Annotated in this window: 46 protein-coding genes, 2 pseudogenes and 1 riboswitch; of the genes and pseudogenes, 25 read left to right on the forward strand and 23 right to left on the reverse strand. The window is 70.4% G+C overall.

Annotated elements, in window-relative coordinates; all coding sequences use genetic code 11:
- Both AC31A1_RS00515 and AC31A1_RS00520 read right to left on the reverse strand, forming a co-directional pair.
- Nucleotides 1–462: cysteine hydrolase family protein (locus AC31A1_RS00515; RefSeq protein ID WP_489651240.1), on the reverse strand; the 462-nt coding region annotated here is incomplete at its 3' end.
- Between the two features lie 245 nt (nt 463–707).
- A complete protein-coding gene (locus AC31A1_RS00520) occupies nt 708–4,082 on the reverse strand; it encodes a pyruvate carboxylase (protein ID WP_489651241.1) in 3,375 nt (1,124 codons plus the stop codon).
- A 235-nt stretch (nt 4,083–4,317) separates the two neighbouring features.
- Here AC31A1_RS00520 and AC31A1_RS00525 point away from each other — a divergent pair, with 235 nt between their 5' ends.
- Complete coding sequence (locus AC31A1_RS00525; RefSeq protein ID WP_489651242.1) at nt 4,318–5,541, forward strand: chitinase; 1,224 nt, start codon at nt 4,318–4,320, stop codon at nt 5,539–5,541.
- Between the two features lie 12 nt (nt 5,542–5,553).
- Here AC31A1_RS00525 and AC31A1_RS00530 read toward each other — a convergent pair whose 3' ends face one another.
- The 4 genes from AC31A1_RS00530 to AC31A1_RS00545 form a co-directional block, all read right to left on the reverse strand.
- The gene (locus tag AC31A1_RS00530; RefSeq protein ID WP_489651243.1) at nt 5,554–7,209 is read right to left on the reverse strand and encodes a carboxylesterase/lipase family protein; all 1,656 of its coding nucleotides are present in this window, start codon (nt 7,207–7,209) and stop codon (nt 5,554–5,556) included.
- Nucleotides 7,210–7,344: 135 nt separating this feature from the next.
- Nucleotides 7,345–8,085: a hypothetical protein gene (locus AC31A1_RS00535; protein ID WP_489651244.1), complete on the reverse strand. Its 741-nt coding sequence runs from the start codon at nt 8,083–8,085 to the stop codon at nt 7,345–7,347.
- Nucleotides 8,086–8,181: 96 nt separating this feature from the next.
- Nucleotides 8,182–9,375: a M20 family metallopeptidase gene (locus tag AC31A1_RS00540; RefSeq protein WP_489651245.1), complete on the reverse strand. Its 1,194-nt coding sequence runs from the start codon at nt 9,373–9,375 to the stop codon at nt 8,182–8,184.
- A 48-nt stretch (nt 9,376–9,423) separates the two neighbouring features.
- Nucleotides 9,424–10,983: an AbgT family transporter gene (locus AC31A1_RS00545; RefSeq protein ID WP_489651246.1), complete on the reverse strand. Its 1,560-nt coding sequence runs from the start codon at nt 10,981–10,983 to the stop codon at nt 9,424–9,426.
- 115 nt (nt 10,984–11,098) lie between these two features.
- Here AC31A1_RS00545 and AC31A1_RS00550 point away from each other — a divergent pair, with 115 nt between their 5' ends.
- The gene (locus tag AC31A1_RS00550) at nt 11,099–12,124 is read left to right on the forward strand and encodes an Lrp/AsnC family transcriptional regulator (RefSeq protein ID WP_489651247.1); all 1,026 of its coding nucleotides are present in this window, start codon (nt 11,099–11,101) and stop codon (nt 12,122–12,124) included.
- A 69-nt stretch (nt 12,125–12,193) separates the two neighbouring features.
- Here AC31A1_RS00550 and AC31A1_RS00555 read toward each other — a convergent pair whose 3' ends face one another.
- Together AC31A1_RS00555 and AC31A1_RS00560 are read right to left on the reverse strand one after the other, a co-directional pair.
- Nucleotides 12,194–13,750 carry a hypothetical protein gene (locus AC31A1_RS00555; protein WP_489651248.1) on the reverse strand — a complete coding sequence of 519 codons (1,557 nt, stop codon included), beginning with the start codon at nt 13,748–13,750 and terminating at the stop codon, nt 12,194–12,196.
- A gap of 59 nt (nt 13,751–13,809) precedes the next feature.
- Nucleotides 13,810–14,559: an IclR family transcriptional regulator gene (locus AC31A1_RS00560; RefSeq protein ID WP_489651317.1), complete on the reverse strand. Its 750-nt coding sequence runs from the start codon at nt 14,557–14,559 to the stop codon at nt 13,810–13,812.
- Between the two features lie 106 nt (nt 14,560–14,665).
- On the opposite strand from AC31A1_RS00560, the gene mhpD reads away from it, so the two are divergent.
- From mhpD to dmpG, 3 genes are read left to right on the forward strand one after another with little or no spacing between them, the layout of a single operon-like run.
- Nucleotides 14,666–15,508, forward strand: coding sequence for a 2-keto-4-pentenoate hydratase (gene mhpD / locus AC31A1_RS00565; protein WP_489651249.1), 843 nt, complete (start codon nt 14,666–14,668; stop codon nt 15,506–15,508).
- Complete coding sequence (locus AC31A1_RS00570; RefSeq protein WP_489651250.1) at nt 15,505–16,440, forward strand: acetaldehyde dehydrogenase (acetylating); 936 nt, start codon at nt 15,505–15,507, stop codon at nt 16,438–16,440. The genes mhpD and AC31A1_RS00570 overlap by 4 nt, the downstream gene beginning before the upstream one ends.
- The gene (gene dmpG / locus AC31A1_RS00575; protein WP_489651251.1) at nt 16,437–17,459 is read left to right on the forward strand and encodes a 4-hydroxy-2-oxovalerate aldolase; all 1,023 of its coding nucleotides are present in this window, start codon (nt 16,437–16,439) and stop codon (nt 17,457–17,459) included. Before AC31A1_RS00570 ends, dmpG begins: the two co-directional genes overlap by 4 nt.
- Before the next feature lie 6 nt (nt 17,460–17,465).
- Here dmpG and AC31A1_RS00580 read toward each other — a convergent pair whose 3' ends face one another.
- Nucleotides 17,466–18,317: a helix-turn-helix transcriptional regulator gene (locus AC31A1_RS00580; RefSeq protein ID WP_489651252.1), complete on the reverse strand. Its 852-nt coding sequence runs from the start codon at nt 18,315–18,317 to the stop codon at nt 17,466–17,468.
- 87 nt (nt 18,318–18,404) lie between these two features.
- On the opposite strand from AC31A1_RS00580, the gene AC31A1_RS00585 reads away from it, so the two are divergent.
- Nucleotides 18,405–19,187, forward strand: coding sequence for an SDR family NAD(P)-dependent oxidoreductase (locus tag AC31A1_RS00585; protein ID WP_489651253.1), 783 nt, complete (start codon nt 18,405–18,407; stop codon nt 19,185–19,187).
- A gap of 13 nt (nt 19,188–19,200) precedes the next feature.
- Here the strand turns inward: AC31A1_RS00585 and AC31A1_RS00590 are convergent, their stop codons facing one another.
- The 3 genes and pseudogenes from AC31A1_RS00590 to AC31A1_RS00600 all read right to left on the reverse strand — a co-directional run bounded on the left by AC31A1_RS00590 (nt 19,201) and on the right by AC31A1_RS00600 (nt 22,144).
- Nucleotides 19,201–20,247, reverse strand: coding sequence for a lysylphosphatidylglycerol synthase transmembrane domain-containing protein (locus AC31A1_RS00590; protein WP_489651254.1), 1,047 nt, complete (start codon nt 20,245–20,247; stop codon nt 19,201–19,203).
- A 31-nt stretch (nt 20,248–20,278) separates the two neighbouring features.
- A pseudogene (locus AC31A1_RS00595) lies at nt 20,279–20,404 on the reverse strand (VOC family protein); the annotation flags it as partial.
- Nucleotides 20,405–20,527: 123 nt separating this feature from the next.
- Entirely contained in the window at nt 20,528–22,144 is a 1,617-nt protein-coding gene (locus tag AC31A1_RS00600; RefSeq protein WP_489651255.1) for an MFS transporter, read from the reverse strand.
- Between the two features lie 107 nt (nt 22,145–22,251).
- Here AC31A1_RS00600 and AC31A1_RS00605 point away from each other — a divergent pair, with 107 nt between their 5' ends.
- Entirely contained in the window at nt 22,252–22,860 is a 609-nt protein-coding gene (locus AC31A1_RS00605) for a TetR/AcrR family transcriptional regulator (RefSeq protein ID WP_489651256.1), read from the forward strand.
- A gap of 29 nt (nt 22,861–22,889) precedes the next feature.
- Nucleotides 22,890–23,696 (forward strand): LmeA family phospholipid-binding protein, encoded by an 807-nt coding sequence (locus AC31A1_RS00610; RefSeq protein WP_489651257.1) that lies wholly within the window; start codon nt 22,890–22,892, stop codon nt 23,694–23,696.
- Between the two features lie 3 nt (nt 23,697–23,699).
- On the opposite strand, the gene AC31A1_RS00615 is transcribed toward AC31A1_RS00610, so the two are convergent.
- From AC31A1_RS00615 to AC31A1_RS00630, 4 genes are all read right to left on the reverse strand, one after another.
- Entirely contained in the window at nt 23,700–24,371 is a 672-nt protein-coding gene (locus tag AC31A1_RS00615) for a TetR family transcriptional regulator (protein ID WP_489651258.1), read from the reverse strand.
- Between the two features lie 136 nt (nt 24,372–24,507).
- On the reverse strand, nt 24,508–25,086 hold the full coding sequence (locus AC31A1_RS00620; RefSeq protein ID WP_489651259.1) for a hypothetical protein: 579 nt from the start codon (nt 25,084–25,086) through the stop codon (nt 24,508–24,510).
- A 142-nt stretch (nt 25,087–25,228) separates the two neighbouring features.
- Entirely contained in the window at nt 25,229–26,107 is an 879-nt protein-coding gene (locus tag AC31A1_RS00625) for a SigB/SigF/SigG family RNA polymerase sigma factor (RefSeq protein WP_489651260.1), read from the reverse strand.
- A gap of 128 nt (nt 26,108–26,235) precedes the next feature.
- On the reverse strand, nt 26,236–27,048 hold the full coding sequence (locus AC31A1_RS00630; protein WP_489651261.1) for an SAM-dependent methyltransferase: 813 nt from the start codon (nt 27,046–27,048) through the stop codon (nt 26,236–26,238).
- A gap of 203 nt (nt 27,049–27,251) precedes the next feature.
- On the opposite strand from AC31A1_RS00630, the gene AC31A1_RS00635 reads away from it, so the two are divergent.
- The gene (locus AC31A1_RS00635) at nt 27,252–28,538 is read left to right on the forward strand and encodes a PP2C family protein-serine/threonine phosphatase (RefSeq protein ID WP_489651262.1); all 1,287 of its coding nucleotides are present in this window, start codon (nt 27,252–27,254) and stop codon (nt 28,536–28,538) included.
- A gap of 40 nt (nt 28,539–28,578) precedes the next feature.
- Here AC31A1_RS00635 and AC31A1_RS00640 read toward each other — a convergent pair whose 3' ends face one another.
- Nucleotides 28,579–29,025: an ATP-binding protein gene (locus tag AC31A1_RS00640; protein WP_489651263.1), complete on the reverse strand. Its 447-nt coding sequence runs from the start codon at nt 29,023–29,025 to the stop codon at nt 28,579–28,581.
- Between the two features lie 240 nt (nt 29,026–29,265).
- Between AC31A1_RS00640 and AC31A1_RS00645 the strand changes: the two genes are divergently transcribed.
- From AC31A1_RS00645 to AC31A1_RS00660, 4 genes are all read left to right on the forward strand, one after another.
- A complete protein-coding gene (locus tag AC31A1_RS00645; RefSeq protein WP_489651264.1) occupies nt 29,266–30,138 on the forward strand; it encodes a helix-turn-helix domain-containing protein in 873 nt (290 codons plus the stop codon).
- The gene (locus AC31A1_RS00650) at nt 30,135–30,386 is read left to right on the forward strand and encodes a DUF397 domain-containing protein (RefSeq protein WP_366495946.1); all 252 of its coding nucleotides are present in this window, start codon (nt 30,135–30,137) and stop codon (nt 30,384–30,386) included. The genes AC31A1_RS00645 and AC31A1_RS00650 overlap by 4 nt, the downstream gene beginning before the upstream one ends.
- A gap of 84 nt (nt 30,387–30,470) precedes the next feature.
- Nucleotides 30,471–31,298, forward strand: a complete 828-nt coding sequence (locus AC31A1_RS00655; protein ID WP_489651265.1) for an SAM-dependent methyltransferase — start codon at nt 30,471–30,473, stop codon at nt 31,296–31,298.
- A gap of 379 nt (nt 31,299–31,677) precedes the next feature.
- Nucleotides 31,678–32,721 (forward strand): glycoside hydrolase family 5 protein, encoded by a 1,044-nt coding sequence (locus AC31A1_RS00660; protein WP_489651266.1) that lies wholly within the window; start codon nt 31,678–31,680, stop codon nt 32,719–32,721.
- Between the two features lie 89 nt (nt 32,722–32,810).
- Here the strand turns inward: AC31A1_RS00660 and AC31A1_RS00665 are convergent, their stop codons facing one another.
- Nucleotides 32,811–32,990, reverse strand: a complete 180-nt coding sequence (locus tag AC31A1_RS00665; protein ID WP_489651267.1) for a hypothetical protein — start codon at nt 32,988–32,990, stop codon at nt 32,811–32,813.
- Between AC31A1_RS00665 and AC31A1_RS00670 the strand changes: the two are divergent.
- Nucleotides 32,989–33,621, forward strand: a pseudogene (locus AC31A1_RS00670) (SDR family NAD(P)-dependent oxidoreductase); the annotation flags it as partial. The gene AC31A1_RS00665 and the pseudogene AC31A1_RS00670 overlap by 2 nt on opposite strands.
- Nucleotides 33,622–33,853: 232 nt before the next feature.
- Nucleotides 33,854–34,477 carry a class II aldolase/adducin family protein gene (locus AC31A1_RS00675; RefSeq protein WP_489651268.1) on the forward strand — a complete coding sequence of 208 codons (624 nt, stop codon included), beginning with the start codon at nt 33,854–33,856 and terminating at the stop codon, nt 34,475–34,477.
- Nucleotides 34,478–34,509: 32 nt separating this feature from the next.
- Here the strand turns inward: AC31A1_RS00675 and AC31A1_RS00680 are convergent, their stop codons facing one another.
- Nucleotides 34,510–35,439, reverse strand: a complete 930-nt coding sequence (locus AC31A1_RS00680) for an oxygenase MpaB family protein (protein ID WP_489651269.1) — start codon at nt 35,437–35,439, stop codon at nt 34,510–34,512.
- Nucleotides 35,440–35,469: 30 nt separating this feature from the next.
- Nucleotides 35,470–35,736 (reverse strand): hypothetical protein, encoded by a 267-nt coding sequence (locus AC31A1_RS00685; protein ID WP_489651270.1) that lies wholly within the window; start codon nt 35,734–35,736, stop codon nt 35,470–35,472.
- A gap of 82 nt (nt 35,737–35,818) precedes the next feature.
- Here AC31A1_RS00685 and AC31A1_RS00690 point away from each other — a divergent pair, with 82 nt between their 5' ends.
- The 5 genes from AC31A1_RS00690 to AC31A1_RS00710 all read left to right on the forward strand — a co-directional run bounded on the left by AC31A1_RS00690 (nt 35,819) and on the right by AC31A1_RS00710 (nt 47,844).
- Nucleotides 35,819–43,654 (forward strand): SDR family NAD(P)-dependent oxidoreductase, encoded by a 7,836-nt coding sequence (locus AC31A1_RS00690; RefSeq protein WP_489651271.1) that lies wholly within the window; start codon nt 35,819–35,821, stop codon nt 43,652–43,654.
- 252 nt (nt 43,655–43,906) lie between these two features.
- The gene (locus AC31A1_RS00695; protein WP_019056860.1) at nt 43,907–44,110 is read left to right on the forward strand and encodes a cold-shock protein; all 204 of its coding nucleotides are present in this window, start codon (nt 43,907–43,909) and stop codon (nt 44,108–44,110) included.
- 180 nt (nt 44,111–44,290) lie between these two features.
- The gene (locus tag AC31A1_RS00700) at nt 44,291–45,859 is read left to right on the forward strand and encodes a DEAD/DEAH box helicase (protein WP_489651272.1); all 1,569 of its coding nucleotides are present in this window, start codon (nt 44,291–44,293) and stop codon (nt 45,857–45,859) included.
- Between the two features lie 64 nt (nt 45,860–45,923).
- Nucleotides 45,924–46,238 (forward strand): SCO5918 family protein, encoded by a 315-nt coding sequence (locus AC31A1_RS00705; protein WP_489651273.1) that lies wholly within the window; start codon nt 45,924–45,926, stop codon nt 46,236–46,238.
- Nucleotides 46,239–46,398: 160 nt separating this feature from the next.
- Complete coding sequence (locus AC31A1_RS00710; RefSeq protein WP_405976052.1) at nt 46,399–47,844, forward strand: glyceraldehyde-3-phosphate dehydrogenase; 1,446 nt, start codon at nt 46,399–46,401, stop codon at nt 47,842–47,844.
- A 100-nt stretch (nt 47,845–47,944) separates the two neighbouring features.
- Here AC31A1_RS00710 and AC31A1_RS00715 read toward each other — a convergent pair whose 3' ends face one another.
- A complete protein-coding gene (locus tag AC31A1_RS00715) occupies nt 47,945–50,008 on the reverse strand; it encodes a DUF1996 domain-containing protein (RefSeq protein ID WP_489651318.1) in 2,064 nt (687 codons plus the stop codon).
- Nucleotides 50,009–50,342: 334 nt separating this feature from the next.
- Nucleotides 50,343–50,516: riboswitch (cyclic di-AMP (ydaO/yuaA leader) on the forward strand.
- An 8-nt stretch (nt 50,517–50,524) separates the two neighbouring features.
- Here AC31A1_RS00715 and AC31A1_RS00720 point away from each other — a divergent pair.
- Both AC31A1_RS00720 and AC31A1_RS00725 read left to right on the forward strand, forming a co-directional pair.
- Nucleotides 50,525–52,168 carry a C40 family peptidase gene (locus tag AC31A1_RS00720; protein ID WP_489651274.1) on the forward strand — a complete coding sequence of 548 codons (1,644 nt, stop codon included), beginning with the start codon at nt 50,525–50,527 and terminating at the stop codon, nt 52,166–52,168.
- Nucleotides 52,169–52,365: 197 nt separating this feature from the next.
- The gene (locus tag AC31A1_RS00725) at nt 52,366–52,824 is read left to right on the forward strand and encodes a hypothetical protein (protein WP_489651275.1); all 459 of its coding nucleotides are present in this window, start codon (nt 52,366–52,368) and stop codon (nt 52,822–52,824) included.
- A 1-nt stretch (nt 52,825) separates the two neighbouring features.
- Here AC31A1_RS00725 and AC31A1_RS00730 read toward each other — a convergent pair whose 3' ends face one another.
- Nucleotides 52,826–53,689 (reverse strand): endonuclease/exonuclease/phosphatase family protein, encoded by an 864-nt coding sequence (locus tag AC31A1_RS00730; protein ID WP_489651276.1) that lies wholly within the window; start codon nt 53,687–53,689, stop codon nt 52,826–52,828.
- A 158-nt stretch (nt 53,690–53,847) separates the two neighbouring features.
- Here AC31A1_RS00730 and AC31A1_RS00735 point away from each other — a divergent pair, with 158 nt between their 5' ends.
- The 3 genes from AC31A1_RS00735 (at nt 53,848) to gndA (ending at nt 56,592) form a co-directional block, all read left to right on the forward strand.
- Nucleotides 53,848–54,381 (forward strand): GtrA family protein, encoded by a 534-nt coding sequence (locus tag AC31A1_RS00735; RefSeq protein ID WP_489651277.1) that lies wholly within the window; start codon nt 53,848–53,850, stop codon nt 54,379–54,381.
- 219 nt (nt 54,382–54,600) lie between these two features.
- The gene (locus AC31A1_RS00740) at nt 54,601–54,978 is read left to right on the forward strand and encodes a hypothetical protein (RefSeq protein WP_489651278.1); all 378 of its coding nucleotides are present in this window, start codon (nt 54,601–54,603) and stop codon (nt 54,976–54,978) included.
- Nucleotides 54,979–55,122: 144 nt separating this feature from the next.
- Complete coding sequence (gene gndA, locus AC31A1_RS00745; protein WP_489651279.1) at nt 55,123–56,592, forward strand: NADP-dependent phosphogluconate dehydrogenase; 1,470 nt, start codon at nt 55,123–55,125, stop codon at nt 56,590–56,592.
- Nucleotides 56,593–56,656: 64 nt separating this feature from the next.
- Here gndA and AC31A1_RS00750 read toward each other — a convergent pair whose 3' ends face one another.
- Entirely contained in the window at nt 56,657–57,652 is a 996-nt protein-coding gene (locus tag AC31A1_RS00750) for a LacI family DNA-binding transcriptional regulator (RefSeq protein WP_489651280.1), read from the reverse strand.
- Nucleotides 57,653–57,671: the final 19 nt, after the last annotated feature.

The following is a 57,671-nucleotide window of genomic DNA, read 5'->3' on the forward strand; positions in this document are numbered from 1 at the left end:
GTCGAGACCACCACCCGCGTCGCGGTGCGGGATGGGGTTCGTGGCGGTCGCGTCGGTGACGAAGGTGACCTGGTAGCCGAAGTCGCTCGCGACGCGGGTGGTGGTCTCGACGCACTGCTCGGTGCGGATGCCGCAGATGGTGAGCTCGCGGACTCCGTGCTCGGTGAGGAGTTGTTGCAGGTTGGTGGTGGTGAAGGCGTTGTGCGAGGTCTTGTGCAGGAGCGGTTCGCCCTCCGCGCGCTCCAGTCCGTCGATCAGCCGCACGTGACCGAGGTCCGGGTCGAATACGCCGCCGCTGCCGGGCTCGGAGTGCAGGACCCACACCACGAGGTCACCGGCCCGGCGGGCGAGCTGGACCAGACGGTTCGCCTGTTCGGCGATCTTCGGGTCGGAGATGGTCTCCCACAGCGGGCGGGCGCGGAAGGATTCCTGGACATCGATGACGATCAGTGCTCGGGTCATGCCCCAAGACTGCGCCGTGTGGACGGGGTGGCGACAGGCCGCATCGGGTCCGGGACCGGACCGATCCGGTCACTTGGTTGAGCGACCTGCCGCCGGCCCCGCCTGCCTCAACACGCCGGTCACCGGGTTGAGCGGCCTGCGGCCGTAGCGCCTACCTCGACTCCGGTCAGCGGGTCGAGCCGCCCGCCGGTAACCCGACCACCTCAGCTCCAGTCACCGGATCGACCCGCCCGCCGCCGTACCGTCTACCTCAGTTCGACGAGCAGGTCGCCGCCCTCCACCTGCTGGATGCGGTTGATGGCGAGGCGGGCGACCCGGCCGGACTTGGGGGCGGTGATCGCCGCCTCCATCTTCATGGCCTCGATCGTGGCGACGGTGACACCGGCCTCCACCTCGTCGCCCTCCTCGACCGCGAGGGTGACGACACCCGCGAACGGGGCTGCCACATGGCCTGAGTTGGCGCGGTCGGCCTTCTCGGTGACGGGGATGTCGGACGCGGCTGCGGTGTCACGGACCTGGATCGGCCGGAGTTGCCCGTTCAGCGCGGACATCACCGTGCGCAGCCCGCGTTCGTCGGCCTCGCCCACGGCCTCCAGCTCGATCAGGAGCCGGACACCGGGCTCCAGGTCGACCGTGTACTCCTTGCCGGGCCGGATGCCGTAGAAGAAGTCCTTGCTGTCGAGGACGCTGGTGTCGCCGTAGGTCTGGCGGTGGGTCTCGAACTCGCGGGTCGGGCCGGGGAACAGCAGGCGGTTGAGGGTGGCGCGGCGGTCCTTGTCGAGGGCCGTGCGGTCCTCCGGGCTGAGTTCCTGGACGGGCTTGGGGGCGGCGCGGCCCTGGAGTGCCTTGGTGCGGAACGGTTCGGGCCAGCCGCCGGGCGGGGTGCCCAACTCGCCGCGCAGGAAGCCGATCACGGAGTCGGGGATGTCGTACCGGTCGGGGGATGCCTCGAAGTCGGCGGGGCTCACTCCGGCGCCGACCAGGTGCAGGGCGAGGTCGCCGACGACCTTCGACGACGGGGTGACCTTCACCAGGTGGCCGAGGATGCGGTCGGCGGCGGCGTACATCGCCTCGATGTCCTCGAAGCGGTCGCCGAGGCCGAGGGCGATGGCCTGGGTGCGCAGGTTGGAGAGCTGGCCGCCGGGGATCTCGTGGTGGTAGACGCGGCCGGTGGGTGAGGCGAGGCCCGCCTCGAAGGGGGCGTAGATCTTGCGGACGCTCTCCCAGTACGGCTCCAGGTCGCCGATGGCCTGGAGGTCGAGGCCGGTGGGGCGGTCGGAGTAGTCGGTCGCGGCGACGATCGCGGAGAGGGACGGCTGCGACGTCGTGCCCGCCATGGAGGCCACCGCGCCGTCGACGGCGTCCGCGCCGGCCTGGATCGCGGCGAGGTAGGTGGCGAGCTGGCCGCCCGCCGTGTCGTGGGTGTGCAGGTGGACCGGCAGGCCGAACTCCCGCCGCAGCGCGGATACGAGCGTCGCGGCGGCGGGTGCTCGCAGCAGGCCCGCCATGTCCTTCACCGCGAGGACGTGGGCGCCCGCCTCGACGATCTGTTCCGCGAGGCGGAGGTAGTAATCGAGCGTGTAGAGGCGCTCGCCCGGGTCGGACAGGTCCGAGGTGTAGCAGAGGGCGACCTCGGCGATCGACGTTCCGGTGGCGCGTACGGCGTCGATGGCGGGGCGCATCTGGCCTACGTCGTTCAGCGCGTCGAAGATGCGGAAGATGTCGATGCCGGTGGCGGCGGCCTCCTGCACGAAGGCGTCGGTGACCTGGGTCGGGTAGGGCGTGTAGCCGACGGTGTTGCGGCCGCGCAGCAGCATCTGGAGGCAGATGTTGGGGACGGCCTCGCGCAGGGCGGCCAGCCGGTCCCAGGGGTCCTCGGCGAGGAAGCGCAGCGCCACGTCGTAGGTGGCGCCGCCCCAGCACTCAAGGGAGAGCAGCTGGGGCACGGTGTGGGCCACGACCGGGGCCACCGCGAGGAGGTCCTTGGTGCGGACGCGGGTGGCGAGGAGCGACTGGTGGGCGTCGCGGAACGTGGTGTCGGTGACGCCGATCGTGGGTGACTCGCGCAGGTGGCGGGCGAAGCCCTCGGGGCCGAGTTCGGCGAGCAACTGCCGTGAACCGGCCGGGGGTTCGGTGCTCGGGACCGGCGGCAGCTTGGTGGTGGGGTCGATCAGGTCGGGGCGTTCGCCGTGCGGCTTGTTCACCGTGACGTCGGCCAGGTAGGTCAGCAACTTGGTGCCGCGGTCAGCCGATTGACGGGCCGTCAGCAGCTGCGGGCGCTGCTCGATGAACGACGTGGTGATCCGCCCGGCCTGGAAGTCCGGGTCGTCCAGCACCGCCTGGAGGAACGGGATGTTGGTGGCCACACCGCGGATGCGGAACTCGGCGACGGCACGCCGCGCCCGGTTGACGGCGGTGGTGAAGTCCCGGCCCCGGCAGGTGAGTTTGACCAGCATCGAGTCGAAGTGCGCGCTGATCTCCGTACCGGCGTGGGTGGTTCCGCCGTCGAGACGGATGCCGGAGCCGCCGGGCGAGCGGTAGGCGCTGATGCGGCCCGTGTCCGGGCGGAAGCCGTTGGCCGGGTCCTCTGTGGTGATACGGCACTGGAGTGCGGCGCCGTGCAGGGTGACCGTCTCCTGGGACAGGCCCAGGTCCGCGAGGGTCTCCCCCGAGGCGATCCGCAACTGCGACTGGACGAGGTCGACGTCGGTGACCTCCTCGGTCACCGTGTGCTCGACCTGGATGCGCGGGTTCATCTCGATGAAGACGTGGTTGCCGGCCGGGTCGAGGAGGAACTCGACGGTGCCCGCGTTGCGGTAGCCGATCTCACGGGCGAAGCGGACGGCGTCCGCGCAGATCCGGTCGCGCAGGGCGGGGTCGAGGTTGGGCGCGGGGGCCAGCTCGACGACCTTCTGGTGGCGGCGCTGCAGCGAGCAGTCGCGCTCGAAGAGGTGGATGACGTTGCCCTCGCCGTCGGCGAGGATCTGCACCTCGATGTGACGGGGGTCGACGACGGCCTTCTCCAGGAACACCGTGGCGTCGCCGAACGCCGACATGGCCTCGCGGGCCGCCGCCTCGATGGATTCGCGCAGGGTGGCCGGGTCCTCGACGCGGCGCATTCCGCGTCCGCCACCACCGGCCACGGCCTTCACGAACACGGGGAAGCCGATGTCCTCGGCCGCGCGGACCAGTTCGTCGACGTCGGTGGAGGGCGCCGAGGAGCCGAGCACCGGTACGCCGGCCGCGCGGGCTGCGGCGATCGCCGTGGCCTTGTTGCCGGTCATCTCCAGGATGTGGGCACTGGGACCGACGAAGGTGATGCCCGCCTCCTCGCAGGCGCGGGCGAGTTCGGGGTTCTCGGAGAGGAATCCGTAGCCCGGATAGACCGCGTCCGCTCCCGCGCGCCGGGCCGCGCGGACGATCTCCTCGACGGAGAGATAGGCGCGGACCGGATGCCCGGGCTGACCGATCTCGTAGGCCTCGTCGGCCTTGAGCCGGTGCAGCGAATTGCGGTCCTCGTGGGGGAAGACCGCGACGGTTCGCGCGCCCAGCTCATAGCCGGCGCGGAACGCCCTGATCGCGATCTCTCCACGGTTGGCGACCAGCACCTTGCGGAACATTCCCGATCCCTTCAGCCTGCCGATGACGTGCACCATGGTGTCGGCGCAGCCCCTGTAACGCCATGTGAGCCGGGACACTAGTCGCAAACGTGTCGCGCGAAGCGCTCGACCGGGCCGATGGTAAAGAAATCGTATGGTCTAGTCCAAAGTGAGCTTTGGTCCAGTCCAATCCATTGACGTGGCCGCGACAGCGCCAGAAGCTGGGCGCCTCCCCCACTCCCACCGGAGGCACAACGTGACACGTCTTCGTGCATGTCTGGTCGCCGCGGCCGCCGTGACGACCGCCGCCGCGGGCACGACCGCGCTGGTCGCGACCAACGCCCAGGGCGCCACCGACGCGCCCACCGCGCTCAGCAACCGCTGGTACGCCGCGGCCCCCTATCTGATGCCGACGGACAACAACCCGCCGGACGCGGGCGCCATCATGGACGCCACCGGTCTCAAGGCCTTCCAGCTCGCCTTCGTCCTCGCCCCCAACGGCGGCGGCTGCTCCCCCACCTGGGGCGGCACCTCACCGGTCTCCTCGGACACCGCCGTCCAGTCGGTGATCAACACGATCCGCGCCAAGGGCGGCGACGTCTCCGTCTCCATCGGCGGCTACGGCGGCACGAAGCTCGGCCAGGCCTGCTCCGACCCGGCCTCGACCGCGGCGGCGTACCAGCAGGTGATCACCAAGTACGGCCTGCACGCGATCGACTTCGACCTGGAGGAGCCGGAGTACGAGAACACCGCGGCCATCCACAACGAGATCGGCGCGGCCAAGATCCTCCAGCAGAACAACTCGGGACTGTACGTCTCCGTCACCACGGCCGGCACGGCGGACGGCACCGGCTGGTTCGGCAAGCAGATGCTGCTGGAGGCGAAGTCGCAGGGGTTCACGCCGAACAACTTCTCCATCATGCCGTTCGACGGCGGCTTCAGCGGCGCGGCCTCGCAGACCAGCGCGCTCACCAACTTCAACTCCATCCTGCAGTCCACGTTCGGCTGGGACCAGGCGACCGCGTACGCCCACGAGGGCTTCTCGGGGATGAACGGGCGCAGCGACACCGGCGAGTACTTCACTCAGGCGGACTTCCAGACCGTCCTGAACTACGCCACCAGCCACAACATGGACCGCTTCACGTTCTGGTCCCTCAACCGCGACCGCCAGTGCACTCCGGTCGACAACGGCGGTACGACGTCGGGGACTTGCTCCAGCGTGGCGCAGAACGCGTGGGACTTCGCCAAGTACTCGGTGCAGTTCGCGGGCGTGACCCCGCCGACCTCGACACCCACGCCGACCCCGACTCCGACGCCCACCCCCGGCACGTGCAAGACGGCGTGGAGCTCCACAGCCGTCTACACGCAGGGCAACGAGGTGTCGTACGGCAACCACAACTGGGTGGCCAAGTGGTGGACCCAGAACGAGGTGCCCGGTGCCTCCCAGTGGGGCCCGTGGCAGGACGAGGGCTCCTGCTGATCTCCGGCGGGATCAGTAGGACACGGGCTGCGACGTCAAGTAGGCCTTGAGAAAGGCGTACCTGGCGTCGCTGTCCGCTACGGGGAGCGTGGCGAAGTGGTCACCGAGCTCCATCGTCTGCGGGGTGCCGGTGTCCAGGGCCGGCCAGGTGGAGAGACTGCCGCCGTTGGGGTTCCCGGTGGCCGCGAAGTTCGCCACGTACGAGGCGGTGGTGTCGGCGATGTCGTAGTCGCGCGACGCCCACGGGCGGTCGGTGTTGTAGATGAAGCCCAGCAGGTAGTAGACGTCGGCCCCGTCGAATGCCCCCGAACTGCCGTTGCCGACAACGGGGTTGGTGGCGTCGTGGCCCGGCGGGACCCGGGTCCAGAAGTAGGTGTGGACCGGGCCGCGATTGCCCGCCGTGTCCTCGAACTGCCCGCCCCACAGAAAGGTCGAGACACGTTCCTCGTCCCGCGCGTAGGCGTTGTACTGCGTGGCCGCCTCGGCGTCGGTGGTCGCCGGGTACAGGCCGAGGAACGTGTCCGCCAGGCCGACCGGCCCGAACCGGCTCTCGGCGTAGGCCTGGTACTCGGTCAGCGTGGGTGAACCGCTGTTCCCGTCACGGCAGTTGCCGGTGAGGACGGGTACGTCGATCTCCCTGCCCGCCTCCATGGCGGCGGTGTACGTGCTCGGCAGGACATAGCCGTCGAGTACGTCGCCGAAGGCGGTGGCGTCGGCCGGTGCGTCGGCGGCGTAGGTCCGCGCGACGATCTCGTCGGCGGACAGCGCGCGCAGATCGGTGAGGGCCGAGCACCCCAAGTAGGCCGCGAAGGCAGTGCCGTTGGACTCCGCGGCTGCCAACGTACGGTAGCCGTACGGCGATTGACCGAGGGCTGGGTCCTTGGTGTAGTGCACGCCGGACGGCAGCAGGGCCCGGTGGAACAGACCTCGGGCCGCCCGCGAGGCTAGGAGGACGTTGACGAGGTTCGCGCCGTTCTGCCAGCCGGCGAGCGTCACCCGGTCCGGGTCACCGCCGAACGCGGCGATGTTCCGGGCCACCCACTCCAGCGCCGCTACGGCGTCCAGGGCACCCCAGTTGCCGGAGGCGGCGTGCCCGGACTCGGCGCTCAGGTCGGGGTGGGCGAGGTCGGCGAAGGGGCCGACGCGGTGGTTGACGCTGACGAAGACGACGCCCTTGTTGGCCAGCAGGGTGCCGTTGTAGATCTCCTGTCCGGTCCAGATCGCGGTGTCACGGCCGCCGGGGAGCCAGACGAGGACCGGTCTGCTGTCGCCCGAAGTGGCCGCGCCGGTCCAGATGTCGAGGTTGAGGCAGTCCTCGCTCAGGGACGGCACCTGGTCGCTCGGGATACCCGTGACGGGCTGGGGGCAGGCCGGGCCCCACGCGTTCGCCTTGCGGATCCCGTCCCAGGACGGGGCGGGCTGGGGCGGGCGCCAGCGGTTGGCGCCGGCGGTGGTGTCCGCGTACGGGATGCCCTTGTAGGCGACGATGCCTTTCAACCCGCCCTGGACGCCGGTGACTTGGCCGGAGTCCGTGGTCACGGGGTCGTCGGCGCTCCGGCTGGCGCGCCGGTCGGCGGCCGACGCGACACCGGAGTCGAGGCCGGTCGCCAGCACGGCGGCGGCGGTACCGGCGAGAAAGCCGCGGCGGTTGAGGTCTCGCGAGCGCACAGGAGCTCCCTGTCGAGTGGGGGGACGGGCGAGTCGCACCATGCTCGGGCGACCGCCGGAGCGCGGCAAGCGGAACGCCCGTACTCACAGACTCGACAGTTTCGACAGCTGTTCGACAGTTCAACTCCCCTGCTGTCAGAGGATGTTGACCGCCCGCGCGACGACGAGGACGACGATCGACACGGAGACCGTGGACTGGCCCATCATCAGCATCTTGGCCCAGCGGGAGAGCGGCATCACGTCGGTCGGGCTGAAGGCGGTGGAGTTGGTGAAGGACAGGTACAGGTAGTCCAGGAACACCGGTTCCCAGTCCGGCGGCGCGGTCTCCGGGCTCTGCATCTGGACGAAGAGGAAGTCGGCGTACTGGTGGTGCCCCATGACCCGCGCCATCGGTCCGCCGCGGTCCCACTCCCAGTACCAGAGGGCGAACACGATGACGTTCGTCAGCCAGATGGCGCCGCCGGTCAGCAGCAGCGGTCCGGCGCCCAGCCCCTCGGTCCCCCTGACCAGGCCCACCACCAGCCGGGCCGCCGACCAGCTGTTGGCCAGGCTGATCACACCCGTCAGGACGAGGCTCGGCCAGCGCAACCACCGTGTGCCGGGCTCGATCCGCCGGGGATTGGCGACGAACAGGCCGACCATCAGCGCGATTTCGAGGGCCGGCAGCAGCCAGTACGGCTGGAAGGCGAGCCGGTGCGGCAGCATCAGCTGCAGGGCGAACGCCACCAGGATCACGGCGGACACCGCCCACCGTGTCTCGCCCCGCGTCACCCGGCGCCAGGCGGGCACCACATCGCGCCCGCCGTTCTCCAGCAGCCGCTCGATCCTGGCCAAGCGGCTGCTGGAGTCGTCCCTACCGTCCGTACCGTCCGTCATGGGCACCGATTGTCCCCGGTGAGAGGTGGATCCAATGACGCGCCCCACCCTGGACGTCGGCGGATGTTCCGGCCGATGACGGGTGTGCGGTGCGGCTCAGCCCCGCAGGGGTTCCGCCAGCCGTCCCAGCCGTCCCAGCAGTCCGGCGACCAGGGCGGTCTGCGCGGGCACGGTGTCCGGGTAGATGAACTCGCCCTGGGCATGCGCCCCGTCGCCGACCGCGCCCATGCCGCACAGCACCGGCAGACCGAGCGCGGCGACGAAGTTGGCGTCGCTGGCCCCGCCGACGGCGGTGTCGGGCAGATGGTCGCGCCCCTGCTCACGGGCGACCTCACGGGCGAGGTCGAGCAGCGGGGCGGAGGCCGCGTTGAGGGTCATCGGGGGCCGGTTCCAGGCGTGGTCGATGTCGATGCGGACGCGCGGGTCACTCACCTTGATGGCGTCCAACTCCTCGTCCACCCGGGCCTGTTCGGCCGCGCTGCTGACCCGGATGTCGACCCCGGCGGTGGCCTGCCCGGCGACGACGTTGATGGCCGAACCGCCCTTGATCAGCCCGGTGTTGATCGTGGTGCCCTTGTCGGGCGCGGCGACCTTCGCGGCGGCGACCACGAACTCGGACAGTGCGGTGATCGCGCTCGCCCCGTCCTGTGGTGCGAGCCCGGCATGTGATTCGACGCCGGTGGCGGTGACGTGGAAGATCCCGGTGCCCCTGCGGGCGGTCTTCACCGCGCCGTGGGCACTCGGCTCCAGCACAAGCGTGACGTCGACCTTCTGCGCGACCTCCTCGATCACCGGCCTGGAGGACAGGGACCCGATCTCCTCGTCGCCGTTGAAGAGGAAGGTGACGGTGGGCAGCGGCGCACCGCTCTCCCGGGCCAGCTTCAGCGCCCAGATCCCTTGTGCGAGACCGGTCTTCATGTCGAAGATGCCGGGCCCGCCGATCTTCTCCCGCCCGTCCTCGCCCACCGCCGGCTGCTCCCATCCGGCGAGGGTCCCGGTCGGCCAGACGGTGTCGTAGTGCCCGACGAGCGCGACATGCCCGGCGCTGGTGCCGCCGTAGGTCAGGGTGAGGGTGTCACCGCACTCGCCCCCGGGGTGACGCTCCTCGCGGTCGGGCAGGCCGAGCCGCTGGACGGTCAGCTCGCGCAGCAGGTCCAGGCCGCTCGCGAGGCCGGGAAGGTCGTAGCTGCCGGTCTCCTGGCGGACGAGGGTCAGGATGTCCTCGACGATCTGCGAGGAGACGTCCTGGGCGCGGGTGGTGAGGGTGGCGGGTGCGGGTGATGCGGTCATGATCTGCTTTCTCGTACGGCCGAACGGACGGGGTCGCTCGGGAGGTGGTCAGCTGATGCCGAGCGGGATGCCCAGCAGGTACCAGGCGACGAAGAACGCGACCCAGACCACCCACACGACAGCGGCGATCGGGATCGTGAAGGAGGCCAGGGTGCCGATGCCGGCGGACTTGCGGTACTGCTGGATGAAGCCCAGGGCCATGACGAAGTAGGGGCTCATCGGGGTGACGCAGTTGGTGACCGAGTCGGCGACGCGGTAGACGGCCTGGGTGGTCTCGGGCTCGATGCCGATGAGCATCAGCATGGGGACGAGGACCGGTGCGGCCAGTGCCCACAGGGCGGAGCCGCTGGTGATGACGAGGTTCATGAAGGTGATCAGCACGGCGATGCCGACGAGCACGGTCCAGCCGTGCAGGTGCAGGTCGCGCAGTGTCTCGGCGCCCTTGACGGCAAGGATGTCGCCGATGTTCGTCCACTTGAAATAGGCGAGGAACTGGGCGATCGCGAAGAACAGGACGAGGATCGGCGCCATCGAGCGGGTGCCGTCGACCATCGCGCCGATGCTGTCGCGGGCGGCGGTGAAGGTGCCGGTCATCCGGCCGTAGACGGTGCCGAGCACGGCGAAGAACACGCCGAGGACGAGTGCCATGCCGCCGATCAGCGGGGAGTTGACGATGCCGCCGCCCTCGCCGCGCAGGGGTGAGGACGAGGGGATCATGGCCGCCGCGAGGAACGCGAGGAAGCCGACGGCGACCAGGCCGGTCGTGCGCAGGGCGCGCCGCTGCTGGTCGGTGACCTCGATCTCGGCCAGCTCTTCGGCGCCCAGGGCGGCGACCGGCTCGTCGGGTTCCAGGTCGGAGCGGCGGGCGAGGACCTTGTCGACGACGAGGGTGATCACCAGCGCGACCAGGGCGGACGAGCCGAGGCCGAAGAAGTAGTTGGCGACCGGGGTGACGACGTAGTGCGTGTCGATGGTGTGGGCGGCGGCCGTGGAGATCCCGGAGAGCAGGACGTCGGTGGTGGTGAGCGACGGGGAGGCGTCGTACCCGGCGGCGATCGAGACGTAGGCGACGACGCAGCCGAGGACGGGGCTGCGGCCGGCCGCGCGGAAGACCAGGGCGCCGAGCGGGATGAGGGTGACGTAGGCGGCGTCGCCGGCCACATGGCTGACCATGGCTGTCATCGACAGGGCGAAGGTGAGGTACTTGCCCGGAACGCGCGCGACCATGCGGCGCAGCAGGGCGGAGAACAGTCCGCTCTTCTCGGCGACGGCGATGCCGAACATCACGGTGAGGATGGTGGCCAGCGGCGGGAAGGCCGCGTAGTTGTCGACGGCTCCCTCGACGGCCATGGTGAGGCCGTCCTTGCTGAGCAGGTTCTGCACCTTGATGGTCTCGTGCGTGCCGGGGTGCACGGCGCTGAGGCCCGTTGCCGCCAGGACGGCGCTGAGGACGGCGACGATCCCCGCGAGGATCCAGAACAGCCAGAAGGGGTTGGGGAGTTTGTTGCCGACCTTCTCGATCGCCGTCAGGCCCCGGAACGCGGTCCGCAGGACTCTCGACTGGGGTTCGGTGGACGGGGGCTGAGGTTGAGCGGAGGTGACACTCATCGGTACCTCTTGGCGCGATGGGGGGATGTTCCTGCGAACAATGGCATCCTGATGAGAGATTCTCTATATCTTGGAAGTAACGGTGGGATTAAACAGCGCCTTAGAGTGAGGCCCTATGACCCGTCCTCTCCTCGACGAGCTCGACCGGCGCCTCATCGGCGCGCTGCATCTGGCGCCCCGGGCCACCTGGGACGACATCGGCGAGATCCTGGCCGCCGACGCCAGCACGCTCAAACGCCGTTACGACCGCCTGCACGAGGCACGCATGGTGCGCGTGATCGGGCAGGCCGACTGGGGCGTCCACTCCACGGCGATGCCCGTCCACGTCTTCCTGGACATCACCGGCGAGAGCCCCCTCGCGGTCCTGCACCGGCTCCGTGACCTGCCCCACCTCCAGCTGCTGGCGCAGATCTCGGGCGACTACCCGCTCTACGCCGTCGTGCACGCCCCGTCCGAGGCGGCGACCAGCGAGGCGATCGACCGGATGTTCTCCGTGCCCGGTGTCCGGCGTGTCAACGCCCTGCCCGCGCTGAGCACGCTGCGCCGGGGCATCACCTGGGACCCGCAGTTCCTCGCCGACACCGAGCGTGCCGACCTGCTGAAACTCACCGGCTCCCGTCCCGAGGGCACGGCGACCGCGACACCCCCGGCGAAGCCGCTCAGCGAGGCCGAGCGCGGTGTCGTGGCCCAGCTGCTCCGGGACGGCCGCGCGTCCGCCGCGAGCATCGCCCGCACCGCCGACCTGGCCACGTCCACCGCGCACCGGGTGGTCCGCCGGGTCCTGGACGAGGGCTGGGTCAAGCCGCGCCTGGAGATCGTGTCGGAGTGGCTGGGCTTCCAGACCGCGTTCATCCTCCGGCTGCGCGTGGCCCCGGGTGCGACACCCGAAGTGATGCGCCGGATCAACCGGCTCCCGCAGACGCGGCTCGCCGCGCACGTCGCCAGCGACATGTCCGTCCTCGCCACCGGCCTGGTCACCGACCGCGCCGCGCTGGCGCTCTTCGTCGACGACGAGCTGGCCAGGATCCCCGGCCTCCTGGGCGTCAGCGTCGCCGTGATGCTCGCCGAACCGCGCCGCTACTGGCTGGACCGCGACCTGACCAGCGGCCTCGGCACGTTCCACGCACCGACCCTGCTGTGAGCAAGCGGCGGGCGCCCGACACCGAAGTGCCGGGGCGCCCGCCGCCCTCGACTCGCAAGCCCCGTACGGTCAGCCGGTGCCGAAGGCTCCCGTGCTGTAGGCGCACTCCGTGTAGATGTAGCCCGACCTGAGCTTCGCCGTGTCCGAGGCCGGCGTCGCGGTGGAACTGTCGGGCCGGTGCACGAAGTACGTCGTCCCGGTCGGCAGACTGATCGTCTTCTGCGGGTAGCTCTTGCCGGAGCTGCACGGCTTGAACCCCTTCAGCAGCGTGGTGGTGAGGGAGTACGACGTGCAGCTCCCGCAGCCCTTCAGCGTGAAGCTGCCGGTCACCGGCCCGGTGTACAGGACCGTGATGTCGTCCGGGCTGTCGTTCATGACGGTGACGGAGATGCTGCCGCCGGACGCGGTCGTGGGCAGCTTCTTGCCGGCGGCCGGAACCGTCTTCGCCACCTCGGCGGCGATCGCGATCTTCTTGGCCCGGGCCCGGTTCTTGTCGTGCGTGTTGTTCTTCACGAAGTCGTTCATCGTGGTGAGCGCCGAGTCGAAGTCGCCGTCCTTGTACTGGAAGACACCGCACTGATAGGCACCGGAGTCGGCGTGGCTGCTCGCCTGTTGGGCGTCCGCGCTCAACGCGTCGGCCACACCCGCCTGGCCGCCTTGCAGGCTCCCGATCTGGCTGGAGAGGCTCGACAACTCCTGTACGGCCGTGCAGGGTTGGCTACCGGTGACGCCCTTCACCCCCGTGGCGACGGCCGACTTGACGGCGGGCTCGACCTGACCCGCCTGCGACGACTGCGGGAACGTGGCCAGCAGATCGCCGAAGTTCGCCGACCAGTCCGCGCGTTGGGCGGCAAGACCGGTGGAGCCGCACTCGTACAGGGAGGTGGCCAGCCGGTCGTCCGGCCAGGTGGTGAGCGTGCCCAGTTCCTTCTTGGCGATGGTGCCGGGGACGGTCCGCAGATACTTCAACTGGGGTATCGCGTCACAGTAGTTCTTCTGCGCGTAGGCTCCGGCGACCGTCGTGTAGAACGTCTTCAGCCGGTCGGGCACGCGCTGGGCCGCCCGTGAACCGGAGTGCGCGGTGCTGAGGTCGTCGTAGGCGACCAGCGCCTGCCGGTAGTGGGGTTCGGCCGCAGAGAACGCCAACCTCCCTGAGTCCGCGACGAGTTGGTCGGCCGTCTCCAGCCGGTCGAGGAGCATCTGCTGGGTCGCCTCGTCGCGGGCGTTGTCGTAGAGGACGACTCCCCCGGCGGGTACGGCGAGCAGGACCAGGCCGAGCACGACCGCGACCGGTGTGGGCGAGGGCCAGGCGAGGCGGGTGCGCAGGCCCACCAACGCGCCGTGGACGGCGGCGAGTACGAGGAACACGACGTACAGGGTGACGGCGGCGCCCGGCACGCCGTCCGGGTCGGCGGGCAGGGCCACCAGCAGCAGCACGATGGTCGCGACCCAGCACACGGCCATCAGCAGCCAGCGGCGCATCAGCGCGTAACCGAGCCCGAGACCACTGAGGTTGAGGAGGCCGACCGCGACGGATCTGAGTCGGTCCGGCGGGCCGGGGGGTGGAGACGACGGCATCGGTGGCACGACGAACCCCTGGACAGACCCGTACTGATCCCCGGACATGATTCTCCCCCCGCTCAACAATGCCCCCGTTGCCGTGACTTGTCAGTGTACGGTCGGGTTCACCGCCAGGACAGTGGGGTCCTCGTAGTCCCTCCGCCGCGCAGCACGCGGGAGAGTCCGAGCGCCGCCGTCCGTACGGCCGGGGCGAGTTGGGCGGGCCGGAAGCGGGCGCGGGGTACGGCGACCGAGAGGGCGGCGACCGCGGTGTCGCCGGCGAACACCGGGGCCGCGATGCAGCTCACCTCCAACGCGGCCTCCTGTTCCTCGTAGGAGAGGCCGGAGACCTGGATCTTCTCCAGGGTCATGCGCAGCCGGGCCGGGTCGGTGATCGAGTGCGGGGTGAGGCTCGGCAGCGGGCGGGACAGTACCTCCTCGGTCAACTCGGCGCCGGAGAAGGCGAGTAGGGCCTTGCCCACGGCCGTACACGTCAGCGGCAGGCTGCCGCCGATGCGGGACGGGAGCCGCAGGGCCTCGTGGCCGTGGATGCGTTCGAGGTAGACCACCTCCATGCCCTCGCGGACGCCGAGGTGGATGGTCTCGCGGGTGGCCTCGAAGAGGTCCTGGAGGAAGGGCAGGGCCGTCTCGCGCAGATCACGCCGGTGCGGCACCAGCGAGCCCAGCTCGAACAACTTCGCGCCGAGCAGATAGCGGTGGCCCGAGCGCTCCAGCCAGCCCAGCCGGACGAGGTCGGCGGCCAGCCGGTGGACCGTGGGCTTGGGCAGTCCGGTGTGCTCCGAAAGTTCCGACAGGCGGTACGGTCCGCCGCTCGGACTGAAGCAGTCCAGGATGAGCGCGGCTTTCTCCAGCATGCTGCCGCTCGCGTTGTTCCGTGTCACGGAACAAACATTGTCCCTTTGTGGGGAAGCTGTCTATACCGATGGGGTGTACCCGCACCGCTCTCCCAGGAGGTAACCCGTGCCCACCGAGTCCGACGGCGCCCGCGCGGACGCCGTGTCCCCGGCCGTGGTCAAGGCCGCCGACCTGCTGGCGGAGGCCACCCGTACCGGGGTCGCCTGCCCGCCGGTGCGCGACCTGCTCGACGGCGGCGATCTGGAGACCGCCTACGCCGTCCAGCAGCTGAACGTCCGGCGCGGTGTGGACGCCGGACGCCGCATCGTCGGCCGCAAGATCGGCCTGACCTCCCCCGCCGTGCAGCGCCAACTCGGCGTGGACCAGCCGGACTTCGGCGCCCTGTTCGCGGACATGGCGGTGCCCGACGGCGGCGAGGTGCCCCTGGGCCGGCTGCTCCGGCCGAAGGTGGAGGCCGAGGTCGCGCTGGTCCTCGGCCGGGACCTGCCGGAGCGCGAGTGCACGATCGTCGACGTGCTGCGCGCGGTGGACTTCGCGCTGCCCGCGCTGGAGATCGTCGACAGCCGGGTGCGGAACTGGGACATCTCCCTCGTCGACACCGTCGCCGACAACGCCTCCTGCGGTCTGTACGTGCTGGGCGCCACGCCCGTACCACTGACCGCCATCGACCTGCGCACGGTCACGATGACCATGAGCCGGGGACGCGAGACCGTCTCCGAGGGCACCGGCGCCGACTGCCTCGGCAGCCCCCTCACCGCCGCCGTCTGGCTGGCCTCGGCCCTCGCCGAGCGGGGCGACCCGCTGCGCGCGGGCGACCTCGTGCTGACCGGCGCCCTGGGCCCGATGACCCCGGCCGCGCCGGGCGACACCTTCGAGGCCCACATCTCGGACCTGGGCTCGGTACGGGTCCGCTTCGCAGCGGAAGCTACGGAAAGGGACGGCAAGTGACCACGAAGGTCGCCATCATCGGCTCCGGCAACATAGGCACCGACCTCCTGATCAAGGTCCTGCGCCTCTCGGAGACCCTGGAGATCGCCGCCCTGGCCGGCATCGACCCGCACTCCGACGGCCTGGCCCGCGCCCGCCGCCTGAAGGTCGCCACCACCCACGAGGGTGTCGAAGGCCTGGTCGCCCTGGACGAGTTCACCGACGTCGGCATCGTCTTCGACGCCACCTCGGCCGGCGCCCACCGCCACCACGAAGACGTCCTACGGCCCCTGGGCCGCACCCTCGTCGACCTCACCCCGGCCGCCCTCGGCCCGTACGTCGTCCCGCCGGTCAACGGCGACGCCCATCTCGACGCCCCGAACGTCAACATGGTCACCTGCGGCGGCCAGGCCACGATCCCGATCGTCGCCGCGGTGGGCGCGGTCTCCCCGGTCCACTACGGCGAGATAGTCGCGTCCATCGCCTCGCGCTCGGCGGGTCCGGGCACCCGCGCGAACATCGACGAGTTCACCGAGACCACGTCCTCCGCCGTCGAGAAGGTGGGGGGCGCGGCGCGCGGCAAGGCGATCATCGTCCTCAACCCGGCCGAACCCCCGCTGATCATGCGGGACACCGTGCACTGCCTGGTCTCCGACTGCGCGACCGAGGCGGTCACGGCGTCCGTCGAGGAGATGGTCGGCCGTGTCCAGGCGTACGTGCCCGGCTACCGGCTCAAGCAGAAGGTGCAGTACGACAAGGTGGCCGCCGACGACCCGCTGCGCAGCCTCGCGCCGAGCGCGGGCGAGCTGCTGAAGGTGTCGGTGTTCCTGGAGGTCGAGGGCGCCGCCCACTACCTCCCCGCCTACGCCGGAAACCTCGACATCATGACGTCGGCCGCGCTGCGTACCGCGGAACGGATCGCCGACCGCACCGGCAAGGAGGCAGCCAGGTGACCACGTCCCTCTACGTCCAGGACGTCACGCTGCGGGACGGCATGCACGCCGTACGGCACCGCTACACCGTCGGCCAGGCCCGCGCGATCGCCGCCGCCCTCGACAGCGCCGGAGTGGCGGCGATCGAGATCGCGCACGGCGACGGACTGTCCGGCTCCAGCATCAATTACGGCGTCGGCGCCCACACCGACTGGGAGTGGATCGAAGCCGTCACCGACGCCGTACAACAGGCCGTCCCCACCACCCTGTTGCTGCCCGGCATCGGAACCGTCCACGACCTCAGGCAGGCCCACGCGCTGGGCATCCGCTCGGTGCGGGTCGCCACGCACTGCACCGAGGCCGACATCTCCGCCCAACACATCGCGGCGGCACGGGAGTTGGGCATGGACGTGGCCGGGTTCCTGATGATGTCCCACATGGCCGAGCCCGCCGAACTCGCCCGCCAGGCCAAGCTGATGGAGTCCTACGGCGCCCACTGCGTCTATGTCACCGACTCCGGCGGCCGGTTGACGATGGACGGGGTCCGGGACCGCTTCCGCGCGTACCGCGAAGTCCTCGCCCCGGAGACCGAGTTGGGCATCCACGCCCACCACAACCTCGCACTCGGCGTGGCCAACACGGTCGTCGCGGTCGAGGGCGGCGCGATCCGCGTCGACGCCTCCCTCGCGGGCCAGGGCGCCGGTGCGGGCAACTGTCCGCTGGAGGCGTTCGTCGCGGTCGCCGACCTGATGGGCTGGAAGCACGGCTGCGACCTGTTCCCCCTCATGGACGCGGCCGACGATCTCGTACGACCGCTCCAGGACCGCGAGGTACGGGTGGACCGCGAGACGCTCAGCCTGGGCTACGCGGGCGTGTACTCCAGCTTCCTGCGCCATGCCGAGACGGCGGCCGCGCGCTACGGCCTCGACACGCGCAGCATCCTGGTCGAGGCCGGGCGGCGGGCCATGGTCGGCGGCCAGGAGGACATGATCACCGACATCGCGCTGGACCTCGTCGCCCGTGCGGAAACCACGGCCTGATCCGCGTCAGGGGGCGATGTCCATGCTCTGCGTGCCGATGACCGACAGCAGCCGCAGGGCGCCCTCGGACGGCGAGCCGGGGACGGCGGTGTAGATCACGACCCGCTGGTCCCGGTCGGCGATGTCGAGGACGTCGCAGTTGACGGTGACCGGACCGACCAGCGGGTGCTGGAAGGTCTTGCGGAAGGTGGGCGCGGTGGCCACGTCGTGGGAGTCCCACAGCTGGGTGAACTCCTCGCTCCCGGCGAGGAGTTCGGCCACCAGCTCGGTCAGCTCCGGGTCGTCGGGGTAGCGGGCGGCGGCGGCACGCAGGTCCTGGGCCGCGCGGCGCGCGAACTCGTCCGCGTCCGAGACCCCGTACAGCCGTCGCCCCTCCGGGTGCGGTCCGAGGAAGACCCGGCGCAGCAGGTTGCGGTCGCGTCGCGGCACGGCCGAGAAGTCCTCCATGAGGGCGGCGGCCAGGTCGTTCCAGGCGATCACCTCGTGCGTCGCGGAGACCACGATCGCGGCGGCCTGCGGCAGCCGGCGCAGCAGGTCGAGGATGCTCTGCCGCACCTCGCGCGAGGGTCCGGGCGGCGGGCCCGGCGGCACGCCCGCCAGGTGGTGGAGGTGGTCGCGCTCGGCATCCGTCAGGCGCAGGGCGCGGGCCAGCCCGGCCAGTACCTCGCGCGACGGATGCGGGCCGCGGGCCTGCTCCAGCCGGGTGTAGTACTCGGTCGAGATGAACGCCAGCTGCGCCGCCTCCTCGCGGCGCAGCCCCGGGGTACGGCGGCGCGGTCCCGCGGGCAGCCCCACTTCGGCGGGGGTGATCCGCTCACGCCTGCTGCGCAGGAAGTCGGCAAGTTCTCGTCGATCCACTCCCCCAGTGTGTACGGGTTCCGGCGGGTCCAGCCAGGTACTGCCGGTGCCTGGATCGGCCCTGCGGACCGGCGCAGGCTCGCTGCCATGACCAACACACCCACTCATCCCTCCCTCGGCCTGCTGTCCGGCAAGGTCGCCTTCGTCACCGGCGCCGGACGCGGCATCGGCGCGGCGGCGGCGCGGCTGTTCGCCCGAGAAGGCGCCCAGGTACTGCTAGCGGCCCGAACGGAGGCCCAGCTAAAGGCAGTTACCGAGGAGATCCGCGAGGTCGGCGGCACCGCGGACTACGTAGTGTGCGACCTGGCCGACGCGGCCGGCGTGCGCACGGCCGTCGACCGGACAGTGGACCTGTACGGCCGGCTCGACGTGGCCTTCAACAACGGCGCGACGATCCAACGCCCGGGCCCGATGGACGAGTTGCCGGAGAGCGACTTCGACCACGTCTACGACGTGAACCTCAAGGGCGTCTGGCTCGCCATGGTCGCCCAGGTCGCCGCGATCCGGGCCACCGCGGGTACCGGCGCCATCGTCAACAACTCCTCCGTCGGCAGCCTGATGGGCAACCCCGAACTGCCCGCCTACGGCGCGATGAAGCGCGCGGTCAACAGCCTGACCGAGTCGGCCGCCGTCACCTACGGCCCGGAGGGCATCCGCGTCAACGCCATCGCCCCCGGCGGCACGCTGACCGAGATGATCCGGACCTGGGAAGCGGACTCTCCCGGTCTCCTGGAACGCGTCACGCACACTCCGCTGGGGCGCATGGCCGAACCCGACGAGATCGCCCAGGCCGCGGCCTGGCTGCTCAGCGACCGCGCCTCCTTCGTGACCGGCACGGTCCTGCGGGTCGACGGCGGCGCGCGGGCCTGAGAGTACGTGGCCGCTAGACAGCGGGCTCCCGACGGTTGTGGCGGCGGATGACCAGCCACGTTATCCAGCCGACGCCGATGATGAACCCGAAGCTGATGATCCGGTAGAGCACGACCGTGGCGATCGCGGTGCTGGTCGCGACGCCGCCCGTGACCAGACCGAGGATCAGCGCGCTGTCGATGAGGCCGAGGCCGCCCGGGATGATCGTGAGGGTCCCGGCGGCCATGCCCGCGCAGAAGGCGAGCAGCAGTTGGGCGCTGCTGATCTGCGTGTCGCTGATGGCGTGGAAGCACAGCCACAGACAGCCCGCGTCGAGCAGCCAGTTGAGCACGGCGAAGACGGCGGCGGCGACGGCGTGCCAGGGTTCGAGCCGGGCGGTACGGAGCTGCTCGACGAAGCCGCGGATGCGGTCGAGGCCCTGGGTCTCGGGAAGGTGCCGCAGCCGGTTGACCCTGGCCAGCGCGGCGCGGGTGGCCGGTTCGACCTTCTCGGGGTGGCGGGTGATGCGCCGGATGCCGACCGTGAGCAGGAGCACGGCCAGGCCGAGGGTGACGAGGCTGTGCCACTGCGGGCTTCCGTCGGAGGCGATCGCGGAGATCGCGGTGACGACGGCCAGGGCCGCCGCGGAGAGCAGGCCGGACAGCGCGATGCACCAGGAGGCGACGGCGGGCGTGGCTCCGAAACGGCGCATCTGCTGGTAGTTGAAGTGCGTGGAGAAGGCCGGCCCGCCGGGCAGGGTGACGCTCAGCGAGTGGGCCGCGTACGCGAGGGCGACGTGCCGTTGGATCGGCACGATCACCCCGGCCGAGCGCAGCAGCCTGCGCTGCATGCGCGCGTAGCAGCCCATGGCGGCCACTTCGGCGACGAGCGCGACGGCGAACCAGTTCAGCCGGGGCGCGCGCAGCTCTGACAGCGCGGCGGCCAACGACGGCCATCCCAGCACCAGTTCGGTGGTGAACAGCGCGAGCAGGACCGTGATCACCGCCGGGCGCAGCCAGCGTCGGGTGCGATGCTGGGCCGCGTCGGCCGGTTCGGTGGCGGTGGTGTCCGGAGCGTGCACAGGCAGGACCGTCGATTTCGTGAAGTGAGCTTCAGCCGTCGGCGATGCCGGCACCGCTCAATGCGGGGACGGCGTTCTCCGAGCGGACGAGGGAGCGGGCGCCGAGGCGGAACTGTGCCAGTTTATCCACGATGATCCGACCGACCGGCGTGCGCCCCCGGCTGATGCCACTTACCGGGCCGTCTCTCGCTTCCTCGTCCTCGGGCTGTCGACCAACCGGCGTTGTGCGTCGAGGAGTTCACCGCAATCAGGGCATGCCGCGGAAGGGTGCCCGGGGCGTTCAGAAGGACTCGGTGTGCTCCTGCTCTCGGCCGGTCTCCGTCGCCGCCTCCTTCGACTCGGGCTCGTTGGCGGCACGGCGGCCCGGCAGCACCGCGAGGACGATCAGCGTGCCGGCGGCCATGATGATGCCGCCGACCAGGCTGGTCCGGGCGACACCATGGGCGAAGGCCTCGTGCACGGCGTCGACCAGGGCCTGCGCCTGCTGCGGTCCTGCGGAGGGAGTCTTCGCGATCTGCTGGGCGACCGCCAGGCCGCCGCCGACCGAGTCCTTCGCGGTGTCCAGCGCGGCGGCGGGAAGGTGGCCGCCGACCAGGTCGGTCAGCTTGTCCTTGTAGGTGGTGCCCAGCAGCGAGCCGAGGACGGCGATACCGAGGGAGCCGCCCAGTTCCAGCGCGGTGTCGTTGGCGCCGCCGCCGACGCCGAGCTCGTTCTCCGGGAAGGAGCCCATGATCGTGTCCGTGGCCGGGGAGACGCTGAGCCCGATCGCGAAGCCCAACAGCATCATCGTCGGCAGGAAGTCGCCGTAGGTGGAGGCCTTGTCGACCTGGGTGAGCAGGAGGACGCCGACGGTGCCGAGCACCATGCCGGTCACGACCATCGGCTTCATGCCCAGCTGGGGGGTGAGCCGCCCGGTGGCCGCGGCGCCGAGGAACACGGCACCGGCCAGCGGCAGCAGTCGTACGCCCGTCTCCAACGCGTCGTAATCGAGGACGAATTGGAGGAACTGCGTGGCGTAGTAGATCGCACCGAACGTGCCGAAGAAGAAGAACAGCACCGCCGTCATCGAGCCGCTGAAGGATCGCTGCGCGAACGTGCGGACGTCGAGCATGGGGTGCGGGTGACGCAACTCCCAGGCCACGAAGGCGGGTAGACCGACGGCGGCGACGACGGCCGCGGTGACCGGACCCGCGCCCCAGCCGAAGTGCGGGCCCTCGATGATCGCGTAGACCAGGCTGCCGACCGAGACGATCGAGAGCAGCCCGCCCACGTAGTCGATGCGGCCCATCGTGTCCGCCTTGGACGGCGGTACGAGGACGAGTGCGCCGACGACCGCGACGAGGGCGATGGGCACGTTGATCAGGAACGTGGAGCTCCAGGCGTGGTCCTCCAGCAGCCAGCCCGCGACCAGCGGACCGACGGCGATGGCGAGGCCCGAGGTCGCGGTCCAGGCCGTGATGGCCCGCGCCCGCTCGCGCTTCGGGAAGATCGCGACCAGCAAGGACAGCGTGGCCGGCATGACCACCGCCGCGCCCACGCCCATGACCGCGCGGGCCGCGATGACCAGCCCGGTCTCGTGCACCAGGCTGCCCATCACCGATCCGGCGGCGAAGACCACCAGGCCGGTGAGGAGCGCGCCGCGACGGCTGTACTTGTCGCCGATCGCCCCCAGCACGAGCATCAGCGCGGCGTACGGGACGGTGTAGCCGTCGATGACCCACTGCAGATCACTGCTGCTCAGGCCCAGGTCCGTGGTCATGTCGGGGGCGGCCACGATCAGCGAGGTGTTCGCCATGACCACGATCAGCAGGCTCAGACAGAGCACGATCAGGGCGGACCAGCGCCGTGCGTACGGCCCGGTCATCTTGTCGACGGGTGTGGTGGCGAAGAGCGGCATCGGAGACTCCTGGACGACATTAATTGCTCACTGATGTGCAGGCTATTTTATTGCTCACTGATGTGCAACTATGCCGAGACGAACCAGCCCCGCCAGGAGGTGCCGACGTGACCGCCCGCAGCAGCGCCAAGGCGCGCGCCACCCGCGCCCGCATCCTCGAAGCGGCCCGACGGGAACTGGGCCGCGACCCCGACAGCGGCCTCGGGGGCATCGCGCAGGCCGCCGGCGTCGCGCGACGCACCCTCTACGAGCACTTCGCCGGACGGGCCGCGCTGGTCGAGGGCCTCGCGGCGGACATCGGAGAGGCGGTACGGCGTGCGAGTGCCGTCGCCCGGGCGCCGACACCGGACGCCGTGACCGCACTGGCTCACTTCGTCCTCACGTTCTGGCCGGTCGGCGACCGCTACCGCACGCTCATCGCCCTCGCCCACCGCGACCTCGGCCCCGACCGGATCGACGCGCTGCTCGGCCCGGCCCGTGACACGGTCACCGGGATCCTCGTCGACGGGCAGCGGCAGGGCGTCTTCCACACCGCCGTCCCCCCGGGCCCGCTCGGCAGAGCCCTTGAGGCACACGTGCTGGCGCTGCTGGACAGCGTCAACTCCGGCCTCTGGACCGACGACGGCACAGCCGCCGCCACCGCTGCCCTGATCGCCGTAGGCGTCGCACCCGACCTCGCGGCCGCCACGGTTCACCACCTGCGACCGTCACGTTGAATCCCGTTGCACACCGTCGAAGGAGACCCATGCACCCGTACGACTACGCCGACACCACGTTCGCCGCGTACGAGCCCGGTGACGCACGCCCGCCCCGGAACCGCCGACCGCTCGCCGTCGCCGCCGGCGCACTGCTCGCGCTGATCCTCGTATCCGTCACCGTCGACCGCTTCGCGACGGCACGGGTCGAGTCCCGTACGGCCAAGGCGTTCCAGGAGGGCATGCACACGCCCTCGACGCCGGAGGTACATGTGCGGGGCTTCCCCGTGCTGACGCAGTTGGCCGCCGGCACCCTGCGGCAGGTGGACATCACCGCGCACGACATACCGGCGAGCGACACCACCGGCCCGCTGCCGGTGAGTGAACTCTCCCTCCGGCTGACGGAGTTGAGGAAGTCCGACGACGACACGGAGGCACTGGCCCGCTCGGCGGAGGCGACCGCCCTGCTGTCCTACACCGACGTGTCCGACGCTCTGGGGCCGGAGATCTCCCGGGGCACCCGTCCCGACCAGATCCGCGCGAGCGTCCGGCTGCCCACCGGCGACGACGTCACCGTGGCGACGACCGTCTCGGTGCTGTCCGGCAACCGCATCGCCTTCAAGGACTTCCAGGTCACGGGCGGTCTGCTCCCCGAGGTGGGGCGACTCGCGCTCGGCAAGGTCTTCGAGCGGCCGATCCAGCTCCGCACCATCCCTCAGGGCCTGCGCCTGCGCTCGGTCACCACGACGGCGAGCGGGCTGATCGCCCGCCTGTCGGGCGAGTCGGTCACCTTCCGGTCCGACGGTGACGCCCGCTCCGGCTCGGTGCGGGGCGACTCGTCGTACGGCGACGCCTGAGGCTCAGTCGTCCGCGACGGCCTCGTCCGCCGGAGCTACGTGAACTGCCTGCGCGACCTCGTCCACCACGACCCGCGCCTGCTTCTCCGGCACACCGGCCGCGATGAGCCCGGCGACCGCCGCACAGGTCCCGTCGTCCTCCAACTCTCCGGAGTTGACCTCTTCGAGGAGGGCGATCGACATGGCTTCGAGTCCGGCGCTCAGCACGACGGCCGGCAGTTGGGTGTGGAAGACGCCGTCGCGCTGGCCGCGGTCCAGGATGGCGGTGGCCACGCTGCGGGCCGGTGACAGGATCTCGGTGACACGCTCCACGCCCAGGTCGCGCCGGGCCAGCGCCAGGAGGAGCCGGTAGCGGTCGCCCACGGTCCACATCGACAGCACGAAGCGCGCGTACGACCGCTCGGCCGACTCCACCCCCGCACCGGACGGCGCCGGATCGGCGGGCAGCGCTGCCCGCAGGGCTTCCGACGCCTCCTCGGCCAGCGCCTCCAGCAGCGCCTCCCGGCCGGGGAAGTGCCCGAACAGCGTGCGCCGTACGACGCCGGAGGCGCGCGCGAGTTCTTCCAGGGTGATGTCGGGGTTCCGGCCGAGTTCCCGGCGGGCCGTGGCCAGGATGCGTTCCCGGTTGGAGCGCGCGTTGCTTCGCTGGGGGACTCGGGCCGGGGGCTTGGTCACGGACAACCTCGGTGAAGTGCGGGAGCTACGGAGCGGGGCGAGCGGTACGTCCAGTCTGGCACGCACCCTCGACCCCTTGGCAGCACGGCACCACGGACACCCGACTCCAGCTGCCCTTTCCGCCCGCTGTCGTCGGTCAGTAGTAGGCGCGGAGGTACCGGTCGAGCCGGGACCGGGCCTTGTCCACGCTCAGCCCGAGCGCCTTGCCGAGTGCCTCGCCCGGCACGTCGTCGGCCTGCGCCCCGTACGCCGCCTCCTTGCCGACCCGGGCGGACAGGCGCTCCAGGATGGCCACCGCCTTCAGCGCGGCGACCGGCGCCGCGTCCGAGAGCGCGTCGAGCCGTTCCTCCAACTGATCGATCAGCTCGGAGAGTTCCTCAGGCAACGGGACTGTCCGGCGTTCGACCGCGTGGATGTGTTCCCACCACTCGTCGTACGCGTCGGAGGTGTCCAGGTCGTCCAGGTCGTGGTCCTGCACCTGGTCCCAGTCGATGGGATGACTGTCCCCACGCCAACCGCACGCGCAGGAGGCCCGCCAGCCGGCTGCCCGGGGCCGGCCCATCGAGCCGTTGTAGGCCCACCACTCACGCGTCTCGAACATGGAACTGCCGCTGCCCACATCCAGGTACACGGACTTCGGCTCACTGCCGTCGGCGAGGACCGCCCCCACGATGCCCTCGTGGGACTCCCCGAACTCCTCACTCCGCCACGCCACAACTCCCCCTTCCGGCAACCCCGCGACGGCCGGGCCCGCACCTGAGGTGCCTGCCCGGCCACAGTACGAGAGTGCCGCAGAACGGACATCCGGGGAGGGTGAAATCACCCAACAGCCCGGGTTGTTGGGCCGGAACGACTCGTCAGGCGGCCGCGGGATCGAGCAGCCCCGCACGGAGGCGGCGGAGCATACGGCTGATGAGCCGGGACACGTGCATCTGGGAGATGCCGAGTTCCTCGCCGATCTCGGCCTGGGTGCGCTCCTCGACGTAGCGCATGTGGATGATCTTCCGCTCGCGCTCGTCGAGTTGGGCGATGAGGGGGGCCAAGGAGCTGAGGTCGTCGACCAGTTCGAGCCCCGGGTCGTCCTCGCCGATGACGTCGGCCAGGACGGTCTCGCCCTCGGCGCCCGCGTCGGAGCTGAGCGCCGCGTCGAGCGAGGAGGAGGTGTAGCCGTTGGACGCCTTGCGGGCCTCGATGACCTCTTCCTCGGTGAGGCACATCAGCTCGGACAGCTCACGCGTGGTCGGCGTACGACCGAGGCGGGACCGCAGTTCCTCGGTCGCCTTGGCCAGCTCGACGCGGGCCTCCTGCAGTCGGCGCGGCACGTGGACGGCCCAACTGGTGTCGCGGAAGAAGCGCTTGATCTCGCCGACGATGTAGGGGACGGCGAACGACGTGAACTCCACCTGCCGCGAGAGCTCGAACCGGTCGATCGCCTTGATGAGTCCGATCGTGCCGACCTGGACGATGTCCTCCATCTCGTTGTTGCTGCGGCTGCGGAAGCGCGCGGCCGCGTAGCGCACGAGGGAGAGGTTCATCTCGATCAGGGTGTTGCGCACGTACTGGAACTCGTGGGTGCCCTCCTCCAGCGAGGTCAGCCGGTCGAAGAACTGGCGCGACAGCTCACGCGCGTCCTTCGGGCTCACCTTCGACGGCTCGGCGATCATCGGGAGGGCCTCCCCGACCGTGGTCCGCCGTCCTGCCGTGGCCGGTGCCTTCGCTGCCGTCACGGCTGCCATATCGCCCACCCCATTCGTCCGAAGGAACTGCCGACAAGAGCCCTCTGCCCCGGTTCTCGCGACTCACTCCCCCGCATCCGGCCAAATCCGGGGCGGGCACCTCGTTTTCCCTCCGAAGTACCCGCGGTCTACGGGTTCTTGGCGCCGACGCCCGCGTAGACCCAGTACTCCGAGGGGTTGTCGGGGATCTCGTCCGCCGGGTCCGGGCGCCAGAGGGGGACGTAGGTCAGGCCGGGCGCGACGAGGTCAAAGCCGTCGAACAGGCCGAGGATCTCGTCGTAGGAGCGGGCCGTGACGGGCGAAGTGGCCTTGGAGCTGTACAGCTTGCCCACGGCCGCCGCGGTGTCCGGGCGGTCCTCGTTGGTGGCGTGGCTCATGGCCAGCCAGCTGCCGTCGGGCAGTGCGTCGCGGAAGGCGGCGACGATGCCGGCCGGGTCCTCTGCGGGTGTGACGAAGTGCAGGATCGTGATCATCAGGACGGCGACGGGCTGCTCGAAGTCGATCAACTTCCGTACCTGCGGCGAGGACAGAACGTCGGCCGGTCTGCGGATGTCGCCGTCGACGATGTCCGCGTCCGGGTTGTCGCCGAGGAGGGAGGTGCTGTGGGCGACGGCCACCGGGTCGTTGTCCACGTACACCACCCGGGCTCCGGGACTGGCGGCCTGCGCGACCTCGTGGACGTTGCCCTGGGTGGGGATGCCCGAGCCGAGGTCGATGAACTGCCGTACGCCGGAGTCGACCAGGAAGCGCACGGCCCGGCCGAGGAAGTCGCGGTTGGCGCGGGCCAGGGTGCGCACCTGGGGGTCGATCGCGGTGAAGGCCGCCAACGCCTCGCGGTCTATGGCGAAATTGTGTTCACCGCCCAGCATCGCGTCGTACATTCGGGCGACACTCGCCTTGCGAGGATCGATCCCCTGCGGCAGACCTGCGCTGTCCGTCACCACAACTCCCTTTGGCCCCAGGTTCCTTGACGCGCCATCATATAGTTGCCGAGGAAAGCACAGCAGACCGCTTGCCCCACGCCACGCGGCCGGTCCCCACCCGGAAAGGCACGACCCTGCGGAACCAACCGCGCAGTCATCACGGTGACGCACCCCCTGCCGGGCCCCCACGCCGCAGGCAGGCCTTCGCCCCCGCCGCGGACGTGATCGGCTCGGAGCTCGACCTGCGGCTGACCGGCAGCCATGTCGTGCACGCGCTGACGCCCGGGTTCTGCGACGCGGCGTCGGTGTATCTGCTGGAGCGGTGGGTGCTGGAGGAGAACGCGTATCCCGCCGTGGATCCGCCGCAGGTCGAGGCGCGTCGGCTGGCGGTGCGGGTGGGCACGGAGGCGCCCGAGAGCTGGGACGGTGTGCTGCCGGTCGGCGAGGTGGTCGTCTTCCCGCGCGAGACCCCGTACGCACGCGCCCTCGCCAGCGGTCACTCGCAGGTCCTCGACGGAGTGGACAAGCACACCTCCGACCGGCTGCTGGCCTCCGCAGGCGGGGACGCGCAGCGCATAGACGACCTGCTGGGGACGGCGTCCTTCCTCGTCGTCCCGCTCCAACTGCGGGGCGCCACCGTCGGGTTCATCGCCTGTACGCGCGGCCCGGAGCGGGACCCGTTCCTGCCCGGCGAGGCCGTGGCGGTGGAGTCGCTGGCGGCCCGGGCCAGTGTGGCCCTGGACAACGCGCGCCGCTACGAACGCGAGCGCCGGACCGCGCTGGCCATCCGCAACAGCCTGCTCCCGGACCCGGCCCAGGCGTTCCACGGCTGCCGCATCGCGCACGGCTATCTCCCGGCCGGCCAGGGCAACATCATCGGCGGCGACTGGTTCGACGTCCTGCCCCGCCCCGGCGGCCGGGTCGGTCTGGTCGTCGGCGACGCGATGGGCCACGGCCCCGAGTCCGCCGTAGCCATGATCCAGTTGCGTACGGCCGTGCGCACGCTGGCCCGGCTCGACATGGAACCGGCCGAACTCATGCGCCGGCTGGACGAGTTGGCCTACGACACTCCGGGCGCGTCCTTCGCGACCTGCATCTACGCCGAGTGGGACGCCCGGGCGCACTCCTGCACCCTGGTCGGCGCCGGCCACCCGCCGCCGCTGCTGCGCGGCCCGCACGGACCGGCCGTACCGGTGACGCTCGCCAGCGCGGGGCTGCCGCTGGGACTCGGCACGGGCAACTACGAGGCCACGGTGCTGGCCATCGACGAACCGGCGCTGCTCCTGCTGTACAGCGACGGGCTGGTCGAGTCGCGGCACGCCGACATCGACCAGGAGATCGCCGGCCTGGCCCGGGCCCTCGACACGGCCGCCGCCGAGACCACGCCGGCCGACGGACCGGAGGCGTTCCCCTCGCTGTGCGAGCGGCTGCTGCGGGCCCCGTCGGCGACGCCCGGGGCGGACGACCGGACGCTGCTGCTGGCCGAGTTGACGCCCGCGACCACCTGAACAGGCCGCGGGCGTCCTCGCCCCCTCCACGTGTCCGGCGTCAGTAGCCGGTGGACAGTGTGGCCCACACGGCTTTTCCGCCGGTGAGCGCCGACCGGTCGACCCCCCAGGTCTCAGCGATGGCCTGCACGATGAACAGTCCGCGCCCGCTCTCGTCGTCGACGCACGGCTCGCAGCGGGAGAGGTTGCTGCCCGTGTAGTCGTGGTCGTGGACCTCGACGCGCAGACTACGGTCGGTGACGAGTCCGACACCGCACAGGAGTCTCGCGCTGGGTGTGTGGCACACACCGTTGGTGGCCAACTCGGAGATGAGCAGGACCGCGTCGTCGCGCACGGCTTCGGGCAGGCGCCACTTGGCCAGTTGCGCGCCCATGGCGTGCCGGGCGGTCCGGACGCCGGAGCGGTGCGCGGGAAGTTCCAGCCAGTGCGCCAGATCCGGCCTGACGACGTCTAAGAGCTGCGGGGAGGGAGTCGTGTGGGGGGACACGGTGGTTCGCCTTCCATCGGGGGCGGGCGCAGGCGGGAGACGCACAGCATCAGCAACAGGCCTGCCGGAGACGGGGTGTTCCACCGAGAGGCCCAGGTCGCTCACACAAGTAACTATGCCCACAGCTCAGTTCAAGCTGCAACCGACTCCCTGATAATTTCAGAACGTCGGTTTCTGTCTGGCGGCATCAGCAAGTCGCTGTCAGACTAATGCCGGTGACAGTCCCTCAGGAGGTTGGGCGTGAGCGAAGCTCGGTCGAGCACCGGCGCGGGTGCACCCACGGTTCTGCGCATGATCCTCGGCCGGCGGCTGCAGGAGCGGCGACAGGGTGCGAACGTCTCCCTGGAGAACGCCGCCAGGGCCCTGCGGGTGACCTCCCTGACCATCCGCCGTCTGGAGAAGGCCGAGGTCGGCCTCAAGCCGCTCTACGTCGAAAAGCTGCTGGAGACCTACGGCGCCGACCGCCAGGAGATCGAGGAGTTCGTCGCCCTGGCCGAGCGCGCCAACGAGCCCGGCTGGTGGCACGCCTACCGCGATGTGCTGCCGGGCTGGTTCACCGCCTACGTGAGCCTGGAGACCGGCGCCAAGACCCTGCGCACCTATGAACCCCACTACGTCACGGGCCTGTTGCAGACGTACGACTACGCGCGAGGCGTACTGAGCGGCGGCTTCCCGAACGACAACGACGAAGACCTGGAACGGCGGGTGCAGTTACGCCTGCGCCGCCAGAGTCTGCTGGAGAGGCCGGACGCGCCCACGCTGTGGGCTGTGCTGGAAGAAGCCGTGCTCCACCGGGTGGTGGGCGGTCCCGCTGTCATGCGGGACCAGATAGACCGGCTTCTTGAGGTTTCGGAACTGGACCACGTCAGTGTTGACATCGTCCCGTTCTCGGCGGGTGCCCACGTGGGGGCGTGTGCACCCTTCACCTATTTCCGGTTCGAGGAACCTGAGCTGCCCGACGTCGTCTACAGCGAGATCCTCTCCGCCTCCATGTACCTGGACCAGCGATCCGATGTCGTGGCCCATCTGGAAGCGCACAACAGGATGTCGCTGCTGACCTCGTCCGCGGACAGCAAGGCGCTCTTGAACCGCATGCGCAAGGAGTACTCATGACCACCACGGACGACAAGGTCTACAACGGGATGCCCGCGTCGAACCTCGGCGATCAGGGCTGGGAATGCCCCTGGAGCGGCCCCAACGGAGGTCAGTGCGTGGAGACCAAGCAACTGGCCGACGGGCGCGTCGCGTTGCGCCAGTCGACCGACCCCGCCGGACCCGCTTTGATCTACACGCCCCAGGAGATGGCCGCGTTCGTCGACGGGGTCAAGCGGGGACTGGCCGACCATCTGATGGCAGGCTGAACCAGACCACGGGCGTGGGGAATTGGAGCCGGCCCGGCTGCGATCTGCCCGAGACGCCGATGCACACCACTTGAGAGGGAGAGCATGACCAACGCCCACGCCGCGCGGGACATCGACACCAGCAGGCCGCATTCCGCCCGCATGTACGACTACTACCTGGGCGGCAAGGACCACTTCGAGGTCGACAAGCAGGCGGCGGAGACGGTCGCGGAGGCCTACCCCGCCATCTTCGTCTGCGCCCGCGAGAACCGCGCGTTCATGCACCGGGCCACCCGCGTCCTCGCCAGGGAACACGGCATCCGCCAGTGGCTCGACATCGGCACCGGCATCCCCACCGAGCCGAACCTGCACCAGGTCGCCCAGTCCGTGGTCCCCGAGGCCCGGGTGGTCTACGCCGACAACGACCCCCTGGTCCTCAAGTACGCCGAGCGCCTGATGCGCAGCACCCGGCAGGGTCGCACCACATATGTGCAGGCGGACGTCAACGACCCCGAAACCCTTCTCAGCGCCCCTGAGTTGGCCGACATCCTGGACTTCGACAAGCCGATCGCGCTCTCCCTCAACGCGCTCCTGCACTTCGTCACCGACGCCCAGGAACCGTACGGGCTCGTGACCCGCCTGCTGTCCGTTCTCCCTTCGGGCAGTGCCCTGGCCATCAGCCACTGCACGCCCGACTTCGATCCGGCCACCTGGGCGAAGGTGACCTCGATCTACAACAACGCCGGGACACCGGTGCAGTTCCGCTCCCAGAAGGACGTCTCCCGCTTCTTCACCGGGCTCGAACTGCTCGACCCCGGCATCGCCGTCGGCCACCGCTGGCGCCCCGACGCCGCCGACGAGGACGCTCCCGTGACGGAGCCGCCCACGGACGCCGAGGTCAGCCTGTGGACCGGGGTGGGCATCAAGCCGTAGGCCCGGTCACGGGACGCCAACGACGTTACGTGCGGGAAACCTTGACGATGGCGGTGCCGGATGCCACGATTCCGGCGCCGCCATGTTTGCGTAAACATCTTCGGGACCGCCCCGGCCGACAGATTCGGTCGGCGTTCGGACCGCGGCATGTTTACGTAAACACCGCGTCGCGGCCGGCGGAGGAAGGAGAACTGGAGGCTCCCGGCGAGCAGGGCCCACCGTGCCCGCACTCCCCCGACACCACCGAGTCCACCGGGACTTGGGACGACGAGCCGACGAGCCGACGTCATCCGTCCCGCCCGGTATCCGTTCCGACGGCCGCTCAGCCGCGCGCAGGCCTCGCCATGCGCGGAGTCGCCATTCCTGAAAGGGCAAGTCGATGCGCACCATCCCCGCCAGAACCCGCCTGCGGGCCACCTTCGTGGCCGTCGCGATCGCCGCGGTCACCGGCACCACGCTGGCCGGCAGCCCCGCCTCCGCCGCGCCGAGCACGAACACGTCCCAGTTCAAGGGCGTCAACTGGGCCGACCCGCGCGACAATTACGCCGACGACCCGGTCGTCCTGTCCGGCCTGTCGCTCTCCGACAGCTACGCCCAGACGTACGCCAAGGCGACCCGGGTGATCGCCGCGTTCCGCGCCAACCTCGGTGCCAACACGGTACGGCTGCCCATCAACCCGTACACGGTGAACGGCAGTTACTGGAAGTCCTACCGCGGGGTGATCGACGCGGCGACGGCACAGGGGTTCAAGGTCATCGTCTCGTACTGGGAGGGGACGGGCGCCAACAAGGACGGCTTCATCGACGACCCCGCCACGTACTGGCCCATGTGGAACACCGTGGTCAAGGCGTACCAACACAACCAGCGGGTCTACTTCGAGCCGATGAACGAGCCCCACGGCTACACCGACGCCGAGTGGGCCGACCTCGCCGCCAAGTGGCTGGACACCTACTCCAAGGTGCCGCGCGACCGCGTCTTCGTCAGCGGCGCCGGCTACAACGACCACGTCACCACGGTCTGCGCCGACCCGCGTCTGAAGGGCACGTACCTCTCGCTGCACCACTACGGGTTCTGGAAGGACTACGCGACCTACGACCAGTGGGTGAGCGACCTCAAGGAACGCCTCGGCGACTGCGCGAACCGCACCGTGGCCGACGAGTTCGGCGCCCCGATGACCACGGGCCTGAACTACAACGTGCCGACGCCCGCCGACAACTCGGTCAACTTCATCCAGGCCGACACCGACACGTTCCGCAAGCTCGGCATGGGTTCGGTGTACTGGCCCGGCCTGCGCACCGACGACACGTACTCGATCCAGAAGCTCATCGGCGACGCGGCGCGCCCCTGGCTGGTCACCACGAACCAGTCCGGCGCCGACCGCCTGGCGTGGGCGTGGGGCCGCGGCAAGCCCGTGAAGTCCTGAGTCACCGCTCTGCCCCGATGCCCTGATCCGCGTCTCCCGTGCGACGGGGGCGCGGATCAGGGCGCGTTGGGCACGGGCTGCGGCGACGGTCAGGCGTCTCGCGCCTTGGCGCCGGCCACCTGACGCGTTTCCGAGATCTTGCCGTCCGTGACGGAGAAGATCGCCACCACACGGAATTCCCGCACCCGAAATAACCCTGGTCGCCGACCAAGAGCGCACCCCATCGCCTGGTCATCGCACAAGGGACTCATGGCGAAGATGTGATTCATCACCGGAGCTTCGAAGGGATTCGGCCGGGAATGGGCGGAAGCCGCGCTCGAACGGGGCGACCGGGTCGCCGCGACCAGCCGTTCCGCAGCCGCCTTCGACGACCTGGTCGAGAAGTACGGCGACGCGGTGCTGCCGCTGCGCGTCGACGTCGCCGACCGCGTGCCCGCATTCGAAGCCGTGCGGCAGGCGGTCGACACCTTCGGCGAGCTCGACGTCGTCATCAACAACGCGGGCTACGGCCTCTTCGGCATGGTCGAGGAAGTGTCCGAGCAGCAGGCCCGCGACCAGATCGAGATCAACGTGTTCGGCGCGCTCTGGGTCACCCAGGCCGTGCTCCCCCACCTCCGCGCCCGCGGCTCCGGCCACATCATCCAGGTGTCGTCCGTCGCCGGCGTCACCTCGCTGCCCGGACTCGGCCTCTACCACGCCTCCAAGTTCGCCCTGGAAGGGTTCACCGCGAGCCTCGCCGCCGAGGTGACGGGCTTCGGCATCAAAGTCACCCTCGTCGAGCCGGCCGGCTACGCCACCGAATGGGCGGGGCCCTCCGCGGTGCGGACCGAACATCTTCCGGCCTACGACGATTTCCGTACGGCCATGTCGGGGATCTCCTCCCGGCGCGGCTCGACGAGTGGCGGAACCGGGACGAGGTCTCCAAAATCGCGTTCTGACCCTGAGACGCGACGCCACATCCTCGATCAGAGTGCAGCGAGCGCTACAGCACCCTGACGCACCGTCAACTCGCGGCGCGAGGCAGCGATTTGGTCGTCGGGGCCGACTGAAGGATCTGCTCGATTCCGAAGTCGAAGCGCTCGCTGTAGTCGATCGAAAGGTAGTCCTCCAGCACCACGTGGAGGCCCGGGAAATGCTGCTCGTCCTCTGTTTCCCGCAGACGGTCGTGGAACGCGGCCGGTGTCGCCTGTTCTCCAAGATCCGCGTCAGCGACCTGCTGTTCATCGACGAGGAGGGCCGGGTCGTCGAGGGCGAACGCCGGACCAACAAGGCGGCCTTCTGGATCCACTCCTCCATCCACCAGGCCCGGCCGGACGTCGTGGCCGTGGCGCACGCGCACACCATCCACGGCAGGGCCTTCGCGTCACTCGACAAGCTCCTGGACCCGATCGCGCAGGAGTCCTGCGCTTTCTACGACGACCACGTGCTGTTCGACGAGTACAAGGGCCTGGTGCTGGAGCGGACCGAGGGCGAGCGGATCGCCGTCCGGCTCGGCGGTCGACGGGCCGCCAATCTCCGCCATCACGGCCTGCTGACGGCCGGGCGGTCCGTCGAGGAGGCCGCGTGGTGGTTCATCACCATGGACCGCGCCTGCCAGATACAGCTCCCCGCCGATGCCGCCGGCAGGCCCCGCGTCATGACCGAGGAGGAAGTCACCCTGGCCCACCGGCAGTTCAGCAACGCCAACATGGCCCGCCACAACTTCAACCTCCTGGCCGACCTCGTGGTGGGGGAAGAACCCGACGTCCTGGGCTGAGCCCCGCCGCGAGGACAACCACGCGGCGACGGCTACACATCGGGCGCGTAGTGCTTGCCGTCACCCCGGCTCTCCACCGGAGGCAGATTCCGCCGCGGCGTCTCGACCGGTCCTACGGCGAGACCGCGCGCCCGCCGCCAACCGGCCCTGGCCCGCGGGTGGTAGCGCCGCTCGAACGGCACGAGGTGCCAGCCGAGCGCGACGGTACGGCCCACCAGCCACAGCCCGACCGCGCTCCGACGCGACCATCGGTAGCCCAACTTGGCGCGCACCGCGGGCGGATACATCCCGACGGTGATCCAGACGAAGGGCCGGGTCAGCGGACCCCGGATGACCCGCCACACCACGTCCGGCAGCCACTTCAGAAAAGGCGGCTTGCCGATGCGGCGGATGTCCAGCACGGCACGTGCCGCCCGGTTGTCCTCCAGGGTGTCGGCGCACATCCGCTCGAAGTACGCGGTGAATCCTGCCCAGTTGGCCGGAGCGGGCCGGTCGCTGACCCCGTAGAGCCGGTACCACTGAAGACTCTCGGCGTAGAACCGCTCCTTCTGTTCCTCCGTCAGCGGCCGGCCGAAGTACCGGCACACCAGCACCGGGACCATGACGAAGGTCGCGTGCGCCCAGAAGAAGGTGTCCGGATCGAGGGCGTGATAGCGCCGCCCCTGGCCGTCAACTCCCTTGATACCGACGTGGTAGTCGCGCACCTCGCGGGCGGTACGGGCCGCGTCCGGGCCGTCGTAGATCACTCCGGCGATCGGGTAGAGCGAACGGAGCAGCCGTTCCCAGCGCTCCTCGAAGAACTCTGAATGTTCCTCGACTCCGGCGCCCAGGGCGGGATGCATGTTCTGCATCGACCCGGCCCAGAGGCCGATCAGCATGCCCCGCCAGTCGCTGAAGTACCGCCAGGCCAGAGACGACGGTCCGAGCGGCTCGGGTGTCGACGGGTCGCCGGGTGTGGTCACGGGCCGCTCCTGGATGCCGAGTTGAGGAACTTACAGGGCCCACCAGCAGTACAACCGCCGGTTCTCCGCCGCGGCTCTCCTGGCCAGGCCGGACAACCGATGGAGCAGTTCCGACGTCTTGGTGGATGTAAATCTCAGTTCGGTGAGGATGCCTTCGAGCCGTGCCATCACGACCACCGGGTCGATGCCCTTGAGGGACAGCACGTCGAACACCGACACATCGGGCCCGCCCGGTCCGTCGAGGACACCGACGGCGGCCTCGTCACTCGCGGCCGAGAAGTACTCGCACATCACCATGCCGTAGAGCGTGCCCTATGCAGCCGTCTGACGGCGACTGTCGTACGGTGACCGCTCACTGTGGGGGAACGAAAGGGTGGGAATGGGAATTCACGGGGGCGACTCGGTGCGTACACTGCCGGACATCCTGCGGGAGCACGCGACTCGGATCGGCGGGAAGACCGCGTACCGGGACGACCGACGTGCCGTCACCTACGGGGAGTTGGAGCGGCGCACCGGCCGGGTGGCGGGGCATCTGGTTCGGCTCGGGGTACGGCGTGGAGACCGGGTCGCGATCCATCTGGGCAACCGGGTGGAGCTGGTGGAGACCTGGCTCGGGGTGCTGCGCGCCGGGGCGATCGGCGTGTTGCTCAACCCTGCCGCGTCGGAAGAGGAGTTGGCGTATTTCCTCGACGACAGCGGTGCCGTGGCTGTGGTGAGCGAGGAACCGCTCGCCCAACTGGCCGCCGGACAACGGATGATCGTCGCCGGACAGGACGAGCCGACCGACGGCACGATCTCTTTCGAAAGCCTTGCCGGGACGGATTCGGGTACGGCGCCCCGCGACGACCTCGATCTCGACGAACCGGCCTGGATCCACTACACCTCGGGCACCACCGGGCAGAGCAAGGGCGTTGTCTCCACGCAGCGTTCGGCACTGTGGTCGGTGACAGCGGCCTACGTACCCGCGTACGGACTGGAGCAACAGGACCGGCTGCTCTGGCCGTTGCCGATTTTCCACGCCCTCGGCCACTCCGTGTGCCTGTTGGGTGTCCTCTCGGTCGGTGCGACCGCACGCGTCCTCGCACCGGGCGCGAACGTCGCCGAGGCGCTGGACTCCGAGCCGTTCACGATCCTGGGCGGGGTGCCCGCCACCTACCGCCTTCTGCTGGAGTCGCTGCGAGCGACGGCGCGTCCGGTGCCACCCTCGCTGCGCGTGTGCGTCAGCGGAGGGGCTCCCTGCTCCCCAGAGCTGCGAGCCGAGGTCGAACGGGCCCTGACCGCACCCCTGTTGGACGGGTACGGCTCCACGGAGACCTGCGGGAAGATCGCGATCGAGCGGCTCGACGACCCCCGTGACGACCCCTCGCGTGGATTCCCGCTGCTGGTGCTGGACGTCCGGATCACCGATCCGTCCACCGGCGCCGAGGCCGCCGCCGGGGACGAGGGCGAGATCTGGGTGCGCGGACCCGGGCTGATGACGGGATACCACAACCGTCCGGACGCGACCGCCGAGGCGTTCACCGACGGCTGGTACCGCACCGGGGACCTCGGTCGGCGCGACGCGAACGGCCATCTCCATGTCACCGGCCGTGTCAAGGAGTTGATCATCCGGGGCGGTGTGAACATCAACCCCTCCGAAGTGGAGCGGGTGTTGCTGGCCCGCCCCGACATCGCCGACGCCGCCGTGGTCGGCCGGCGGCACGACGTGCTGGGCGAGGTGCCGGTGGCGTTCGTCGTGCCCGGCCCGGACGGGGTCGACACGGCGGCGGCCCTCGCCGCCTGCCGGGAACGGCTGTCCGGGTTCAAGGTGCCGGACGAGATCTATCCGACCCCGTCCCTCCCCCGTACCGCGTCCGGCAAGATCGCCCGGGCCGTGCTCGCCGAGCAACTGCCGGAGCGCCTCGCGGCGGAACGTACGACCGCGTCGGCCGCGCTGCGTGAGCGACTCGCGGCCGCGTCCGACGCCGTACTCGACCTCGTTCTCGAAGTGACGGCACGGACTCTCGACGTGCCCGTGCGGGAGCTGGACTCCGAAGTGCCGTTCAACGAACAGGGATTGACCTCGCTCGGCGCTGTCCTGCTGCGCGACCGCCTGGGCACGGCCACTGGCCTCGCCCTGCCCGCGACGCTGGTGTTCGACCACCCCACGCCCGCCGCCGTGGCGACCCTGGTGCGCGACGCGTTGCACGGCGACAACCCCGCGCGTGCCACGGGAGACGGCCATGACGCCGAACCCGGTGAACCGATCGCCATCGTGGCCATGGCCTGCCGCTACCCGGGCGGAGTCGAATCCCCGGAGGATCTATGGCAGTTGGTCGCGGACGGCACCGACGCGACCTCGGACTTCCCCGCCGACCGCGGCTGGAACGTGGCCGACCTGTACGACCCGGACCCCGACCGCCTCGGCAAGTCCGTCACCCGCCGAGGCGGATTCCTCGACCAGGCAGCCGACTTCGACGCGGCCTTCTTCATCATGTCGCCCCGCGAGGCCCTCGCCACCGACCCCCAGCAGCGACTGCTTCTGGAGACCGGCTGGGAGTTGCTGGAGCGGGCGGGCATGGACCCCACCGGTCTGCGCGACAGCGACACGGGCGTCTTCGTCGGCGTGATGCACGCCACCTATGCGAGCCGTCTACTCCACCGTGGCGGGCACGAGTTGGAGGCGCATCTCGCCCTCGGTTCGGCGGGCAGCGTGGCCTCCGGCCGTATCGCCTACACGCTGGGGCTGCGCGGGCCCGCCGTGACGGTGGACACCGCGTGCTCGTCGTCGCTGGTCGCGATGCATGCGGCGGTACGGTCGCTGCGCGACGGGGAGTGCTCGCTCGCCGTCGCCGGCGGGGTCACGATGATGGCCTCGCCCGGCCCGTTCATCGCGTTCAGCAGACTGCGCGGGCTGGCCCCGGACGGCCGCTGCAAGCCCTTCTCGGCGGCGGCCGACGGCACCGCCTGGGGCGAGGGCGTCGGCCTGGTCCTGCTGGAACGGCTCTCCGACGCGCGGCGCAACGGCCACCCCGTACTCGCCGTACTGCGCGGCTCGGCCGTCAACTCCGACGGCGCGTCCAACGGCCTCACCGCGCCCAACGGCCCCGCCCAGCAACGGGTGATCCGCTCGGCACTGGCCGACGCGGGACTGTCCCCGGCCGACATCGACACGGTGGAGGCCCACGGCACGGGCACCGCACTCGGCGACCCGATCGAGGCCCACGCGCTCCTCGCGACCTACGGCCAGGACCGCACCGCCCAACGCCCGCTGTGGCTGGGCTCGTTGAAGTCCAACCTCGGCCACACCCAGGCCGCGGCCGGTGTCGGCGGCGTCATCAAGACCGTACTGGCCATGCACCACGACCGACTCCCCCGCACCCTCCACACCGACGAGCCGTCCCCGCACGTGGATTGGTCATCGGGGACCGTGCGACTTCTCTCCCAGGACGAGGAATGGCTCCCCGAGCCCGGCCGCCCGCGACGAGCGGCGGTGTCGGCGTTCGGTATCGGTGGGACCAACGCGCACGTGATCCTGGAGGAGCCCGAGGCGGCCGTAGTCGACGAACCGTCCCTTCGCCGCCCCGTGACACCTCCGCTGCTGCTGTCCGCCGCGAGCCCGGCAGCCCTGCGCGAACAGGCCGCACGCACCGCCGACTTCCTGCGCGACCACCCCGAACTCCCCCTGTCGGACCTGGCGTTCACGCTCGCCACCTCGCGAGCCGCACTCCCCCACCGAGCCACCGTGCCCGCCGACGACCGCGCGGCGACGCTGACCGCGCTCGACAGCCTGACGGCATCTGCTCCACCACGAACCACCCACCCCTCCGCCCGTCTGGCCCTGCTCTTCACCGGCCAGGGAGCCCAACGGACGGGCATGGGAAGAGAGTTGTACGACACCTTCCCGGAGTTCGCGACCGCCTTCGACGCCTTGTGCGCGCGCTTCGACGCCCGTCTGGAACGTCCGCTGCGCTCAGTCCTCTGGGACACCGACGCGGGCGCACTGCTGAACCGTACGGACTTCGCCCAGGCGGCCCTGTTCACCTTCGAGGTGTCCGTCTTCCGGCTGCTCGAATCCTGGGGCATGCGGCCGGAGTTCCTGGCCGGGCACTCGGTCGGCGAGCTGGCGGCGGCCCACTGCGCGGGCGTGCTGTCCGAGGCGGACGCCGTCGAACTGGTCGCGGCGCGCGGGAGGTTGATGCGGGAGCTGCCGGAGGGCGGTGCCATGGTGGCGCTCGACGCCACCGAGGCTGAGGTGACGCCCGAGCTGACGGACGGGGTCGCGATCGCGGCGGTGAACGGCCCCCGTGCGGTCGTCGTCTCCGGTGCGGAGGAGCCGGTCCTCGCGCTGGCGGAGCGGTTCGCCGTACGCGGCCGTCGTACCGTCCGGCTCCGGGTCAGCCACGCCTTCCACTCCCCTCTCATGGAGCCGATGCTCGCCGAATTCGGGCGTGTGGCAAGCGAGTTGACGTACCGCTCCCCCACCGTCCCGGTGATGTCGGGCCTGACCGGGCTTCCGGCCATCGGGGACGAGCTGCGGTCGGCCCAGTACTGGGTACGGCATGCCCGTGAGGCCGTGCGGTTCGGGGACGCCGTGCACTGGCTGGCGCACGACGGACGGGTCACCGCGTTCACCGAGATCGGCCCGGACGCCCAGCTCACGGCCCAGGCCGCGGCGAGCCTGGCCGGAACCGTCAAGGAACTCCTCTTCACCCCGGCGGCCCGCCGGGACGGCGTAGAGCCACGGACGGTGTTCGACGCTCTCGGCCAACTCCACGTCCACGGCGTTCGGTTGGACTGGCGCCAGGTGTACGCGGCCAGCGGCGCCCGACGGGCCGACGGTCTGCCGACCTACCCTTTCCAGCGGCAGCGCTACTGGCTGCCCGACACCGGCACCGACGCGAGCGCCGGTTCCGGGCACCCGCTGCTCACGCAGACGGTCACGGTGCCGGGCACCGAACGCCTGCTGTGCACGGGCAGGTTGTCCGGCGCGGCCCAGCCGTGGCTGCGCGATCACGTCGTGGGCGGGCACACCCTCGTGCCCGGCGCCGCGTTCGCCGACCTCGTGCTGCACGCGGGCGACCTGTGCGGTCTCGCCGCACTGGAGGAACTCGCCCTGCTCAACCCGCTGTTCCTCCCCGAGGACGACGAAGAGGGCATCCAACTCCAAGTGGTCCTGGGCGAGCCCGACGACTCCGGACGCCGAAGCGCGGACGTGTACGCGCGACCCGAGGAATCCGGCGCGCTCGGTGCCTGGACGCAGCACGCGACCGGCCGACTCGGCCCGGGCACTCCCGGCGTCCTGGACGGCGCGCTCTCCCTCACGGCGTGGCCGCCGGCGGGTGCTACGCGGGTGGAACTCTCCGGTGCCTACGAGCGGGTGGCCGAAGCCGGGCTGGCGTACGGTCCGGCGTTCCAAGGGGTCACGGCGTTGTGGCGGCGGGACGAGGAACTGTTCGCCGAGGTGGGCCCGTTGCCGCTCGCGGACGCCCGGCACCACATGCTTCACCCGGCCCTGCTGGACGCCGCCCTGCACCCGGGACTGCTCGCCGAGCCCCCGGCCGGTGCACCCCGACTGCCTTTCGCCTGGCGGGGGTTGACCCTGCACGCCACGGGTGCGACGGCCCTGCGCGTCCGCATGACGACGACCGGCCCGGACTCGATCACCCTCGACCTCGCCACCCCGACGGGCGCGCCCGTGGCCCGGCTGGAGTCGATGACGACCCGCCCCGCACCGGAGATGGGTCCCACCCCGGCCGGAGAGCTGTACCGGCTGCGCTGGACGGGCGTTCCGACCGCCGGCGAGGCACCCGCCGTAGCGATGTCGGAGACGGACGACCTGCACCTGGCCGCGTTCCTCGCCTCCGCCGACGACGAGTCGTCCTGGTCCGAGAAGGAGCCGGAGTTGGTGGTGGCGTCCCTGTCCGCTCCCGGCGACACGAGCACGGACCCGGCCGCCGCAGCGCACGAACTGACCGCACGGGCAATGCAGTTGCTGCAAACACATCTCACCGGTTCCGGGCGGCTGGCGGTGGTCACGCGCGGTGCCACCGATGCCTCCCCCGATCTGCCCGCCGCCACGGTCTGGGGTCTGCTGCGGACCGCGCAGTCCGAGTACCCCGGACGCCTTACCCTCGTGGACGTCGACGGCCATCCCGAGTCGCTACGACAGCTGCCCGCCGCCCTCGCCACCGGTGAGCCCCAAATCGCCGTCAGGGAAGGCATGTTGAGTGTCCCCCGACTGGCGATCGCACCCGGTTCGGCGACCGACGGCTCGCTCGGCGAGGGCACCGTCCTCATCACCGGTGGCACCGGGTCCCTGGGGGCGATGCTGGCCCGGCACTTGGTCGACCGACACGGAGTTCGACGACTCGTACTCCTCAGTCGGCGCGGCGAACAGGCGCCGGGCGCACGGGAGTTGCGGAACAATCTCCAGCAGGCGGGCGCTCAGGTGGACCTCGTGGCCTGCGACATCTCCGAGCGGGACCAACTCGCCGCCGTGGTCAAGACGTTCGGGCCCGACCTGACCGCCGTAGTGCACGCGGCCGGGGTTCTGGATGACGGCGTGCTGGCCTCGATGACTCCTGAGCGGCTGGCGGTGGTGATGCGGCCGAAAGCCCATGCGGCCTGGCAGCTGCACGAGTTGACGAAGGATCTGCCGCTGGCGCGGTTCGTGCTGTTCTCGTCGGCGGCAGGGCTGTTGGGAAATCCCGGTCAGGCCAACTACGCGGCGGCGAACTCCTTCCTGGACGCGCTCGCCCGACATCGCTCTGAACTCGGTCTGGCCGCACTGTCGTTGACCTGGGGTGCGTGGGCGGACGAGGAGGGCATGGCGGCTCGCAGCGGCCGGGTTCACGGAGGGCCGGTACGCGCGGTCTCCCCTGAGCAGGCGTTCGCGCTCTTCGACGCCGCCCTCGGCAGCGGCGAACCGGTCCTCGCGCCACTGCCGTTGGACCGCTCACCCAAGGCGATCCCGGCCGGGACGGTCGTTCCGCCGCCGCTGCGCGGGCTGGTGCGCGCGGAGCGGCGGTCAACCTCCTCCGCCATCCCGGTGGACGGTGCCGCCGGGTCCTGGCGGGACCGGCTCGCGGCGCTGCCCGTGCCCGAGCGGCTGCCGGCGCTGGTGGCGCTGATCCGTATCGAGGTGGCCGGTGTGCTCGGGCACTCGGACGCCGACGCGGTCGACCGGGACTTCTCGGAACTGGGCCTCGACTCCTTGATGCGGGTCATGCTCTGCAACCGGTTGAGCGTGCTGACCGGGACGCCCCTCGCGGTGACCGTGGCCTACGACTGGCCGGACACGGAACGGCTCGCCGAGCATCTGTACGGCGAGTTGCGCGGCGGTCTGCCGGACGAGGTCTCGGCCGCGACCGTCCCGTCGCCGGTCCGGCCCGGTGGGCGCGGGCGCGGTGCCGGGCGGTCCCTGCCTGCCCTGTACAGGAAGGTCTGCGAGACCGGTGATGTCGTATCGGCCATGCATCTTCTGGTGACCGCATCCATCGGTGCGCCCGTCTTCGGGCCCGAGGAGGCCGCGCGGCACGCACTGCCGCCGTTGCGGCTGGCCGCCGGCACCCGGGGTCCCGCCCTCGTCTGTGTTCCCGGCTTCGCCGGCAACCTGGGCCGCCCCTGGTACGCGGGGCTCGCCCCTTGTTTCGAGGGCGAGCGGGACGTCTTCGAAGTACGGCACTCCGGCATCGACGACGGAGACGCGGTGGCCCGGGACCTGGAGTCGCTGACGAAGGCGCACGCCACGGCCGTACGGCATCAACTCGGCGACCGGCGTTACGTGTTGGTCGGTCATTCCATGGGCGGTACGGCCGCCCACGAGCTCGCCACCCGGCTGGCGGACCTCGGCGCTGCCCCTGCCGGGCTCGTGCTGATCGACTCGTACCACGTCACCCCGGACCGGGAGGCCGAGCCGTGGCTGCTGTCCCTGCCCGCGCGGATTCCGCTGATGGCCGGTGAGAGCTTCGACACCATGGTGGACGATCTGACCCTGCTGTCGCTGGGCGCGTACACCCGCATGTTCCGGGGCTGGCGGCCCGAGCCCATCGAGGTGCCCACCCTGCTGGTGCGCGCCTCCGAGCCGCTGGCGGACATGCCGCAGGAGTGGCGTTCGTCCTGGCCGGGCGTACGGGACACAGTGGACACCGCCGGCACGCATCTCAGCGTGCTGGAGGAGGACGCCGCGACGACGGCCAAGGTCGTCCGTGGCTGGATCGACGCGCTGGCGTAGTCCGGTACGAAACCCAATATCTACGTCGGCGACATGAGAAATGAAATTAACGTCCGCACACGGCCGATCGCGCCGTGCTACTATTGATCTCAGTTGCAGTTGTGGTTGCCAAACCCTTCAGATGCCCGCACCGCCCTCCGGGACGGTGGAGCATTTTTTTGTGTGTCCGGTTTCTTTCCGGCGGGGTGATCATCACGGCGACACGGAGTCCGCACACTGCGGGCTCCGGTGACCGCCCCGAAGGAGAATAAAATGGCCAGTGGCACCGTGAAGTGGTTCAACGCGGAAAAGGGTTTCGGCTTCATCGAGCAGGACGGTGGCGGCGCTGACGTCTTCGCCCACTACTCGAACATCGCCGCCCAGGGCTTCCGCGAGCTGCAGGAGGGTCAGAAGGTGACCTTCGACATCGCGCAGGGCCAGAAGGGCCCGACGGCCGAGAACATCGTTCCTGCGTAACGACGACGTTTACTTCGCAGCTGGGGCCCGCACCTTGGGGTGCGGGCCCCAGCTCGCTGCATTTTCCAAGCTTTCGGCGATATTCCGCCGAAGCCACCGGCTCGTTCTTGCGATTCTCTGCGCCGTTCATTCACCGCGGGAATTCCTTGATACGTGCCATATCAAGGAAGGTTCCACATTTTGAACCGCGCACGTACAAATGACCGCTTCTCGCGAAAGCGTAATGGAAATCCGGAATCCGGAAAGAGCGGCGGCTACCGCTCGGCAGCCCCGTCCGGCAACCGGTCCGGCGCGCCGCGCCGCTCCAAGGGCGGCGGTGGTCGACCGGCCGCCCTGCAGGGCGAGTTCGCGCTGCCGAAGACGGTGACCCCCGGCCTTCCCGCCGTGGAGGCGTTCGCCGAACTCGACATGCCGGCCAAGCTGTTGGCCGCGCTCGGCCACGAGGGCGTCACCGTCCCGTTCCCGATCCAGGCGACGACGCTCCCCAACTCCCTCGCCGGCCGTGACGTGCTCGGCCGCGGCCGCACCGGCTCCGGCAAGACCCTCGCCTTCGGCCTCGCGATGCTGGCCCGTACGGCGGGCCGTCGCGCTGAACCGCGAGCGCCCCTTGCCCTCGTCCTCGTCCCCACCCGCGAGCTGGCCCAACAGGTCACCGACGCGCTCACCCCGTACGCCCGGGCCGTGAGCGTCCGTATGACCACCGTCGTCGGCGGTATGTCGATCGGCCGCCAGGCCGGTGCGCTGCGCGGTGGCGCGGAGGTCGTGGTCGCGACTCCGGGACGCCTCAAGGACCTCATCGAGCGCGGCGACTGCCGGCTGGACAGTGTCTCCATCACCGTCCTCGACGAGGCCGACCAGATGGCCGACATGGGCTTCATGCCCCAGGTCACCGCGCTGCTCGACCAGGTGCAGACGGGCGGCCAGCGGATGCTGTTCTCGGCCACCCTGGACCGCAACGTGGACCTCCTGGTCCGCCGCTACCTGACCGACCCCGTCGTCCACTCCGTCGACCCCTCCGCGGGCGCGGTCACGACGATGGAGCACCACGTCCTGCACGTGCACGGCACGGACAAGCAGCGTGCGACCACCGAGATCGCGGCGCGCGAGGGCCGGGTCATCATGTTCCTGGACACCAAGCACGCGGTGGACCGGCTGGTGAAGCACCTGCTGAACAACGGCGTCCGCGCGGCCGGTCTGCACGGCGGCAAGTCCCAGCCGCAGCGCACCCGCACGCTCGCCCAGTTCAAGGACGGGCATGTGACGGCGCTGGTGGCGACCAACGTCGCGGCGCGCGGCATCCACGTCGACAACCTCGACCTGGTCGTCAACGTCGACCCGCCCACCGACCCCAAGGACTACCTGCACCGCGGCGGCCGTACGGCCCGTGCGGGCGAGTCCGGCAGTGTCGTCACGCTGGTCACCCCCGACCAGCGCCGTGACTTCACCCGGCTGATGACCGCGGCCGGCGTCACCCCGGAGGTCACCGCGGTGCGCTCCGGCGAAGAGGAGCTGACCCGGATCACGGGCGCCCAGGCCCCGTCCGGCGTCCCGGTCGTCATCCAGGCCCCGGTCGTGGAGCGCGAGCGCACCCGTCGTAGCCCGTCCTCCTCGTCGTCCCGGGGCCGTCGTGGCCGTCCGGCCGGCGAGGGCGGCCGGTCCGCCGGTGGCGCCGCGCGACGCGGCGGAAGCGGCGGCAGCGGAAGCAGCAGCCGGGGACAGCGACGGTCGTCCTTCGGCCCTGCGGCCTGAGGACCAACTCGGCGCCTTCGGGCGCCCGTTCGGCCCCCGATCCTCCTTCTCTCTGTGAGGCAACATGCGCTGTGTCATCGCCCGGTATCCCTTCGACCTCACCAAGATGGGTGTCCTGGAGACGATGAAGGGCATCAAGCCCGAGCTGATCACGGGTGAGTCCGTGACCATCGGGCGGCGCCGCTACCCCGTCAAGCAGGTGGGGCAGGTCATCACCCGGCAGGACCCCCGTGACTTCAACAGCGGCGAGGTCGTCCGGGCCATGACCCGGCTCGGCTTCACCTGCCACGGCCTGCCCGAGGTCGTGCCCGTGCACGTCCTCACCCCGCTGGAGAACGCGTCGGCGCTGCTGGGCAGCGGCGCGATCCAGGACGTGTAGCAGCTGCACCAGTACAGCCAGAGGGGGCCCTGCCGACGCGCGTCGGCAGGGCCCTTTCGGCGTTCCCACAGCGGTCCACGGGCCGGGCGGCACCCCTACCGAACGGGCAGATGAACAGCGGGTTAGCATATGAGCGCCGCCTAGCTCGAAAGAGAAATCTGTGCCTGTCAACGAGGACTCGTTCACCAACTGGAAGACCCGCGAGGAGATCGCGGAGTCGATGATCCCGATGATCGGGAAGCTGCACCGCGAGCGGGACGTCACGGTCCTGCTGCACAGCCGCTCCCTGGTCAACAAGTCGGTGGTCAGCATCCTCAAGACCCACCGGTTCGCCCGCCAGATCGCCGGCGAGGAACTCTCCGTCGTCGAGACCCTCCCCTACCTGCGGACGCTGACCACGCTCGACCTGGGCCCTTCGCAGATCGACATCGGCATGCTCGCCGCGACCCACCGGAGCGACGAACGCGGGCTCTCCGTCGAGGAGTTCACCGCCGAGGCCGTCGCCGGCGCCACCGGCGCCAACAAGATCGAGAGCCGCGAGGGCCGCGACGTCGTCCTCTACGGCTTCGGCCGCATCGGCCGCCTGGTCGCCCGCCTGCTCATCGAGAAGGCAGGCTCGGGCAACGGCCTGCGGCTGCGCGCCGTTGTCGTACGCCAGGGCGGGGAACAGGACATCGTGAAGCGGGCCTCGCTGCTGCGCCGGGACTCGATCCACGGCCAGTTCCAGGGCACGATCACCGTCGACGAGGCGAGCAACACGATCATCGCCAACGGCAACGAGATCAAGGTGATCTACGCGGGCGACCCGTCCGAGGTCGACTACACGGCGTACGGCATCAAGGACGCCATCCTCATCGACAACACGGGCAAGTGGCGTGACCGGGAAGGACTTTCACAGCATCTGCGGCCGGGCATCGACAAGGTCGTGCTGACCGCGCCCGGCAAGGGCGACGTCCCCAACATCGTGCACGGCGTCAACCACGACACGATCAAGCCGGACGAGCAGATCCTGTCCTGCGCGTCCTGCACGACCAACGCGATCGTGCCGCCGCTGAAGGCGATGGCCGACGAGTACGGTGTGCTGCGCGGCCATGTGGAGACCGTCCACTCGTTCACCAACGACCAGAACCTGCTGGACAATTACCACAAGGCCGACCGGCGTGGCCGCTCGGCGCCGCTGAACATGGTGATCACCGAGACCGGTGCCGCCTCCGCCGTCGCCAAGGCACTGCCCGACCTGAAGGCGCCGATCACCGGCAGCTCGATCCGGGTCCCGGTGCCGGACGTCTCGATCGCGATCCTCAGTCTGCGGCTCGGCCGCGAGACCACCCGCGCCGAGGTCCTGGACTACCTCCGTGACGTGTCGCTGACCTCGCCGCTCAAACGGCAGATCGACTTCACCACCGCCCCCGACGCGGTGTCGAGCGACTTCATGGGCTCGCGCCACGCCTCGATCATCGACGCGGGCGCCACCAAGGTCGACGGCGACAACGCAATCCTCTACCTCTGGTACGACAACGAGTTCGGCTACTCCTGCCAGGTCGTCCGGGTAGTCCAGCACGTCTCCGGGGTCGAGTATCCAACGTATCCCGCACCGGCTGTCTGAGCCTTCCGCCTCGGCGCGCCGAACGTGTGACGGCCCGGCCACCCCCAAGTGCGGGCGGCCGGGCCGTCGTTGTCACAGACGTGCACAGATGTGCGGTGTGTCAGCGTGTACTGCGCTTACCTCGGTACAGCACGACGAATCCGGCGACGAGCAGCAGCGCACCGGCCACCGCGGGCCACAGATTCGCGCCGGTCTCCGCCAGCCCGCCCTGCGCCTGCGGCTGGTTGGGGCTCACGGCGGCGTAACTCTCCCCGCCCGAGGACGAAGCGGGCGGCGTCGTCACGGCGCTGCCGACCTCACCGCCGGAGCCGTTGTCCGAACTCCCCTGCGTCTCGGACGACTTGGACCCCTCGGTCTTCGTGTCGGCCTTGGGGACCGAGACGGCGGTCGTCAGGTCACCGGGGTCGGTCGTCTGGGTGTCGGTGGGCTCGGGGGCGTTGGTCTCGGTGTCCGGGGCGCTCGTCGCGGGATCCGCGGTGGCCTGGCCGCCGTTGCCGGTGTTCCCGCCGTTGCCGCCGTTCCCCTCGTTGCCGCCGTTCCCGGCGGGCTCGTCGGACGCCGTGGCCGTGGGCGCCGCCGTAGCAGTGTCGGTGGCCGACGGGGACTCCTGCGGCTCACCGGAACCCCCACCGGACCCGGAGCCGCCACCCGAACCTGAGCCGTCACCGGAGCCAGAGCCGTCGCCCGAGCCCCCGGGGTCGTTGCCCGTCCCGGCGCCGCACTTCTCGCCGTTGTTGATGCAGTTGACCATGTCCTTCATCAGGCCCTCGTCGAAGACGTTGATGAAGTCGCCGTGGTCCGTGACCGGCTTGTGCTGCTGCTCCGGGAAGGAGTCCACCGCGAACAGCGGGGTCGTCTTGCCGCCGTCCTGGAGGCTCGGCGCGTCCACGTCGTAGACGATCCGCTGCACCAGCTGCGGAATGGCCTCGAAGCCCGCCGGGCAGGAGCCGTCGGCGGCCTCGAAGGCCACGTGGGTGCGGTGGTTGGCGCTGTCGATGTTGCGGCCGTCCCAGCAGCTCTGGAACTTGAAGGTGCGCACCACGTCACTGCCCGCGGGGCACAGCGGGTACTTGTCCTTGAGCTGCCGGTCCTCGAACCCGGTGCAGCTCCAGGAGGCGTTGGCGTTGGCCGGGCCGTTCACGAAGGCCTTGGCGTCGCCGGTGATGATGCGCAGGAGGCGCGGCATCGCGACGACCTTGCTCTTCGGGTTGCCCACGAACGTCAGCGTGGCAGCCTTCGCGGTGACGATCTCACCGGAGTTGCCCTCGGTGCCGCCGCCGGGCTTGTCGGCGTCCTGCTCCTGCTTGCCGTTCTGCAGGCGCAACACGGGCCAGTAGTACGTGGACTTGTCGCCCGGGTTCTCACAGCTCGTGTTCGCCTTCGCCAGGTCGTCGTCGCTGGCGAACGCGTTGTTGGACTGGTTGCCGATGTAATCGTGGAAGTGGTGGGCGCCGTTGGTGACTCCGGGCGCGACGATCACGTTGTCGGAGTTGAACAGGCCGTTCTCGTTCACGCCGCACGCGGTGACGAACGTTCCACTGGAGGCGTCGGCCTGATCCTGCGGGGTGTTCACGTTGGGCTGTACGGAGGTGATGTCCGCGTAGTCCGAGGCGACGGGCCCGTTGGTGGACGGCTGGTTGCCCTGCTGGCCCTGGCCGTCGCCCTGCTGCTGGTCCTGGCCGGTCGGGTCGGCGCTACCGCTCTGATCGCCCCCGCTGCCGTTCTCGTCGCCGTTCGTGGGGGCGATCAGCGTGCAGCCGGCGAGTGCGTCGAGGCCCTCGGGGCGGTCCCCGACACGGGCGATGGCGTCGTCGATCCGCCCGATGGTCGCGGCCCGCTTCTCCTTCAACGGATTCATGATCGCGTTGTCGGCGAAGGAGGCGTCCTGGCGTATGGACTCCGTCGAGTCCTTCAGTTTCTGGTAGGCCTCGGTTATCTGCTGGTCCAGAAGCGCGAGTTGGGCGTCTACCTCCGTCTTCGCCTCGTCCGGGACGGTCGTCAACTGGGTACCGATGTCCGGGCAGTCGATCGTCGCACCGCTCGACGCCGCATCGGGAGACCCTTGCTGGGACGAGTCACCGCCCCAACCGCCTTCGGACGCCGACGCGTAGACGTTCGCCGCCACCAGTCCTCCGCCGCCCAGCATCAGGGCGACTGCTGCCATCGTCGCGCGTCGTGCGCCCGTGGGGCGTCTGCGCGTGTTGCGTGCCAAGGAAGTTGCTCCTACACGTATCGGTCGGCCCGGATCGTCCCGGCATGGAAATCCCCCGTTCCAATACGGAGCCGGATGCCAGTGCGTTCAACCGTCCCAGAAATTCATATCGACCTCATATGGATCACCCGGCCCGGCGGGCTCATGAGCCCAGGACACGTTTGGGAGAGGTAAAGGTCACAAAAACGTATCGGACATATCGCGCTTCAACCTTCACACGAGGCACACACGTTGGCTAAGTTGACGCTCAGACCGTACGACCTACTCCGGCGATCAGCGCCGGGCCGCACGGTTTGCGCCGAATCCGGTGTGTCGCTCGCGACAGCCGGAACCGGGGACCCAACCGACTTGGGGTGAATCGGCCCAACTGCTCGTCCGGGCAAGGGTCGTAGGGCAATCCTTCCGTGATCGACCGCCCGAACCCGACAGCTAACCCGGTAGGCGCGATTCGGAAGGAGCACGTCTGCCATGCCGGCAGAACGAAGTACGCGCACCGGAGGCAGTGGCCCCACCGTGGACGACCGACCCAGCCGTGACGAAGTGCAGCGGCGGATCAACTCCCTTTACGACAGGGCCGAGACTGCCACCGGAAACTACAACGCCACGCGCAAGATGTCCGGGGGTCCGCGCAAGCGTGTCGAGCCCCGCCCCAGCGCGTCGCGTCCTTCGGACCCCGCTCTCGACGCCGTCACCAAGCAGTGGTTCGACCGGGCTCGTGCCCAACTCGGCCCGACCGTACCGGCGGTCCTCCCGCCAGGCAGGACTCCCGCCCGTCCGATGGCGGCCCGGGCCGAGCGTCCCGAACGACGCCCCGAGCCCGAGGGCGGCGCCCGGGCGCTCGAAGCACAGCCCGGCCGCGCCGTGGCCGAACTGACCGCGGGGACCGGCGCACCGGAGCCCGCTGCCCCTCAACTTGCGGCGCCCGTCGCGGAGTTGATGCCCGCGCCGGTCGCCGCCCTGCCGGCCGCCGCGCCGCAGGCACCCCAGATGGCCCAGATGGGTCAGCTGCCCCAGGCGACCGTCCTCGACCTGCCGCCCATGCCCGCCGTGGAGGCACCGCAATTCGCCGTCGCGGCCGCCCCGGAGCCGGCCTTCGACCCGCTCACCGCCGACCTGGAGCTGCTCCCGTACATCGCCGCACCGCGCACCGAACCGGCCCCGGCGAGTGCTACCTGGCCGCCTCCGGTGGCGAGCTTGTCCGCTCCGGAGACGACTTGGTCGACCGGGTCGATGCCCATGGTCCCCGAACAGCAGATGTGGTCGACCGGGCAGATGCCCGTCGTGGCCGAGCAACAGACCTGGTCCACGGGGCAGATGCCCGTCGTGCCCCAGCAGGCTTGGTCGACCGGGCAGGTCCCCATGGTGACCGAGCAGCCGACCTGGTCCACCGGGCAGATGCCCGTCGTGGCCGACCAGCCGGCCTGGTCCACCGGGCAAGTCCCCCTGGTGACCGAGCAGCCGACCTGGTCCGCCGAGCAGTTCCCTGTGGCAACGGAGCAACCCGCCTGGTCCACCGGGCAGATTCCGATGGTGCCCCAGCAGCCCACCGGGTACACCCCGCCGGAGCCGGACTGGCGCCCGCCGCAGCAGGAGTGGCAGCCGACCCCGCCCGCCGCCGAGGTCTCCTTCGCCGCGGCCCCGGCCGTCGCTCCCGAGTTCACCCTGCCCACGGCGCCGACGATGGCCCCGGAGATCACCCTCCCCCCGCCGACCGTCAGCCCGGCACCCGCCGCAGCGCAGGACCCCACCACGCTCAGCAAGACCAGCACCGCGCTCGCCTTCGCCCGCGCACAGATCGGCAGGCCCTGCCTGTGGGGCGCGGCGGGACCGGACGCGTACGACTGCTCCAGCCTCACCCAGGCCGCCTGGAAGGCAGCGGGCGTCCTCCTCCCGCGCACCGCCCAGGAACAGTCGGGCGCCGGCGCCCTCGTCCCACTCACCGACATCCGCCCCGGCGACCTGATCTTCTTCTACGACAGCATCGACCACGTCGGCCTCTACACCGGCAACGGCCTGATGATCCACGCGCCGAGCCCGGGTACGCCGATCCGCGAGGAGTCGATCTTCTACGCCGGTGCCGCCGCCATCCGGGGCGCCGTACGGCCCGCCTGATCCGATCGGGGCCGGGCATTTCCCGGCCCTGACCGCACACCCCGCGACACTCCCGGCCAACCGCGTCATAGACCCGTACGAGTGGTGCATCCTGGGACACGGTCGTAGCGTCGACAGAGACACGACGACCGCGCCCCGGCAGGCGGGCCCACCGCTGGTGCGGGGCGACGAGGACGAAGAGGCGGCCGGGAGCGGACATGTACAAACACACCATGGTCGGAATCGTCACGCTCTGTGCCGCGGCCCTGCTCGGGCCGGCCGTCGGCACCTCGTCGGCAGCCCCGACCACGGTCCCGGTGACCGCCCACCGACAGCTCCAGGACCCCGTGCTCGTCGACTGCCTGTGGCATCCCCAGGTGCGCCCCACCGACTTCATGCTCGCCTGCGGCGACGGCAACAGCCGCCTCACGTCGATGCGTTGGACGTCCTGGAACGACAACTCCGCGACGGCCACGGGCGTCAACTGGGTTAACGACTGCAAGCCCTATTGCGCGGTGGGCACGTTCCACTCGTTCCCGGTCGCCGTCCGGCTCGACACCCCGCAGATCTGGAAGCGGCATCCGCAGGCGCGGCAGTACACCGAGATCACCCTGACGTACCCCGGCGCGCGGCCGGACAAGTTCCAGCACACCGTGACCTACCCCCTCTGGAACTGACTCAGAGCGCCAGCTCCACCACCAGCGGCCGGTGATCCGAGATCGCCGTCCTCGGTGCGTGCGCTGTCCTTACGGCGGCCGCGCCGAGCCCCGTCGCCAGGATGTGGTCGAGCTGCACGAGCGGCCGGTGCGAAGGAAAGGTCGCCCGCCGCGCCGAACTCCGCCAGCCACGCGGCGCGGTCGCGTTCAGGGTGAGCCGGGGAAGGGCCCCGAAGAGGTTGAAGTCGCCCATCAGCACCTGGGGTTGGGGCAGATCGGCGATCCAGCGGCGCACGGTGCGCAGTTGCCCGATGTTCCACCCCGGCACGAACGAGAGATGGACGGCCACGACGGTGAACGGGCCGTGGGGACCTTGCAGTACGGCGGCCAGGGCGGCCCGGGGCTGATCCCGGGCCAGCACCGGAGCGGCCCGCCCGGCCACCCGCAGCGGCATGCCGAAGGGCGCCGCCGGGAGCTGTAGGGCCCGCCACTCGTGGACCGGGAGCCGGGAGAGCAACGCCAGTCCGTGCGAGGGGACTTCGGGCCGCTGCTGCCCCTCGGGGCCGTAGACGCGCATCCCGGGTTCGGTCGGGTCGGAGACCCAGCCCCGGCCCGGCACTGAACGGCAGTGCAGCGCGGTCGCGTATCTCCAGTCGCGTGCGCCCATCGCGTCGGCGGCGACCGCCGCCTGATCGACACCGCCCGACCGTTCCTGGAGACAGTCGATCTCCTGGAGCGCCACCACATCGGCGTCCAGCGCCGCGACGGCTTCGGCGAGGGGCGCCGAGGGATCGCCGGGGGCAACGGGGTCCGGGCGCCCGTCCGGCTGGATCCGCCGGCCGTGCAGCACGTTGAACGTCGCGCATCTCACCAGTAACTCACCCATGATCAGGCCGCATTGTACGTAGGTCGCCTGTGGGACGGTCTACCCCGCCGCGAAAATCTACTTGCGTAACTCAACGAATCTGCTATAGTTGAGTAAGTCAAGCAAACTTACGCGGCCGCATCACAGAGGCGCAGCGTACGGAGCGGATGGAGACCGCCATGGACGACGCGCCCCGGACCCCGGCCGCCCCCGGTCCGCTCGCCTCCTTCGCCCGGTTCGTGGCGCTGGGCGGCGGTGTCGGGCTCCTCGCCGGCGGCGCCGTGGCCCTGCTGGCCGAGCGGCTGCCCTGGGCACTGGCGAACGCGCTGATCACCGTCGTCTCCACCCTCCTGTGCACGGAACTCCACGCCCGTTTCACCTTCGGCTCGGGCCGGCACGCCGGATGGCGCCGGCACTGGCAGTCGGCGGGCTCGGCCGCGGCGGCCTACGTGGTGACCTGCGCCGCGATGTTCGTCCTGCACCTGGTGCAGTCGTCGCCGGGGATGCCGACCGAGCAGATCGTGTACCTCGGCGCTTCAGGACTCGCGGGTTTCGCCCGGTTCCTGCTGCTGCGGCTGTATGTCTTCGCCGGCGGTCCGACCCGGACGGCGGCCGACGGATCGTGGCAACTCCGGCGCCTTGAGGGCATGTTGGAGACTCCGGCCGCCGTAGGAGCCTCGCAGCGGCGACAGTTCGCACTCGCCTCCCCCTGACGTCACGCCATGACCAGTTAGGCTGACCGTTTCCGATTCACAGGCGGCGGGGGCATGTTCACCAAACAACTGGTAGTGGGCGGACTGACAGCACTTCTGATCGGAGCGCTCAGCGCATGCGGGGGCGGAAGCGGAAGCCACGACAGCACGCGATCCGCGTCCGGCGTCGGGCAGGGCAGTTCGAGCACCCCGCAAAAGACCCGGCCCACCCCCGACACCGTGACCGGGCTCCGTGACCAGCTCCGGCATCTCGCCAAGCAGACGACGAAGGGCACCCGGCCGCACATCGTCACCAAGTGCACGCCCGCCACCAAAAAGGTCCGGCACACGTCCAGTTCGGGATCGGGGTCCAAGAAGAAGACCCGCACCTGGTACACCACGGAGCAGTACCGGAAGTGCAAGAAGGTACACAGCGGCACCGAGACGTACACCCGGACCGTCCGCAGGGAGCGGTGGTGCGTGCGCCTCGACGACGTCGGCGGCAACACCGCCAAGGACGACGTCTGGTACCAGGTCACGCGCGCCGTCTACGACGAGGTCCGCACCGCGGACGACCACGCGCGCGTGGAATTCACCCCGGCCGGAACGGGTTGCTGAGAGGTAGGTCCGACTGCGGGGCGCCGGAACGAATGACGAATCGGGTTCCCGGACTTCGAGTCAATTCGTGATCACAGACGTACCTGCGGTCATGGGCGCCCCGCGCCGACCCACCACGTCACCGACCCGGAGAACAGGCACCCCATGAACGCATCCGCACCGCACAACCCCGCCGCCGACGGAACCGCCCAGATCGGTGTCACCGGCCTGGGCGTGATGGGCCGCAACCTGGCCCGCAACTTCGCGCGCAACGGTTACACGGTCGCCGTCCACAACCGCTCGCCGCACCGCACCCATGAGTTGATGAAGGAGTACGGCGACGAGGGTGCCTTCGTCCCGGCCGAGACGGCACAGGAGTTCGTGGCCGCGCTCGAAAAGCCCCGGCGCCTGATGATCATGGTGCAGGCCGGTCCGGCCACCGATGCCGTGATCGACGAGTTCGCCGCGCTCATGGAGCCCGGCGACATGATCATCGACGGCGGCAACGCCCACTTCGCCGACACCCGCCGCCGCGAGGCCGCCCTGCGCGACCAGGGCCTGCACTTCGTCGGTGCCGGTGTCTCCGGCGGCGAGGAGGGCGCGCTGAACGGGCCCTCGATCATGCCCGGCGGTTCGGCGGAGTCGTACGCCGTGCTGGGTCCGATGTTCGAGTCCGTCAGCGCGAAGGTCGACGGTGAGCCCTGTTCCACGCACATCGGGACCGACGGCGCCGGGCACTTCGTCAAGATGGTCCACAACGGCATCGAGTACGCCGACATGCAGCTCATCGCCGAGGCGTACGACCTGCTGCGCCAGGTCGGCGGCTACACCCCGGCCGAGATCGCTGAGATCTTCCAGCGTTGGAACGAGGGGCGGCTCGGTTCCTACCTGATCGAGATCACCGCCGAGGTCCTCGGCCACACCGACGCGGAGACCGGCAAGGCGTTCGTCGACATCGTCACCGACGCGGCCGGTCAGAAGGGGACCGGTCGCTGGACCGTGCAGACCGCGCTGGAGCTGGGCTCGCCGGTCACCGCGATCGCGCAGGCCACCTTCGCACGCGCCTCGTCCAGCCAGGGCGACCTGCGCGCCGCCTACCGCGGCCTGCCCGGCGGCACCACTCCCCCGCTGAGCCGCACCGAGGCCGACCGGTTCACCGCCCAGGTCGAGCAGGCGCTGTACGCCTCGAAGGTCATCGCCTACGACCAGGGCTGGAAGATGATCCAGGACGCGGCGACCGAGTTCGGCTGGTCGATCGACCTGGCCGCGGTCGCCGGGATCTGGCGCGGCGGCTGCATCATCCGCGCCTCCTTCCTCGACCGTATCCGTGCCGCGTACACGGCCGACCCGGGGCTGGTCAGCCTGCTGGGCGAGGAGCGCTTCGCGCAGGAGATCGGCGACGCGCAGGTCCCCTGGCGTGAGGTGGTCGCCTCCGCGGCCCGCCGCGGCATCCCCGTCCCGGCGTTCTCCGCCGCGCTCTCGCACTACGACACGCTGCGCGCCGACCGGCTGCCGGCGGCCCTGCTCCAGGGCCAGCGCGACTTCTTCGGCGCCCACACCTACGGCCGTACGGACCGCACCGGTATGTTCCACACGCACTGGTCCCGGCCCGGCCGCCCGGAGACGACGGCCTGAGCCGTCCGCGCACGACGTTCCGGCCCTCCTGCTCAGGCAGGGGGGCCGGAGTTCTTTGCGCCCGCTACGCGTCGGCGGTGGCGGGCGCTGCCGTGCTGTCGCGTATGACGAGCTGCGTGGGCACCAGTGTGGTGCCGTGCTCGTCGCCGTGCTCCCGCATCCGCCGTAGGACACCCTCGACGCACAGGCGGCCGACCTCGGCGAAGTCCTGGTGGACGGTGGTCAGGGGCGGCAGGAAGGAGCCGGCCTCGGGGATGTCGTCGAAGCCGATCACGCTGACGTCCTCGGGGATGCGCCGGCCGCGCTCGTGCAGGGCCCGCAGGAGGCCCAGGGCCATCTGGTCGTTGGCCGCGAACACCGCTGTGCAGTCGGCCTGTTGGGCGAGTTCCAGTCCCACGTGGTAGCCGGACTCCGCGGACCAGTCGCCGCGTACGACGGGGGGTACGGGCCGTCCCGCGTCGGTGAGTTCGGCGCTCCAGGCGTCGGCGCGGCGCTGGGCCGCGAAGGACTCCTCGGGGCCCGCCAGGTGCCAGACAGTGCGATGGCCGAGGTCGAGGAGATGGCGCACGGCGGCTCGCGCGCCGCCGTTCTGGTCGGTGTCGACCACGCTGTAGCGATCGCCCGCGTCCGAGTCGGCGACGACGACCTGGACATGGGGCGGCAGGGAGATGGTCGCCGCGTCCAGGAGGTGGACCTCCATGATGGCGATGACGGCGTCGACGGCGAGTTCGCCCAGCCGGGAGAAGGCGCCGCGCACCTCGTCCTGGGTGGGCACGGCGACCGGCAGGAGCGTGACGGCGTAGCCCTCGTGCGCGGCGGAGGTGGCGATCGCCTCCAGGGTGCGCATGTTGCCGGTGGTGGAGAGGTTGAAGGTGATCACGCCGATGGTGCGGAACTCACCTCGTTTCAGCGCGCGGGCCGCGCTGTTGGGCCGGTAGCCCAGCTCCTTCATGGCGGCGAGGACCTGCTGCCGCGTTTCCTCGTTGACGCCCGCGAAGCCGTTCGACACGCGGGAGACGGTCTGTGACGACACGCCGGCGACGCGTGCGACATCCGCCATGGACGCGCTCGGGGCGCGT

Source organism: Streptomyces sp. P5F9 (genome assembly GCF_057961495.1).

Coding starts and splice junctions, on each gene's coding strand:
- AC31A1_RS00655 (WP_489651265.1), top strand. CDS start 30,471: ATGACCAACGCCCACGCCGCGCGGGACATCGACACCAGCAGGCCGCAT.
- AC31A1_RS00550 (WP_489651247.1), top strand. CDS start 11,099: ATGACCCGTCCTCTCCTCGACGAGCTCGACCGGCGCCTCATCGGCGCG.
- AC31A1_RS00690 (WP_489651271.1), top strand. CDS start 35,819: ATGGGAATTCACGGGGGCGACTCGGTGCGTACACTGCCGGACATCCTG.
- AC31A1_RS00520 (WP_489651241.1), bottom strand. CDS start 4,082: ATGTTCCGCAAGGTGCTGGTCGCCAACCGTGGAGAGATCGCGATCAGG.
- AC31A1_RS00585 (WP_489651253.1), top strand. CDS start 18,405: ATGACCAACACACCCACTCATCCCTCCCTCGGCCTGCTGTCCGGCAAG.
- AC31A1_RS00685 (WP_489651270.1), bottom strand. CDS start 35,736: ATGGTGATGTGCGAGTACTTCTCGGCCGCGAGTGACGAGGCCGCCGTC.
- AC31A1_RS00715 (WP_489651318.1), bottom strand. CDS start 50,008: ATGGCAGCAGTCGCCCTGATGCTGGGCGGCGGAGGACTGGTGGCGGCG.
- AC31A1_RS00600 (WP_489651255.1), bottom strand. CDS start 22,144: ATGCCGCTCTTCGCCACCACACCCGTCGACAAGATGACCGGGCCGTAC.
- AC31A1_RS00660 (WP_489651266.1), top strand. CDS start 31,678: ATGCGCACCATCCCCGCCAGAACCCGCCTGCGGGCCACCTTCGTGGCC.
- AC31A1_RS00545 (WP_489651246.1), bottom strand. CDS start 10,983: ATGAGTGTCACCTCCGCTCAACCTCAGCCCCCGTCCACCGAACCCCAG.
- AC31A1_RS00695 (WP_019056860.1), top strand. CDS start 43,907: ATGGCCAGTGGCACCGTGAAGTGGTTCAACGCGGAAAAGGGTTTCGGC.
- AC31A1_RS00735 (WP_489651277.1), top strand. CDS start 53,848: ATGGACGACGCGCCCCGGACCCCGGCCGCCCCCGGTCCGCTCGCCTCC.
- AC31A1_RS00560 (WP_489651317.1), bottom strand. CDS start 14,559: ATGCTGGAGAAAGCCGCGCTCATCCTGGACTGCTTCAGTCCGAGCGGC.
- gndA (WP_489651279.1), top strand. CDS start 55,123: ATGAACGCATCCGCACCGCACAACCCCGCCGCCGACGGAACCGCCCAG.
- AC31A1_RS00675 (WP_489651268.1), top strand. CDS start 33,854: ATGCTGCTCGTCCTCTGTTTCCCGCAGACGGTCGTGGAACGCGGCCGG.
- AC31A1_RS00540 (WP_489651245.1), bottom strand. CDS start 9,375: ATGACCGCATCACCCGCACCCGCCACCCTCACCACCCGCGCCCAGGAC.
- AC31A1_RS00725 (WP_489651275.1), top strand. CDS start 52,366: ATGTACAAACACACCATGGTCGGAATCGTCACGCTCTGTGCCGCGGCC.
- AC31A1_RS00625 (WP_489651260.1), bottom strand. CDS start 26,107: ATGGCAGCCGTGACGGCAGCGAAGGCACCGGCCACGGCAGGACGGCGG.
- AC31A1_RS00610 (WP_489651257.1), top strand. CDS start 22,890: ATGCACCCGTACGACTACGCCGACACCACGTTCGCCGCGTACGAGCCC.
- AC31A1_RS00730 (WP_489651276.1), bottom strand. CDS start 53,689: ATGGGTGAGTTACTGGTGAGATGCGCGACGTTCAACGTGCTGCACGGC.
- AC31A1_RS00650 (WP_366495946.1), top strand. CDS start 30,135: ATGACCACCACGGACGACAAGGTCTACAACGGGATGCCCGCGTCGAAC.
- AC31A1_RS00665 (WP_489651267.1), bottom strand. CDS start 32,990: ATGAATCACATCTTCGCCATGAGTCCCTTGTGCGATGACCAGGCGATG.
- AC31A1_RS00720 (WP_489651274.1), top strand. CDS start 50,525: ATGCCGGCAGAACGAAGTACGCGCACCGGAGGCAGTGGCCCCACCGTG.
- AC31A1_RS00535 (WP_489651244.1), bottom strand. CDS start 8,085: ATGACGGACGGTACGGACGGTAGGGACGACTCCAGCAGCCGCTTGGCC.
- AC31A1_RS00750 (WP_489651280.1), bottom strand. CDS start 57,652: ATGGCGGATGTCGCACGCGTCGCCGGCGTGTCGTCACAGACCGTCTCC.
- AC31A1_RS00705 (WP_489651273.1), top strand. CDS start 45,924: ATGCGCTGTGTCATCGCCCGGTATCCCTTCGACCTCACCAAGATGGGT.
- AC31A1_RS00555 (WP_489651248.1), bottom strand. CDS start 13,750: ATGTCCGGGGATCAGTACGGGTCTGTCCAGGGGTTCGTCGTGCCACCG.